This window comes from Kitasatospora sp. NPDC056446 (assembly GCF_042796115.1).
GTDB lineage: Bacteria > Actinomycetota > Actinomycetes > Streptomycetales > Streptomycetaceae > Kitasatospora.
This window is the reverse complement of sequence record NZ_JBHTRF010000015.1, coordinates 57,134-113,163: the sequence shown is the minus strand read 5'-3', so window position 1 is coordinate 113,163 and position 56,030 is coordinate 57,134. Positions and strand designations below refer to the sequence as shown.

Genomic DNA, 56,030 nt, shown 5'->3' with positions numbered 1-56,030 from the left:
ATGACGTCGAGCCGCCGGCCGAGGACGTACGCGGGCACGCTCTCCATCGCGTCCAGCAGCTGTTGCAGCTCCGGCCGCACCCGCTGCACCCGGGCGGCGGCCCGGCCGGGGCGGCGGCGGGCGGGCCTGGTGAGCCGGCCGAGGTGGTCGCGTTCGGCGGGGCTGAGCCGCAGCACCCGGGCGATGGCGTCCAGCACGGCGGTGGAGACGCTCTCGCCGTGGCCCTGTTCGAGCCGGGTGTAGTAGGCGGTGCTGACTCCGGCGAGCTGGGCCAGCTCCTCGCGGCGCAGGCCGGGCACCCGGCGCCGGGTGGTGGTGTCGGGCAGGCCCACGTCCTCGGGCCGCAGCCGGGCGCGGCGGGATCGGAGGAACTCGCTGAGTTCGGTGCGCTGGTCCATGGGTGCAGTATGCGGTCGGTCGGGGGCCGGGGGGCGGGTGCGAGGGTGATACTGCCGTGCGTACGTTGCGCGCTCGTACGCACGGCGCCCCTACGTCCCGGGTTCGTACGTAGACCTCTGGTCTGGTTGGCCCGGCCGCCCCGCCGCAGTCTTGGGGGCATGACGAACGAGACGACGAAGAGCACGGGCACCACGACGAGCACGGGCACCACGACGAGCACGGGCACCACGACGAGCACCACCCCCGGCACCACCCGCACCGTCGCCGCCTACGCGGCGCAGCGGCCCGACGCCCCGCTGGCGAAGACCACCGTCACCCGGCGGGCCGTGGGCACGCAGGACATCGTGATCGACATCAAGTACTCCGGCATCTGCCACTCGGACATCCACCAGGTCGGCGAGGACTGGGGTACCGGCATCTTCCCGATGGTCCCGGGCCACGAGATCGCCGGCGTGGTCGCCGAGGTCGGCCCCGGCGTCACCCGCTGGAAGGTCGGCGACCGGGTCGGCGTCGGCTGCTTCGTCGACTCCTGCCGCGCGTGCGACAACTGCCTGGCCGGCCTCCAGCAGTACTGCACCGGCGAGGGCGGCGTCGTCTTCACCTACAACGGCACGGGCAAGGACGGCCTGCCGACGTACGGCGGCTACTCCAGCGAACTGGTGGTGGACGAGGAGTACGCCCTCGCCATCCCCGACAGCCTGCCGCTGGACGCCGCCGCGCCGCTGCTGTGCGCGGGCGTCACGCTGTACTCGCCGCTCGCCCACTGGGGCGCGGGCCCGGGCAGGAAGGTGGCGATCGTGGGCCTCGGCGGCCTCGGCCACCTGGGGGTCAAGATCGCCCACGCGATGGGCGCGGAGGTCACCGTGCTCAGCCAGTCGCTGCGCAAGCGCGAGGACGGGCTGAAGCTCGGCGCCGACCACTACCGGGCCACCTCGGACCCGGCCACCTTCACCGAGCTCGCGGGCACCTTCGACCTGATCGTGAACACCGTCTCCGCCGACCTCGACCTCAGCGCCTACCTGGGGCTGCTGCGGGTCGACGGCACCATGGTGCAGGTCGGCGCACCGGAGAAGCCGGTCTCGGTCAACGCCCACGCGCTGATCAGCGGGCGCCGCTCGCTCGCCGGGTCGATGATCGGCGGGCTGCCGGCGACCCAGGAGATGCTGGACTTCTGCGGTGAGCACGGCATCACCGCCGAGATCGAGCTGATCCCGGCCGACCGGATCAACGAGGCGTACCAGCGGGTGCTGGACGGCGACGTCCGGTTCCGCTTCGTGATCGACGCCGCCACGATCTGAGCCGGCCGCGCGGCCGGCCGTACAGCGGGCCGTACGACGGGCCGACCGCTCACCGCCTCGCGCGAACGCGAAGGTGCCCCGCGCCCCGGTGCTCTCCGATCACCAGGGCGCGGGGCAGTCCCGTCACACCGAGGCCGTCCGGCCCGTCCGCCGCTCCTCGCGGCGGTCCAGCCGCCGCTGCCGGCCACGGCGCAGCGGCTGCTCGGGCAGCCAGCCGAAGGTGAGGCAGGAGCCCACCACCCCGAGCATCATCCCGATCAGGAAGCCGCCCAGGTTGGAGGTGACCCAGCTCGCCAGTGCGGCCAGCACGGCGAGGATGGAGTAGAACAGCCGCTGCGCCGGGTTGAACAGGATCAGCAGGCCGCACAGCACCATCACGGCGGGCACCAGGTACCCGGCCAGGCCCTCCATCCCGATGTGCAGCATGACGGGCAGCGGGGCCCGCAGCGTGAACAGGATCTCGGCGCCGCCGAGCAGCACCAGCAGCCCGCCCCAGAACGGTCGCCTGCCCCGCCAGTCGCGCGTGCCCGGGCGGGCCCCGGGCCCGGCGGCGGCTTCCGTGGCGGCGGTGCCGGGCGCGGCGGCCGTCCCCTCGGCCGCCACCCCCTCGGCCCGTTCCCCGGCGGCCCCGCCGGTCCCGGCCGGCTCCGGTACGGACTCCGTCACGGTCAGCAGCCCTGGGAGCCGAAGCTCAGCCGCAGGTTGGGCAGTTTGAACCCGACGGCGGTGCTCGCGTAGTTGTGCTGCTTGAGGTGGGTCAGCACGACGGTGTCGGCCTGCTGGCCGAAGACGCCCGGGTTGCCCTTGCCCGCCGGGCCGGCCTTCGTGTACGTGCTGGCGTCGCCGCCGATCTCGATGTTGGTGAACTCCGCGTCGCCGGACAGCAGATCGGAGTCGGTGGTGAGGTTGGTGGCGCTGACGGGGGTGCCGCCGTCGCCCGCGTGGATCACCAGGTTGATGCCGCCGAGGTCGACGCTCTGGCACAGGTTGGTGATCTCGGCGCTCTTGATCGCCGATACCGCGACCAGCACCTGGCCGCCAGTGGAGCCCTGGTTGGGGCTGTCGGGGATCATCGAGTCCAGCGAGCCGAACTGCGCGAAGCCCTTGCCGTCCAGCTTGTCGGCGGTGATGGTGAACGGCATGCCGGAGATGGAGAACTGGGCGGCGAGCACGCCCTGGGCGGTGAGCGCCATCAGGATGCCCCCGGCGGCGATGGCGGGCACGGCCATCAGGGCGGTGCGCTTCAGCCGTACCCGGCCTCTTCTCGGTCCGGCCTGCTGCGGGGTCTCGGCCGCGGCGGCGGCGTCCTCGGACATGGCCATGTGTGCTCCCTGTGGGTGGATGGGTGTGCAGGCACTGGCACGTTGTCCTGGCGCGGACAGCGTTCCGCGACCCGCCCGGACCCGTCCCTCGGCAGCGGGACGGGTCCGGGCGGAGCGCGGTGGGTAACTGGGAAGCTACTGCCCGGTATTGGCCGGGTCAATACGGGTGCACGAAGGATCTTCACGAACCCTTGAGCCGAGTCTGGCGGCCGCTTCCGCAGGTCCGAGGAACGGCGCGAGGCAGAACAGGCTCAACACCGGTAGCAGTTCGGGGAGTTGTTCGGTCCGGCCGGAGTCGATCCGGCGGTGGAGCGCGCTGTAGACGCCGCCCACCACGGCATCCACCATCTCCTGCACCGCGACCCCGCCCGGGAGTTGGGGGACTTCCGCGAAAAACGCCCTGAACCGGGTCAGGAGTTGGTCGCGCTCGCGCCGCCCGGCCGGGCCGACCCCCTCGATCTCGATCACCGCCATGGTGGCGAACGCGGGTGTTCCCGCGAGCAGTTGGAGCATCGCGCCGAGCGACTGGCGGATCCCGTGGCACCAGTCGGATTCGGCCGCGAAGGCCGCTGCCATCCGCCGGAGCACCACCCCGGTGCCGTACCGGTGCGCGGCCAGGAAGGCGTCCTCCTTGCCGCTGAACAGCTCGTAGAAGACCGGCCTGGTCACCCCCGCCGCGCGGCAGATGTCGCTCACCGTCGCATGCTGGTAGCCGCGTTCGGCGACGGTCTGGACCAGGCCGTCCAGCAGCCGCTCGCGCTGGGTCGCGGCGACCACGCCCGCGGGCTGCCGGCGCGGGCCCGGCTTGATCGACCGGGCGGGATCGCGGCCGGTCCGCGCACCCGGCAGCAGGACCACGTCGGCACTCCGGCGGTAGTTCCGATCCATCACCAACTCCTGTGTCCTGTATTGACATTGACGGAGCACTGGGTTTACAACACTGACAGGTTTCCAACCGGTGGGCGAGCAGGCCCCCACCGGCCGACCTCCAGGGGCCCTACGGCCCGGGCGAACCGCCCGGACCCACCGGGACCACGACGGGCGCGGGCCCGCGGCGGTGGCAGCCGCCGACGTGCACCCTCACGGCACCGCTCGTCCGCACCGGCACGGCGCGGTTCCGCCGTGCCCTGCCGCCGAGCCGCCGTGTCGTGCACCGACGTACCGCCGTACCGCCGTACGTACGCAAGGCCGTACCACTCGCACCGCCGGACGTCCCCTTGCGCACGTCCGCACCCCGCCGTACCGCACGAGCGGGCCCGTGGCGCCGGGCCCGCCCGTACCCGCGGCCCCGCCGGAGCCCCCGGTACGCCATGCACCTCCCCCGTCGTGCACACCACCACACCCGCACGCGGGGATTCCCCCACCCGTCCCCCGGACGGAGAGAGGCACCCTCATGCGCATCAGCCGCACCCTCGCCACCACCGCCCTCGCCACCCTCGCCCTCACCGGCGCGGCCATCGCACCCGCCCAGGCCGACTCCGCCGTACTGACCACCGACAGTCCGAGCGGCCCGGCCGTCTCCGTCGGCGACGTGCTCTCCGCCAACCTGGTCTCCGGCAGCTACGCGACCTTCTACAGCAGCGCCACCGGGACGAGCGGCATCAAGTGTGCCGCCTCCGCCTTCTCGGCGACCGTCACCGCCAACCCGGCCGCCCCGGGCAGCGCCGTCGAGCAGCTCAACACCCAGACCTTCGGCTCCTGCACGTCCAACGTCCTCGGCGTCACGGGCGTCCGCAGCATCACCGTCAACAACCTGCCGTTCACCAACACGGTCAGCGACGCCCCCGGCAACCCCGTCTCCCTCACCCCGGGCGCGGCCGGCCCGATGGGCACCACCGTGGTGCTCAACACCATCCTGGGCAGCATCACCTGCAAGTACCAGAACTCCACCGGGATCAACGGCACCACCTCGAACACCGGCAACACCATCGGCTTCTCCGCCCAGCCGTTCGCCCTGGTCTCCGGCCCGGGCCTGTGCTTCTCGACCGGCTACTTCAGCGCCACCTACGGCCCGGTCGCCGACACCTCGGTGGCCGGCAGCCCGCTGCTCTACGTCAACTGACGCCAGGGCACACCGGCACGACGGCGGCGTACGGCACCCGAGGCACGCCGTACGCCGCTCCCCCGTGCCCGCCCGCACGACGGCGCCCGGCGTGGTCCCGGGCCGGCCGGGACGGCCCCCTCGGGACCGGGCCGGCCCCGGGACAGCGAAGTGACCGGCCGGTAGGGTGACGCCGCACGGAGACGGCGGACCGGAACGGGGCGGGCACATGGGCAGCGGCAACGGCAGCGGCGACAGCGGGACCCGGCACGGGAGCGGACCCGCGAACGGCACCGGCTTCTTCACCTCCGTCGCGGACGCCGCCGAGCGGCTCGCCGCCACCGGCTACCTGGCCTCCACCGCCGTGGCCACCACCGTCTTCCTCGCCGACCGGCTCGGCAAGCCCCTGCTGGTCGAAGGCCCGGCCGGGGTCGGCAAGACCGAACTCGCCAAGGCCGTCGCCGCGATCGGACAGGCCCGGCTGGTCCGGCTCCAGTGCTACGAGGGCATCGACGAGGCCCGCGCGCTCTACGAGTGGAACCACGCCAAGCAGCTGCTGCGGATCACGGCCGGCCGCGACGAGGGCTGGGACGAGGCCCGCGGCGACATCTTCGGCGAGGAGTTCCTGCTCGCCCGACCGCTGCTCACCGCCATCCGCGGCGAGGAGCCGACGGTGCTGCTGATCGACGAGATGGACAAGGCAGACGTCGAGGTGGAGGCACTGCTGCTGGAGGTGCTCAGCGACTTCCAGATCACCGTCCCCGAACTCGGCACCATCACCGCCCGCCGCCGCCCCTTCGTGCTGCTCACCTCCAACGCCACCCGTGAGCTCTCCGAGGCGCTGCGCCGCCGCTGCCTCTTCCTCCACCTCGACTACCCGGACGCCGAACTGGAGCGCCGGATCGTCCGGCTCAAGGTGCCCGGCCTGGACGACACCCTGGCCGAGTCCCTGGTCCGGATCGTCGGCGCGCTGCGCGCGCTGGAGCTGCGCAAGGCCCCCTCCGTCGCCGAGACCATCGACTGGGCCCGCACCCTGCTGGCGCTCGGCGCGGACACCCTCGACGACACCGTCGTCCGGGACACCCTCGGGGTGATCCTCAAGCACCAGGACGACATCCGGAAGGCCGCCCGGAAGCTCACCCTCGCATGACCGCCGGCCCCGGACCGAACGCCCCCGGACCGGGCCGCCCCGGCCGGTCCGACCCCGCGCCGCCCGCCGCACCCCCCGCCGACACCGCCGCCCGCCTCACCGCCCTGGTCCGCGCCCTGCGCGGCCACGGCCTGCGGATCGGCCCGGCCGAGACGGTGGACGCGGCCGCCGTCCTCGACGTCCTCGGCTTCGCCGACCGCGAGCAGATGCGGGCGGGCCTCGCCGCGGCCCTGCTGCGCTCGGACGGCCAACGGCAGGTCTTCGACGCCGCCTTCGACCTCTTCTTCCCGCTGGGCGTCGGCACCCCCGAGGCCGTCCGCGCCGACCCGCCGCCGGTGCCGCAGGACCCGGAGCCCCCGCGCTTCGGCCGGCCCGACCCGCTCCGCGAGGACCTGCGCGAACGCCTCGCCGCCGCCCTCGCCGCCGACGACCGCGCCGCCCAGGCCCGGCTCGCCGGCGAGGTCATGGAGGCCTTCGGCCGGTACGGCAGCGGCCGCACCCCCGGTTCCGACGGCTGGTCCGCCCAGCAGGCGCTCGGGCGGCTCGCCCCCGAGACACTGCTCGCCCGGATCCTCACCGCCCTGCGCGAACGGGCCCCCGGAACCGGCCCCGACGACGGCGGCCCCGACGACGGCGGCCCCGACGACCGCGACCTCGCCGACCGCGTCCTCGCCGACGAGATCCGCCGCCGCATCCGCGACTTCCGCGCACTGGTCTCCGGCGAGGCCCGCCGCCGGGTCGCCGAACTGCACGGCCCCGAGCGGATCGCCGAGCGCGCCGTCGCCCCCACCGCCGACCGGATCGACTTCCTCTACGCCGGCCGCGACCAGCTCGCCGAACTGCGCCGCACCGTCCACCCGTTGGCCCGCAAGATCGCCACCCGACTGGCCGCCCGGCGCCGCCGCGCCGCCCGCGGCCGGATCGACCTGCGCCGGACCCTGCGCCGCTCGCTCTCCACCGGCGGCGTCCCGCTGCGCCCCGCGTACCGGCTGCGCCGCCCGGCCCGGCCGGAGCTGGTGCTGCTGTGCGACGTCTCCGGCTCGGTGGCGGGCTTCGCCGACTTCACCATGCTGCTGGTGCAGGCGATGAGCGAACAGTTCGCCAAGGTCCGGGTGTTCGCCTTCGTCAACCGCACCGCCGAGGTCACCGGCCTGCTCCGGAACGGCGACGATCCGGCCCGGCTGGCCGCCCGGATCCTCACCGACGCCAAGGTCATGGGCCACCACGGCAACAGCGACTACGGCTCCGCGCTGGGCGAGTTCGCCGAACGGCACCTGGACGCGGTCGGCCCGCGCACCTGCCTGCTGGTCCTCGGTGACGCCCGCACCAACCACCGCGACCCGAACCCGGACGCCCTGCGCCTGATCGCCGCCCGGGCCCGCCGGGTCTTCTGGCTGAACCCGGAACCGCCCGCCCTCTGGCCGACCGGCGACTCCGCCGCCCTGGCCTACGCGGCCGTCGTCGAAATGCACCCCTGCCGCAACGCCCGCCGCCTGGGCGAACTGATCACCCGTCTCCTGCCGGTGTAGCAGCAGCCCGGCCGGGACGCGGACGCCCGGGGACGTGACAGTCCGGTGACACGGAACGCGCTATTCCGTCGACTGTTCGTACTAACTTCGATCCTGCACACAGCGCGAACGCCTCCGGGTCCCCAAGCCGACGGGGGCGGGCAACGCACGTGTCCTCACCCGCACTTGGTTCAGGAGACCCGCATGACCCTCAAGACGACCCGCCGTGCCGCCGCTGTCCGCTCGCTGGCCGGCACCGTCCTGACAGCCGCTCTGCTGGTCCCCGCCGCGACGGCGTGCAGTTCCTCCTCCGACACCCACGGCAGCGCCGCACCGACCTCGGCCGCGACCACCGTGCCGACCACCCCGCCGGCCGCCGCACCCGACGCCTCCGGCAGCGGCGCGCCGGCCACCGCACCGGGGGCCGCCCCGACGACCGCGCCCGGCACCAACGCCGGTGCCCCGCCGACCGCCAAGCCGACCGCACGCACCACCACCGCTCCGGCCGGGGCGGCCAAGCCCGGCTCCCCGGCCCGCACCCAGACCCTGCCGGACGGCAGCACCGTCGAGATCCAGGAGACCAGCCCGCAGAACTACCGCGCCAAGATCATCCACAGCGGCCAGGTCCTCGGCACCCTGGAGACGAAGGACGCCGACACCGGCGTCGACTTCAACGACATGTTCGTCACACTCTCGACGGACGGCCAGGTCCACGCCTGGATGGGCGGCGCACACCAGGGGCCGGGTACCTTCAGCCTGCCCGGCGGCTGGACGGCCAAGGTGACGAAGGTCGGCGAACTCCACTTCCGGGCGCAGATCACCGGCCAGCCGGGCGCGGACTCCGACACGCTGGAGGCCAACCAGCACGACGTCGCCGCCAACGCCAACGGCGTGTACATCGTGCTCAGCGCCGGCGGCCGGATCAGCGCCCACATGTGACGGATCGTCAGCTCAGATTCTCTGTCAGATCAGGTTCTCCGTCACCTCCCCGACCGCCAGCGGCCGGTGGCACGCCACCGCACGCCCCTGCCCCACCTCACGCAGCCGCGGCTCCTCCGCCGCGCACCGGGCGTCGGCCAGCGGGCACCGGGTACGGAAGCGGCAACCGGACGGCGGGGCCAGCGGCGAGGGCGGGTCGGCGGGCAGCAGCCCGGTGTCGCGCAGTGGTCGGCCGGGTTCGGGGACGGCGGCGAGCAGCGCGGCGGTGTAGGGGTGCGCCGGGGCCGCGAGAACGGCTTCGGTGGGGCCCCGCTCGCAGATGCGGCCGAGCTGGAGCACGGCCACGTCGTCGCTCACCGCCCGTACCACGCCGAGGTCGTGGGAGATGAACAGGCCGGCCAGGCCGTGTTCCTCGGTGAGCCCGCGCAGCAGGTTGAGCACGGTGGCCTGGGCCGAGACGTCGAGCGCGGAGACGGCCTCGTCGGCGATCAGGACGCGCGGCCCGGCGGCCAGGGCCCGGGCGATGGCGACCCGTTGGGCCTGTCCGCCGGACAGCTGGTGGGGGCGGCGGTCGCCGAACAGGGCAGCCGGCAGGCCGACGGCCGCCAGCCGGCGCTCCACGGCCTCCTCGCGCTCCTCGCGGTCGCGGGCCGGCCCGGGGTGGGCGTCGAGGGGTTCGGCGACGATGTCGCGGACCCGGCGGCGCGGGTTGAGCGAGGAGAGCGGGTCCTGGAAGACCATCTGCAGCCGGGGCCGGACGGCCCGCAGGGCGCGCGGGGAGAGCGTGGCCAGGTCGGTGCCGTCGAGGGTGACGGTGCCCGCGGTGGGCGGGGGAAGCCGGAGCAGCGCCTTGGCGATGCTGCTCTTGCCGGAGCCGGACTCGCCGACCAGGGCGAGGGTGCGGCGCTCGTGGAGGGCCAGGTCGACGCCGCTGACGGCATGCAGCGGTCCGGACCGGGTGCGGTGCACGACGGCGAGGCCGGTGGCCGCCAGGACGGCCGCTCCGGCGGCGGGAGCGGCGGCCGGAACGGGACCGGGGATCATGGGGGCGCGGGCCGGGGTCATGCCGCGGGCTCCAGTTCGTCGGGCGCGGTGAGCGGGAAGTGGCAGGAGGCGGTGTGCCCGTCCGCCGCCGTGTGCACGGGCGGCGCGGTGGTGCCGCACAGGTCCGTCGCCCGGTCGCAGCGCGGGGCGAAGGGGCAGCCGGGGATCGGCCGGGTGAGGTCGGGCGGCGAGCCGGGGATGGCGGGCAGGGTGCGGCGCAGCGGGCCGGTCACGCGGGGGACGGAGCGCAGCAGGGCCGCGGTGTAGGGGTGCCGGGGGTGTGCGGTGACGGCCTCGGTGGGGCCGGTCTCGACGATCCGGCCGCCGTACATGACGGCGATGCGGCGGGCCCGCCCGTACAGCAGGCCGATGTCGTGGGTGATCAGCAGGGTGGCCAGGCCCCGGCTGTGCCGGTGCTGGTCGAGCAGGTCGAGGACGGTGCGCTGGACGGTGACGTCCAGGGCGGTGGTGGGTTCGTCGGCGAGCAGCAGGGCGGGTTCGCCGGCCAGGGCGGCGGCGATGCCGACGCGCTGGCGCAGGCCGCCGGAGAGTTCGTGCGGGTGGGCGCGGGCCCGCCGGGCGGGGTCGGGGACGTCGACGGCGGCGAGCAGTTCGGCCGCGGTGCGCAGCCGTTCGCGGCGGGAGAGGCGCCGCCGGTTGGTGATGGACTCGGTCACCTGGTCGGCGATCCGGATCACCGGGTTGAGCGAGGTCATCGGGTCCTGGTGGACCATGGCGATGCCGGTGCCGAGCAGGGCGGCGCGGCGGGCGGGGGCGGCGGTGAGCAGGTCCTCGCCGTTCAGCAGGATCCGTCCGGTGGCGACGGCCCTGGTGGTGCGGGATTCGACGCCGAGGACGGTGCGGGCGAGCACGGACTTGCCGGAGCCGGACTCGCCGACCACGCCGAGGCACTCGCCGGCGGCGATGCCGAGGCTGACGTCGTGCAGGACGTGCAGGGCCCGGCCGTCGGGGGTGTGCAGGACGGTGTCGAGCGAGCGGATGTCGAGGACGGGGGCGGAGGTCATCCGCGCGCTCCCTTCGCGGCGGCGGGGCCACCCGAACGCAGGTGCTCCCCGAGGTAGTTGAGGGCGAGGACGGTCAGGCAGAGCACGGCGGCGGGGGCCAGCGAGATCCACGGCGCGCTGCCGAGCGTGGTGCGGCCCTCGGCGATGATGCCGCCCCAGGAGGGTTCCGGCGGGCGCAGTCCGAAGCCGAGGAAGCTGAGCGAGCCCTCGGCGACGATGGCGACGGTGGTGGCGGTGAAGGCGAAGGTCAGGGCGGCCGGCGCGACGTGCGGGACGATCTCGCGGCGCAGGATGCGCGTCGGGGTGGTGCCGAGCATGCGGGCGGCCTGGACGAAGCCGCGCTCACTGAGCGAGAGGACCACGGCGCGGACCACCCGGGTGAAGTGCGGGACGGTGAACAGGCCGATCAGGGTGCCGATCACGACGAGGCCGGGGCCGCGCAGGGAGACCGCGATCATCACCAGGATCAGGCTGGGGACGGACATCAGCAGGTCGGTGGCGAAGCCGATCGCCTTGTCGAGCGGGCCGCGGAACCAGCCGGCGGCGAGGCCGAGCAGTCCGCCGCCGAGCAGTCCGACCAGGATGGTCAGGCCGGCGACGGTGAAGGAGGCGCGGGCGCCGGCGACGGTGCGTTGCAGGACGTCCCGCCCGGCGGCGTCGGTGCCCAGCCAGTGGCCCGGGCCGGGGGCGGCGGAGGGGTGGGCGAAGTCGCCGTGCAGCGGGTCGAAGCCGGGCAGCAGCGGGAGCAGCAGGGCGGTGAGGGCGACGACGGCCAGCCAGGCCGCGGCGGCGAGCACCCCGGCGGGGGGCCTGCGCCGGGCGGTGCGCGGAGCGGTCGTCAGGGCTGTGGTCTCAGCGGTGCTCATGGGCGATCCTCGGGTCGATCGTGCGGTACAGCAGGTCGACCGCGAAGGTGGCCGCGACCACGCCGACGGCGCTGACCACCACCACGGCCTGGACGACCGGGAAGTCCCGGCCGGTGATGGCGCCGGCCGCCAGGCTGCCGACGCCGGGCACCGCGAACAGCGACTCGACCAGCACCGAGCCGCCCAGCGAGGTCCCGATGCCGATCCCGACCAGGGTGACCAGCGGCAGGCTGGACGGCCGCAGGGCGCGGCGCAGCAGCAGCCGGGAGGTGCCCATGCCGCGGCTGCGGGCGGCGGCGATGTACGGCTGGTCGAGGGTGTCGAGCAGTTGGCCGCGCAGGGTGCGGGTGAAGACGGCGGCCTCGGTGAGGCCGAGGGTGAGCGCGGGCAGCACCAGGTGGCGCAGGTTCTCGACGGGGTCCTCGGTGAACGGGGTCCAGCCGGTGGCGGGCAGGATCCGCAGTTGGACGGCGGCGATCCAGATGAGCAGCAGGCCGAGGGCGAAGCCGGGCACGGCGAGCCAGCCGAAGGTGCCGGCGGTGGCGATCCGGTCGAAGGTGCCGCCGGGCTTCCAGGCCGAGAGCAGGGCGACGGGCACGGCGATGCAGAGCGCCACCAGCTGGGCGGCGAGGAAGAGTTCGAGGGTGACGGGGATGCGGTCGGCGAGTTCGGTGGTGACGGCGGCGCCGGTGGAGAGCGAGTGGCCGAGGTCGCCGTGCAGGGCGTCGGCGATCCACTGCCAGGTGGCGGCGAGCACGTTGCGGTCCAGGCCGAGCCGGGCCTCGTACGCGGTGAGCTGTTCGGGGGTGGCGGTGGGGCCGAGGGCGGCGACGGCGGGTGAGCCGGGCATCAGGTGCGGCAGGGCGAGCGCGGCGACGGTGACCAGGAGCAGGACGGCGGCGGCCCGGCCGGCCTGCCCGCCGTGGCGCAGTGCGGCCCGGGGGCTCATCGCTTCACCCACAGCGTGGCCGGGGAGACGTTGAGGACGGTGCGCTTGCTCAGGTCGGGCAGTCCGCCGACCTTGGCGGCGCCGAGGAAGCCGACGGTGTTCTCGGTGACGAAGGCCATCGGCGCTTCGCCGACGATCCGCCGGGCGGCCTGCTGGTAGGCGTCCGCGCGCTTGGCGGGGTCGGTCGAGGCGCGGCCCTCGGTGATCGCCTTCGAGGTCTCCGGGTCGGACCAGCTCATGAAGTTGTACGGGGAGTCGGGCAGGTAGAGGCTGGTGAGCGCGGTGTCGGTGTCGCCGAACATGCTGGTGGGGAAGTCGATCACCTGGAACTTGTGCTGGAGCATCGCGGTGCCCAGGCCCGCGGCGTCGAGCGGCTTGATGGTCACCTTGATCCCGGCCTCGCCGAGCATCTGCTGGATCACGGTGGCGCGCTGCTGGCCCTCGGGGCGGCTGTCGACGAGGTAGTCGAAGGCGAGGTCGGGGTGGCCGGCCTCGGCGAGCAGGGCCCTGGCCCGGGCCGCGTCGTGGGCCGGGTACGCGGGCGCGGTGCGGTACGGGGAGCGGGAGCCGATCGGGCCGTCCGAGGCGGCGCCCTGGTCCAGGGAGGCGACCTTCTCCACGGCGTCGCGGTCGATCGCGTACTGCACGGCCCGGCGCACCCGCGCGTCGTCGAAGGGCGCGGACCTGGTGTTGAAGACGACGGTGGTGGTGGCGCCGGGCCCGGTGGCGCTGCGCAGCCCGTCTCCGGCGGCCTGCTTGAGCTGGCTGGGCGTCTCGGTCCAGATCAGGTCGGTGTCGCCGGAGCGCAGCGACTGGTAGCGGCTGTCGGTGTCGGGGAGCACCCGGTAGGCGAGCTTGTCGGCGTGGCCCCGGGTGCCCCAGTAGGCGGGGTTGCGGGTGAGGGTGACGGAGACTCCGGGCTGCACGCTCTCCACGGTGTACGGGCCGGAGCCGACGGCGGGGGCGTCGCCGGCGGGTGCCTCGGAGACGTAGCCGAGGGAGCGGGTGAACATGTTCGGGAAGGCGGCGTCGGGCGCCTTGAGGGTGAAGGTGAGGGTGGTCGGGCCGGCGACGGTGGTGGCGCCGATGGCGGCCGCGTCGACGGCGCAGGCGCACTTGCTCTCCGGCTTGGCGAGCCGGGCCACGTGGTCGGCGACGGCCTGGGCGTCCAGCGGCTTGCCGTCGCTGAACGTCACGCCCTCGTGCAGGTCGAGGGTCCAGACCGTGGCGTCCCCGTTGGGGGTGAAGGACTTGGCGAGGTAGGGCCGGACGGCGCCGTTGTCGCCGTTGACCATCAGCGGGTCGTACAGGGCGTTGGCGAGGACCATCATCGGCATCGAGGTGAGGGTGCCGTCGGCGGGGTCGAGCCTGGCGAACGGCCGGTCCAGGCCGATCCTGAGCGTGCCGCCGTCCACGGCCGGCCCGTCGCCCGCCGGGCCGGTGTTCCCGGCGCCGCCGCCGGACACCGCGTCGTCGGAGGCGGAGCAGGCGGTGAGGGTGAGCGCGGTGGCGAGGGCCGCCGATGCCAGGAGGTAGTGGCGCTTCATGGTTCCTCGGTTCGGGGGAGGTGGGGGGCGGTCGTGGGGAGTCCGGCCGCCGACGCCCCACACCATTCCGGAAGTGGCAGTACTGCCAAAAGGCAGTTGTGCAAATTCCGGATGACGAGCCCCCGAAGAGTCGGTGCCCGCCTTGAGCGGGCCCGGTCCGACGTGGTTCGGTACTCTCAGCCGCCCCACCGGCGGCCCCATCCACACGTCAACTCACCGAAGGGAAACGGAAGAACGATGCAGGGGAAGGACACCGTGGCGGAGCCGGGCATGCGCGACCGCAAGAAGGCGCGCACCCGCGACAGCATCCGCAGCGCGGCGCTCGACCTCTTCGAGGAGCAGGGCTTCGAACGCACCACGGTGAACGAGATCTGCCACCGCGCCGACATCGCCCACCGCACGTTCTTCCGCTACTACCCCGCCAAGGAAGCCCTGCTGTTCGGCTGGGACTTCGGCCAGGCCATCTTCGACGCCTTCGCCGCCGCCCCCGCCGAACTCCCGCTCTGGGCCGCGCTCGACCACGCGCTCACCGTCACCGGCGGACGGCTGGAGGAACCCGTCGAGCACACCGAGCGCCGCCGCCGGCTGCGCCGGGACCTGGTCTCCGTACAGGGCTCCGTGCGCGACTACGCCGTGGTCGTGATCGACGCCTTCGCCGAACGCACCGTCACCATCGCGGCCGAGCGCCTCGGCGTCGACCCGGCCACCGACCTGCGCCCGAGCGCGCTCGGCGCGCTGTTCGGCGGCATGGTGCGGCGACACGTCCTGATCGCGACCGAGACCGGCACGGTGGCCGACTGGGTCAGGGCCTACCGGGACGTACTCGACACCGCCGGCTGACCCCGGCCCGGCCCCGCTCCCCTCTTCCCCCGCCCGCACTCCTCTTCCCCCGCCCGCCCGGCGCGCCGACGGCCGCCGGGACGGCACCGCACGCTCTCGTCCGGCCTCCCGCACGGCCGAGGGCCCCCCGCAAGCACCCGCACATCCCCGAAAGGCCCCCCGCATGCCCCTCGTCAACTTCCGCGACCCCTCGGCCCTCGCCGACCCCGCGCACCGGTGGATCCGCCCCGGCGTCCTCTTCCGCTCCGCCCAGCCCTTCCCCGCCGCCGACGCGGCCACCGCCGCCCACCTGCTCGACCACGGCATCGCCACCGTCGTCGACCTCCGGGGCGAGGCCGAGTCCGACCCCGGGGACTGGGCCGCCGCCGAGGCCGCCGGCGTGGACGTGGTCGCCGCCCGGATCGAGCCGACCAACGACGAACTGGCCCGGGCCATGCGCACCATGACCACCGCCGCCGACCTCGGCGTCTTCTACCTGCTGATGGCCGAGTCCGCACCGCAGGGGCTCGCCGCCGCCGTCGAGGCCGCCACCCGCCCCGGCGGCGTGCTGGTGCACTGCGCCGCCGGCAAGGACCGCACCGGACTGCTCACCGCACTGCTGCTGGACCTCCTCGGGGTGCCCGCCGAGGAGATCGTCGCCGACTACGCCCGCACCAACGACGCCATCGAGCGGATCTGGGCGGGCCTGGCCGACCGCAACCGCGCCGCCCTCAACGAGGTCGAGGCCGGCCGGCTGGTCGTGCCCGCCCCGCTGCTGGAGGCCCCCGCCGGGGCCATGGAGACCTTCCTCGACCTGGTCCGCACCCGGCACGGCGGCGCGGCCGGCTTCCTGACCGCCTGCGGGGTCGGCGCCGCGACCCTGGACGCCTTCCGCGCCAAGGCCGCCGCCCGCACCGGGGCCCCGGAGGCGGCGGCATGCTGACCCTGCTGCGGCACACCGACGGCACGCCGTTCCGCGACCTCAACCACAACGGCACCATGGAGCCCTACGAGGACCCGCGGCTCCCCGTCGAGGAGCGGGTCGAGGACCTCCTCGCCCGGATGACCACGGAGGAGAAGGCCGCGCAGATGCTGCACGGCCGGATGCTCCCCGGCGAGCACCCGCCGTTCCCGTCCGGCGCGCACCTGATCGCCGAGCGCGGCCTCACCCACTTCGCCATGATGGCCGTCCCCGGCGCCCGCGCGATGGCCGAGTGGAACAACCACGTCCAGGACCTCGCCGAGGCCGGCCGCCTGGGCATCCCGGTCACCCTCTCCTCGGACCCCCGGCACGGCTTCACCGCCAACCCGGCCACCGCCCACACCGGCGGCGGCTTCAGCACCGGCCCCGAGCCGATCGGCCTGGCCGCGACCGACGACCCCGCACTGGTGCGCCGCTACGCCGACCTGATCCGCCGCGAGCTGTGCGCCGTCGGCATCCGGGTCGCCATCCACCCGATGGCCGACCTGGCGACCGAGCCCCGTTGGGCCCGGATCAGCGGGACCTTCGGGGAGGACCCGGACCGCGCCTCGCGCATGATCACCGCCTACATCGAGGGCCTCCAGGGCGAGCGGATCGGCCCGGACAGCGTCGCCTGCATGACCAAGCACTTCCCCGGCGGCGGCCCCCAGGCCGGCGGCGAGGACTCGCACTTCGCCGCCGGGCGCCGACTGGTCTACCCGGGCGGCGGCTTCGAGACCCACCTGCGCCCGTTCGAGGCCGCCTTCGCGGCCGGCACCGCGCAGATCATGCCCGCCTACGCGATCCCGTCCGGCAGCGGTCTCGCCGAGGTCGGCGCCAACTTCAACCGGGACGTCATCACCGGCCTGCTGCGAGGGCGCTACGGCTTCGACGGCGTCGTCTGCACCGACTTCAACGCCATCACCGGGATGGACGTGCCCGGCGTGGTCACCCTGCCCCCGCGCCACTGGGGCGTCGAGCGGCTGTCCGTCGCCGAGCAGGTCGTCCTCACCCTGGAGGCGGGCGCCGACCAGCTCGGCGGCGAGACCGACCCGGAGCTGGTCCTCGCCGCCGTCCGCTCCGGCGCGGTCGACGAGGCCCGCCTGGACGAGTCGGTGCGCCGCATCCTGCGCGACAAGTTCCGCCTCGGGCTGTTCGACGACCCGTACGTCGATCCGGACGCCGCGGCAGCGCTGGTCGGTGCCCCGGACTCCCTGGAGCTCGGCCGCGAGGTCCAGCGCCGCTCGCTGGTCCACCTCGCCGGCCGGCCGCGGCCCGCCGCCCGGCTGTACGTCGAGGGCGTCGACCCGGCCGTCGCCGCCCGGTACGGCACCGTCGTCGGGGACCCGGCCGGGGCCGATCTGGCCGTCGTGCGCCTGGCCACGCCGTACGAGCGGCGCGAGGGCCTGCTGGAGCGGCACTTCCACAGCGGCTCGCTGGAGTTCCCGGCGGCGGAGGTGGACCGGCTCACCGCGCTGGCCGCCACCGTCCCCACGGTCCTCGTCGCGCAGTTGGAGCGGCCGGCCGTGCTCACCCCGCTCGCGCCGCACGCGGCGCTGCTGATCGGCGAGTTCGGCGCCGCCGACGACGTCGTGCTGGACGCCGCCCTGGGCCGCTCGCCGATGACGGCGTCCCTGCCCTTCGACCTGCCGTCCTCGGACGCGGCCGTCGCCGAGGCCCGCGAGGACCTCCCCTTCGACACCCGCGACCCGCTCTTCCGCCACGGCCACCGGGCCGGTTGAGCCCCCGCGTCCCGGGCGGCCGGCACCGGCCGCCCGGGACGCCCGTACGTCAGTCGTCCAGCGACCCGAGGAAGTCCAGCAGCGCCTCGGTGACCTCCGCCGGCCGCTCCTGCTGCGTCCAGTGCCCGGTCTCCGGGAGCCGGACGTACCCGTGCAGCCGGGGCGTCACGTGCTGCAGCAGGTACGCCATCACCTCGGCCGGGACGATCGCGTTGACCACGTCCTTCTCACCGGTGATGTACAGCGCGGGCGCCTCGATCCGCCGACCGGCGAACGCGGCCATCAGCTCGTTGTTGCGGTCGATGTTGCGGTACCAGTTGAGCCCGCCGGTGAACGCCCGCTCGCCGTGCCGGGAGTAGTCCGCCGCGAAGGCCTCGATGTCCGCCTCGGTGAGCCAGGCCGGCAGCCCGTCCCGCCGGGCGACGGTGTCCAGCAGCTTGCCGCCCTCGGGCACGACCCACACCTTCGGCTCGCCGTCGGGGTGGGTGCCGCCGAGGATGCGGCGGAACGACTCCGCGGGGTCGGCCGCCAGCTCGGCGTCGGCGCGGCCCGGCTCCTGGAAGTAGATCTGGTAGAAGCCCTCGCCGAACTTCTCCCGGGCGAGCGCCAGCGGCCCCGGCCCGGTCGGCAGCGGCGGCACGCTCAACCCGGCCACGCCGCGCACCAGGTCCGGGCGCAGCGCCGCCGTGGCCCAGGCGACCGGCGCGCCCCAGTCGTGCCCGATCACCACCGCCCGTTCCTCCCCGAGCGCGCCGATCAGCGCCGTCACGTCGCCGACCAGGTGCAGCAGCGAGTAGGCGTCCACGCTCTCGGGCTGCTCGCTGCGGGCGTAGCCGCGCTGGTCGGGCGCCACCACCCGGTAGCCGGCCGCGGCGAGCGGCGCGAACTGGTGCCGCCAGGAGTACCAGCTCTCCGGGAAGCCGTGCAGCAGCAGGACCAGCGGCCCCTCCCCCTGTTCGGCGAGGTGCAGGCGCACCCCGTTCACCTCGACCTCGGTGTGCTTGATCGCCTCGTACAACGTGGGACTCCCCATCCGGTGAATGACCATACGTCCGCTCACGAACCTGCCCGGTCCGCCGTCGGCGAACCCTCGCCCCCGTCGGCACAACGCGGCGGAGGCCGCCCCGGATTCCCGGGACGGCCTCTGCTTTCTACGTGTTCCGACTGGTCGTCAGTTCACCGTGTAGCTGTACGGGATCGCCGCGAGCACCGCACCGGTGGTGTTCAGGGCGTTGTTGGCGGTGGCCACGCCGGTCGGGCCGGACACCAGGTACAGCACGCCCTTGACCGTGCTGCCCTTCGGGCCGGTCGGGGTGACCGTGACCTGGAGCGAGCCGGTGGCGCCGGGCGCGACGGTCACCGGGGTGGCGGCCGGGGCCGAGGCGTTCACCGAGGCGGCGTACGGGTCACCGGTGCTGGAGGCCAGCGCCGGGTCGAACGCCTGGGTGTGCGCGGTCGCCGTGATGGTGGAGGTGCCGGTCGGCGCGCCGCCGGTGCCGAACGGGCCGATCTGCTGCACGAAGGTGCCCCAGGTGCCCTGGACGATCGGCTGCTCGGCGGTGCCGTTGTCGGACACGACCGAGAGGGTCGAGCCGTTCTGGGCCTTCTTCAGGTCGCCGAACAGGTCCGGCGAGCCGGTGGTGGCGCTCAGCTCGATCTGCGCCGGCGTCGAGGACGCCGCCACGGCCTTGAGCTGGTCGGTGCCCGGCGGCACCAGGAAGGACGGCACCGAGGAGCTGAGGCTCAGCGGCAGGTTGACGGTCGCCGAGGTGCCCTGCGGCACCAGCGGCAGGTCGACCCGGCGGTCCAGACGGCCGTCGGCCGAGATGCTCTGGGTGGCGACGGTGTTGTTGGTGTAGTTCACCTGGACGGTGACCGGCTTGCCGGCCGCCAGCTTGGTGCGCGCGTCGTTCGGCAGACCGGCCGCGGTGGCCTGGTTCTGGTTGAACGCGACGGTGCCGTTGAAGTCCTGGGCGAGCTGCTGGCCGCTGATCGGGCCGAGCACGTTCAGGACGAACCGCCAGCGGCCCGCGGCCGGGTTGACGGTGGTGGCGGAGACGCCCGCGCCGGTGCCGGTCAGGTTGCCCTGGGCGTCGAAGGTGCCGTTGCCCTCGATGTCGATCGGGGTGCCGTTCGGGCTGATCAGCGCGCCCTGCATGAGCAGGTTGGAGTCCTTGCCGACGGTGACGCCGACCCGCAGGTCGTGCTGGCCCTTCGGGACGTCGAAGCCGTAGGTGAAGCTCTGCGTCGGCGAGGCGCTGCGGCCGTTGCCACCGGTGATGGAGCCGGTGAAGGTGCCCTTGCCCTGGTTGACCGGGACGAGGCTGCGCAGCGTGACCGGCACGCTGGTGGTGTTGCCGTTCGAGCTGGAGACGACGACGGCCTCGCTGGAGTCACCGCTGGTCGCCGGGGTGGTCAGCTGGACCTTGAGGGTCTTGGTCTGACCGGGCTGCAGCTCGGTGCTGCCCGGGCTCACGGCGCCGGCCGGCACCGCGCGCTGGGTGGCGGTGCCCAGCTGGACCGGGCCGGTGAAGCCGGCCTTGCCCGCCGGGGTGTAGAGGATCGCGGTCCACTCGCCGGCCACCGGGTGCGGGACGTCGACCAGGCCGAAGTTGGCCGGGGTGGCGCCGCCCTGCGGACGGGTGTTGGTCTCGAAGCGGCCCGACGGGTCGAGCAGCGTCATGCGGACCACCGGGCCGTTGGAGACCGGGTTGGGCGCGCCGTGCCAGGCGATCGACGCCGCGAGGCGGTCGGCGCCGGCCGGGACGGTGAACTTGACCTGCTTCTGCACCCAGTCCGCACCGTTGGTGGCGTACTTGAAGGTGTCCTTGGAGGCGGAGTCCAGCTGGACGGTCTGCTGGTTGCTCGCCTGCGGGACGAAGCTGCGGGTCGCGGCGCTCACCGTCTGCGGCTCGTCACTGGTGTTGGTGACGGACACGTCGGCGGTGTGGGCCGAGCCGGGGGTGCCGGCGATGTCGACCTGGCCGGTGTTGACCACGACGGTCTTGGCGCCGTCGGTGCCGTCCCCGTCGTCGTAGCCGCGGGCGGCCTCGACGGCGGCGCGGACGTTCAGCAGGCCGGCGCCCTGCTCCTCGGCGGGCACGCCGAGGTCGGTGGCGGTGCCGGTGAGGAACTTCTTCACCAGGGCCGGGGCCGGGGAGTCGCCGCCGTGGGTGTCGCGGTAGGCCTGGATGACCAGGGCCGCGGCGCCGGTGACGAACGGGGCGGCCTGGCTGGTGCCGCCGAAGGGCTGGATCGGCGACGGCTTGCCGTTGAAGCCCGTGCACTCGGTGTACTTGGTGACGTCGGGGGTGCAGAGCGCCCAGTCCGACTCACCCGGCGCGACCAGGTCGACCGTGCGGCCGGCCTGGGTGAAGCCGCCCGAGGACAGCGCGGAGATACGGCTGTTGTTCCAGGTCTTGTTGGAGAACTGGGAGGCCGCGTACCCGGTCTGCTGGTAGTTCTGGTTGTCGGTGGAGGCGCCGACCGCGATCACGAACGGGTCGGTGGCCGGGGTGCCGACGGTGCCGCTGATGCCGGCGTCACCGGAGGAGACGGCGACGGTGACACCGGCCTTGACGGCCTGCTCGTTGAAGAGCGAGATGGTGTCGTGCGCGCCGCTGTCCGGGGTGACGTTGCCGCCGAAGGACTCGTTCAGCACGTCCACGTGGGCGACCCGCACCGCGTAGTCGATCGACTGCAGGATCGACGAGTTGGACATCAGCTCGCCGCCGGCCTTCAGGGCGACCAGGTCGGCGTCCGGGGCGAGGCCGCGGATGCGGATGTTGCAGCCGGCCGGCAGCGGGTGCGAGGAGTTGACGAACTGCGAGACGTCGTAGGTCTGGCGGCCCTGGGCGATGACCGCCGAGGCGTCGCCGAAGGCCTCGGCCGCGCCGGTCGGCGCGTCCCAGCCGTCGCCCGCGAAGTCCTTGTAGTCGACCACGGCGTGCGAGCCGTCGGCCCGGATGAAGTCCGGGTTGTTCGGGTCGAGGCTGTCCGCGATGTAGGCGACCTTGACGCCCTTGCCGGTCGCCAGGTTCTCCACGCCGGGCTTGCCGTTGCCGGTGTAGGCCCGGGTCGAGTAGAGGCCCTCGGGCTCCAGCAGCGGCTTGGCCGGGTCGGAGGGGCAGACCGTGTTGGTCGCGTTCTCCTCGGCGCCCTGACCGTTGCTGCCCGAAACGGCCTGCGGCGCGGCAGCGGCCTTGGGCGCCTTCGCACCCGAGGCGGCTGCGGTCTCGGCGGCGTCCTTGGCCTTCTTGGCCAGGCCGGCCGCCGCCGGGGCGACCTGGACCTGGGTGTCCGCCACCACGGCGGAGACGGCCGGGTCCGCCAGCAGCTGCGCGTGCAGGGCGGGGCTGACCGTGGCCGAGAAGGCGTTGCCGACCACGAAGGTCTTGATGTTGCTGCCGCCGTTGGCCTTGACCTTGTTCAGCAGCGGCGCCTGGGAGTCGGCGGTCTTCTGCTGACGGGCGCCCAGGTGACCGTTGTCGGCCGGAGCATCCGCTATCTGGTCCTTCAGGATCACGATCACCGGCACCGGGGTCCCGTCCGCGGACGCCTGGGCGTTCTGCGGGTCCGGGGTCGGAGCTGCGCCGGCCGTGGTCCCCAAGCTGAGGACCATGGACGCGGCGGTGACCGTGACGGCAGCTGCGAGCTGGGTTTTGCGCCAGCCGATCATGGACATCCTTTCGTCTGATGAGACGTCAGGATGCACGGTCAGCGTACGCGAATCCGGTAAGGACGCGTGGTTGCTCGGACCGCGCGTCCCGACAGCGGTCGAATTCCAGCGCATCGGACACGACCACGACAAGGGGGGAAATCCCCATCAGAAAGTAAAAATGACCATCAGAAAGTAAAATTCACGGCAGAAATCGGGCCATGTCCGCCCCTTTTCCCCGATCAGCCCCGGTCGGAAGTGATCACTACCGCACCCGAAACGTCGGTGGCGAACTCTCGACAGTGGCGAAACACCGCCATCCGCCCCCTGCGCGCCGACGGCTGCCTACTTGTCGACACAGACACCTTTTCTTCCCCGCTCGCCCCGACCGAAACCGGGCCGGACCGGAACGCGGGTTCCGGCCCGACGCGGGTTCCGGCCCGACGCGGGGTCAGCGGCCGGCCGACCACTCCCGGGCGTCCGCCAGATCCTCGGCGGTGGGGGCGTCGTCCTGGGTCAGCCGGTGGCGCCAGTACCCGGTGAAGTCGACGGACGGCTTGGGCACCCCGCGCTCCTCCACCAGGTGGCGGCGCAGCGCCCGGACCGCGCCCGCCTCGCCGGCCAGCCAGGCGAACGGCACGCCGGTCGGCAGCTCGGCGGCCCGGACGGCCCCGGTCAGCACGGTGCCCGGGGCGGCGCCGTCCCGGTGCAGCAAGTGCACGTCGAGGCCGGCGGGGCCGTCCAGCGGCTGCCGCTCGGCCTCGTCCGCGACCTCCACGAACGCCAGTGCCCGCACCCCGTCCGGCAGCGCCCCGACCAGCGTCGCGAGCGCGGGCAGCGCCGACTCGTCCCCGGCCAGCAGCACCCAGTCGGCCGCCGCCGCGGCCTCGGCGAACGGGACCGGCGGGGCGTACAACGCGGAGGGGCCGACCATCCCGAGCCGGTCGCCCGGCGCGGCCCGCAGCGCCCAGGCGGCGGCCGGGCCGGTGTCGCCGTGCAGGACGAAGTCGATCTCGACCAGCCGGGTGCCGGGGCGACGGCGGCGCAGGGTGAAGCTGCGCAGCACGGGCCGCTCGGCCTCGGGGATCGCGAGGTAGGCCCGGTACCAGTCCATCGGGTCGTCCCGCCGCTCGGGCAGGACGGGCTCGGCCTGCCCGGGGCGGGGGAAGCAGAGCTTGAGCTGCTGGTCGGGGGCGGTGCCGACGGTGTCGGCCAGCTCCCGCGCCTCGAAGGTGATCCGGGCGGTGCGCGGAGTGATCCGGTGGACCTCGACCACCTCGGCGAGGGTGACGGGCAGTGTCATCGCGAATCCCCTTCGATTGATAACCTTACGGCATAAAGGATTGCCGTCCGAGGCGATACTTTACGCCATAAGGAGATGTCGGATGACCGTCTACGCCGGACAGGGCGACGCCCATCGCTCGCTCGCCCTGCTCTGGGGCGCGCCCGAGGAACCCCGCACCGGGCGCAGCGGCCCCAAACCGGGCCTGAGTGTGGACGCGATCGTGTCCGCCGGAATCGCGGTCGCCGACGCCGAGGGCATGGCCGCGCTCTCGATGCGCGCCGTGGGCGAACGGCTCGGCCGCACCGCGATGGCGCTCTACACGTACGTCCCGGGAAAGGCCGAACTGCTCGACCTGATGCACGACCGGGCCCTCGCCGAACTCCCCGCCGCGCTCCTCGCCGCCTCCCCCGCCACACCCCCCGCCGGAGCCCCCGCCACACCCCCCGCCGGGCCCCCCGCCGGATGCCCCGCCGGATGCCCCGCCGGCCGGCCGGCGGGGGACCCGCCCGCGGAGGACTGGCGCGCGGCCGTCACCGCCTGGGCCGAGGAGCTGTACGCCTGCTACCTGCGCCACCCCTGGGTGCTCCAGGTCTCACAGGCCCGCCCGGTGCTCGGCCCGGCCGAACTCGGCGCGATGGAGGCCCTGTTGCGGGCGCTGCGCCCGGCCGGTCTGGCACCCGGGCGGCTGCGCGGGGCGGTGGCCGCACTCTGGCAGTTCGTCCGCGGCGTGGCCGCCGCCACCGCCGACGCCCGGTCCGCGGCGGCCGCCACCGGCGTCGCGGACGAGGAGTGGTGGACCGCCCGGTCCGCCCAACTGGCCGTGCTGGCGCCGGACTTCGCCGAGCGGTTCGCCCTCCTCAGCGAGCTGCAGAGCGCCGGCGGCGGGCCCCCGGAGGACAGCAACCGGGAGGCCTTCGAGGCCGGCCTCGCCGTCCTCCTCGACGGCGTGGCGGCCGGCCGCTGACCCCGTCCGCCACCGCCGCCGAGCGCCCTCGCAGGGCTCGCACCGACCGCCCGGCGACCCGTCCGCCGGCGGTCGGCGGCCTTTCCAGCGAAAGTCGTCCCGCGTAAAGTCTTCCCCAAGAGCTCCCCTATCTGGCATGTTTCCTTCAATTTCCGGTGCACTCCCCCTCGCGCACCGGTCGAATCGGAGGACACGTGTCACCCCTGATACCCCGGCGGCTCGGCCGCCCGGCCGCCGCCCTCGCCGTTCTCTCGGCCCTGGCCCTCGCCACCCCCACCGCACTCGCCACCGCGGCCCCCACCACCACGACGCCCACCGTGACCGGCGCCGTCCCGGCACCCGCCGCCCCGGCCGCCGCGCAGGCGCCCGGCACCACCGGCAGCACCGTCGGCGGCACCGCCGCCTGGGCCGCCGGCACCCGCGCCTACCTGGTGATCAGCGCACCCGCCGACATCGCCGCCGCCAAGGCCGCCGTCGCCGCCAAGGGCGGTACCGTCTTCGCGAGTTACGACCCGATCGGCGTCATCGTCGCCCACTCCACCACGACCGGCTTCGCCGCCGCCCTGCGGACCGTCACCGGCATCCAGCAGGTGGGCGCGACCCGCACCTCCGACGTGCCGGCCGACGCCTACACCCCGGCCCTGCCCGCCAACCCCGCCCAGTCGCCCACCACGCTCACCGAGTCCAACCGCTGGGACATGACCCAGATCAAGGCCGACCAGGCCTGGAAGGTGACCACCGGCTCCCCGTCCGTCAAGGTCGGCGTGCTCGACACCGGCGTGGACGACCAGCACCAGGACCTCGCACCGAACTTCGACGCCGCCGACTCGGTCTCCTGCGCCTACGGCAAGCCGGACACCCGCACCGGCGCCTGGCGCGACGTGGACACCCACGGCACCCACGTCGCCGGGACCATCGCGGCAGCCAAGAACGGCAAGGGCGTCGTCGGCGTCGCGCCGGGCGTGAAGATCGCCTCGGTCCGGATCGCCGAGCCCACCAGCACCCTGTTCTACGCCGAGAACACCGTCTGCGGCTTCGTCTGGGCCGGCGACCACGGCTTCAAGGTGACCAACAACAGCTACTACACCGACCCGTGGCAGTTCAACTGCCCGAACGACCTCGACCAGGCCGCCATCATCGAGGGCGTCAAGCGCGCCCAGGAGTACGCCGAGGGCAAGGGCTCGCTCCAGGTCGCCGCGGCCGGCAACGCCAACTACGACCTCGCCCACAAGACCACCGACACCGAGAGCCCCAACGACTCCACCAAGGTCACCCGGACCATCACCAACGCCTGCCTCGACATCCCCACCGAACTGCCGGGCGTGGTGACCGTCGCCGCCACGGGCAGCGGCAGCGGCAAGGCCTCCTACTCCAACTACGGCCAGGGCGTCATCGACGTCGCGGCGCCCGGCGGTGACGGCGCGACCGGCGTCTACTCCACCCTGCCCGGCGGCACCTACGGGACCAAGAGCGGCACCTCGATGGCCTCCCCGCACGTCACCGGCGTGGCCGCACTGATCGCGAGCACCGACCCGACGCTCACCCCGGCCGACATCCGGGCCCGGCTCGCGAGCCAGGCCAACGACCTCGCCTGCCCCACCTCGGACAGCCGCTGCACCGGCACCACCGCCGTCAACGGCTTCTTCGGCGAGGGCCAGGTCGACGCCCTCAAGGCCGTCGGCGGCGCGACCCCGCCCACCGGGACCACCTTCGAGAACACCGCCGACGTGGCGATCCCCGACAACACCACGGTGGAGAGCCCGATCACCGTCTCCGGTGTCACCGGCAACGCGCCCGCGACGCTCAAGGTCGGCGTGACCATCAAGCACACCTACCGCGGTGACCTGGTCCTCTCCCTGGTCGCCCCCAACGGCACGGTGTACCTCCTGGAGGACTTCCCGAACAACGACAGCGCCGCCGACGTCGCCAAGACCTACACCGTCAACGCCTCGGCGAGCCCGGCGAACGGCACCTGGAAGCTCCGGGTGAAGGACGGCGCCTCCGGCGACACCGGCACCATCGACTCCTGGAACCTCACCTTCTGAACCTTCCGACCCCGCGGCCCCCGTGCTCCGCCCCGCCCGGCGGCGCACGGGGGTTCGCGCGGCGGCGCTAACCCCGCCGGGCGGCGGGGATCGCCAACAGGACGCCGAGCACCAGCAGCGTGGCGTACCCGGCGGTCTCGTGGCCGTCCGGCACCAGCAAGCGCACGAAGCCGAACAGCCGGAACCCGCCGATCCGGTCGGACAGCAGGCCGGTGGCGCCGCCGAGGATCAGCACGAAGCCGAGGTAGCCGAGCAGGGTCTTCATGCCCCGAGCCTAGGAAACCCGGCACCGTCCGGGCATCCGACTTTCGGCGCGAGCGGACACCACCAAAGTCGTCCGCCGGGCCTGCCGATCCGTCCACCGCCCTCCGGGCCCGCCCCGGTCGCGGGGCACCGGACGGAGCAGCAGGCACGGCGGCCCGGCGACGGCCCGGGTACGTTCGCGGTGTGCAGTCCATACGTGCGCGGCGGAAGCCTCAGCAGCAGTCACCGTACGTCACCAGGGTCGCGGCCGGCGCCGCCGCCTCGGCCCTGGTGCTCGCCGTCGGCGCCCCGGCGGCCCTCGGACAGGACGCCGCCGGCCCGGTCGGCGGGGAGCGGCTCGGCCGCCCGGCCGTCCAGGTCGCGCCACTGGCCGGGGCACCCGCGCTGCCCGCCGAACTCACCGGCCGCTCCTGGCTGGTCGCCGACGCCGCCACCGGCGAGGTGCTCGCCGCCCGGGACGCCCACCTGCCGCTGCCGCCGGCCAGCACCCTCAAGATGCTGTTCGCGGACACCGTGCTGCCCAAGTTCGACCGTTCCGTGGAGCACCGCGTCACCCCGGCCGAACTCGCCGAAGTCGGCGCCGGCAGCAGCCTGGTCGGCGTCAAGGAGGACCTGTCGTACCGGGTCGAGGACCTCTGGCGGGGCGTCTTCCTCAGCTCCGGCAACGACGCAGTCCACGTCCTCGCCCACATGAACGGCGGGATCCGGCAGACCGTCGCCGAGATGCAGGCCCGCGCCGGGACGCTCCAGGCCCGCGACACCAAGGTGGTCTCCCCCGACGGCTACGACATGGACGGGCAGGTCTCCTCCGCCTACGACCTCACCCTGTTCGCCCGCGCCGGCCTGCGCAACGCCGACTTCCGCTCCTACTGCGCCACCCGCACCGCCCGCTTCCCCGGCGGACTGGACAAACTCACCGGGCTGCGCGGCAGTTTCGACATCGCCAACACCGACCGGCTGCTCGGCAAGTACCCCGGCCTGATAGGCGTCAAGAACGGCTACACCACCAACGCGGGCGCCACCTTCACCGGCGCCGCCGAGCGGGACGGCCGCACCCTGCTGGTGACGGTGATGCACCCCGAGGCGCAGGGCAAGGTCTACGACGAGGCCGCCGCCCTGCTCGACTGGGGCTTCTCGGCCGCCGGGAAGGTCCAGCCCGTCGGGCAGTTGGCCGAGGACACCGCCGCCACCACCCCGGGCGCCCCGGGCGCCCCCGGCACCCCCGCACCCGCCGCCTCGGCCCCGGAGGCCGCGGCCGCCACCCCGCTCCAGCCGTGGACCCGGCCCCCGCTCAGCAGCGGCGACGACCCCGGCCTCGCGCCCGCCGTCTGGACGGCCGCCGTCCTCGGCACCGCGCTCGCCGCCTGGGGCACCGCCCGCACCGCCGCCCGCCGCCGGGCCGCGCCCGCGGCCTCCCCCGCCACCGCCCCGGGCCCGGTCCGCCCGGCGCTCCCGGCGCACGGCGGTGGCGGCTCGACCGCGGTGGGCGGCGCCACCGGCATCGGCGGCCGGGGCCGGCACGGCCTCACCCGCCGCGCCCGCGCCCTGGCCCGCACCGCCCGCGCCCGCCGGACCCGCTGAACGCCGCACCGACCCGTGGGCCGGTCCGCGCCCGTACGACCTCTAGACTTCCGGCCATGACCACGCCCGACCCCTCCGCCGCGGACCGGCTCGCCCGGATCGTCCGGCTCTCCTCCGGGAGCTACCTGCTCGTCACCACGTACAAGAAGGACGGCAGCACCGTGCCGACTCCGGTGTGGGTGGTCCGGGACGGGGAGGCGCTCGGCGTCTGGACGGTCGCGGACTCCTGGAAGGTCAAGCGGATCCGCAACCGCGCCGACGTGCTGGTCGGCCCGTGCGACGTCAAGGGCCGCCCGACCGGGGAGCAGTACCCGGCCACCGCCGAGATCCTCGGCCCCGAAGGCACCGCCGCCTACCGCACGCTGCTGCGCCAGAAGTACGGCCTGCTCGGTGTGCTCACCCTCCTCGGCAGCCGCCTGCGGCGCGGCGAGCGCGGCACCCTCGGCATCCGGATCACCCTGGCCGACTGACGCCGCACCGGGCGGCCGGAGGCCGGGACAGCGCCGGGACAGCACCCGGACAGCGCCGGGGCCGTGGCAGGCTTGGCGGTCATGGGAGAGAACGAGGCCGTGCCTGCGCTGCTGGTGGTGGACGGGGCGAATGTGGTCGGGTCGGTGCCCGACGGCTGGTGGCGGGACCGGCGGGGCGCCGCCGAGCGGCTGCGGGACACGCTGGTCGCCGTCGCCGGACGGGGGCTGCCGGACCGTCCGGGACCGCTGGAGGTGGTCCTGGTGCTGGAGGGCGCGGCCCGGGGCGTCGCCGGACTGCCCGAGGTCCGGGTGGTGGACGCGAGCGGCAGCGGGGACGACCGGATCGTCGAGCTGGTCCGGGCCGCCCGCGCCGAACACCCCGGGCGGGACCTCCTGGTCGTCACCGCCGACCGGGAACTGCGCGCCCGTGTCGCCGAGTCGGGTGCCGCGGTGGCCGGGCCCCGCAGCGTGCGGCCCTGACCGCTCCTCGACCCGTCCCCGGCCGCGCACCGGTCGGTCCCAGGATCAGTCCCAGGGTCAGTCCCGGGGTCAGTCCCAGGATCGGTCCCGGGGTCAGTCCCCGGGCCGGGCCGCGTCGTGGCCGCGCTCCAGCAGCGGGATGAGCGTGAAGGCCGCGTCGCTGAGCCCGCCGAAGGTGTGGCGGTGCGGGCCGGGGGCGGTGTGGCCGGTCGCGTAGCCGGCCAGGTTCCAGGTGTAGACCGGGACGTCCTCGGGGACGGGCTCGAAGACGTCGTGCGGCGTCCAGTGGGTCTGCTCGTCGGTCACCACGACCACGCGGTCGTGCTCCCGGTAGTGCCGCTTGACCGCGGCGGCCGTGAAGGTGCCGCCCAGGTTGCGGAAGCGCCGCAGCGTGTCCAGCACCGACCGCTCCGGTACGACCACCCGGCTGTCGCTGCCGAACTGGACCAGGTCGGCGTGCTCGGCGCGGACGGCGAGCGCGGTGCCGAAGACGGCCGCCGTGTCCGCCCGGTTGAGCCGGGTCCGGGCCGACGGCTGGTCGAACATCGAGAGCGAGCGGTCCACCAGCACCAGGGTGCGGCCGGGCAGCACGGGCACCGCGGCCAGCGAGTGGCCGAGCGCGGCCTCCAGCGGCCCGGCCCAACGCGGCTCGCGCACGGCGCGGTGGGCGGCCAGGAAGCGGAACGGGAACTGCCGGGAGCGCCGGACCTCCTCCGGGTCGGAGATCCGGGCGGCCACCTCCGCCGCCGCCCGCTCGGAGATCCCCGCCTCGTCGAAGTTGCGCAGGTTGCGCACCAGCGCCATCGGCCCCATCACAGGGATGACGGCCTCCCAGGCGGCGGCGTCCAGCGGGCCCTGGAGCCAGCCGGCCAAGGCCTCCCAGGTCATCCCCGCCTCGGCGAGGCGCTCCGCGCCGCCGGGCTCGGTGACCAGTGCGCGGCGCCGGTCCGGCGGGACGGCGAGCAGCGCGTGGTGGGCGGTCAGCAGCGGCTCGTCGGCGGGCGGCCGGGCGCTCTCCGGGTGGTGGCGGCGGTCCAGGGCGTACCGGAACAGCGCGCCCTGCCAGGGCTTGGCCGGATCGGGCACGGGGTGGGTGAGCTCCAGGACGTCGCCGAAGCGGACGGTGTGCGAGGGGGTGTCGTACTTCAGCAGGGCGCGGCCGGTGTAGAGGCGGCGGACGGCGTCGCCGATCCCCCGGCGCAGCGGCTGGGGCAGCCGACGGCCGTACCGGGTGATCCAGTAGTCCAGCAACTCGCCCGGCTCGTCCGGCCGTCGGAGCACCGCGTCGACGGCCTGCCGGGAGAACCCGGCGGCCCCGGCCGTCGCCCGGGCGTGCACGAACTCGGCGGCCCCGACGACGGCGGCGGTACGGATGCGGCCCTCGTCGCGCAGCCGGCGCAGCAGGTCGAGGGTCCACTGCGGGTCGCTCAGGGCCTGCTCGCGGACCAGCCGCCGGTAGCGGTCGTCACGCTCGACGGCCCCCTCGTAGAAGCTGTCCTGCCCGTACAGGTGGGAGACCGCCAGGAGGAACAGCTCCTCCTTCGGCTCCCGGACGTACCCGGTTCCGCCCTGGTGGTTGCGGACCGCCCCGCCGGGGTCGACCGCCGGGCGCGACCTGGTCGGAGGCGGTGGCAGCCGCAGGTGCTCGACCTTCGGAACCGGCCACCGGCCGTCGGTGGCGAGCGGGGAGGACACCCCTCGCCTGGCGAGTCCCGGCAGTTCTCGCTGGATCTCGGCCCTGGTGTCGGCCTTGGTCCGTTGGCGGTTGAACCGGGTCATGCAGAGGTCCCCCCTGGTGGGTGGTCGGGCCGGATGGTCAGGCCGGATGGTCGGGCCGAGTGGTCAGGCGGGCGGGAAGGCCGGGGCCGGGTGCGGCGGCGAGGGAGCGGAACAGGCGAGGAACGGGCGCGGAAAGGGCACGGACGCGCGCGGAGGCGGCGCCTCCCGGGATCGGAGTGGCACCGGGGGCACTTGTTTTTCGTCAGGAAGTAACCGGGGCCGGGCGCATCGGGAGGCGCCGTCCCGGACGCTACCCGAGGGGGCCGCGAGCCGTCATCCGATTATTCGGCCCACCCGTGGAACGTGCCGCCGATGGCCCGGCGGAGGCCCCGGCGGAGGCTTTTCGGAACGTACGGGAACCGATCGCGCGGCCCGTCCGACTGCTGGGGGGTGAGTACGAAGTCGCCGGGTGTCCGGCCGTCGAGTGTGCTGGCGGGGTTCGCCCTGCTGCTGGTGGTGGTGTTCGTGGTGGCCTACGGGGTGGGGAGGCAGGTCGGGCCGGTGGCGCCCGGGCTGCGGCCGAGCAGCGGGGGCGGGTCCTCGCCCGGAATGGGCGGGCACGACATGGGCGGGATGCGGTGAGCGCCGTCGCGGGGGCCGGCGCCGGGGCGCTGGTGGCCACCGACCTGGCGGTCGGCGGGATGACCTGCGCGGCGTGCGTGGGCCGGGTGGAGAAGCGGCTGGCCCGGATCGACGGGGTGTCGGCCGGGGTGAACCTGGCGACCGGCCGGGCCCGGGTGCTGCATCCGGCCGAGGTGCCGGTCGCGGAGCTCGTGGCGGCCGTCGAACGGGCGGGCTACACCGCCGGGCCGGTGCCCGCCGGCGCGCCCGTCGGGGTGGCCGAGGAGGAGCCGGACGAGCGCCGGCGGCTGCTGGTCACCGCCCTGCTGGCCGTCCCGGTGCTGGTCCTGTCCATGGTGCCCTCCTTGCAGTTCACCGCCTGGCAGTGGGTCTGCTTCGCGCTCGCCGTCCCGGTGGTGACCTGGGGGTCGGCGCCCTTCCACCGTCGGGCCTGGCAGGGGCTGCGGCACGCGGCGGCGACCATGGACACCCTGGTGAGCCTGGGTGTGGTGGCCTCCTTCTGCTGGTCGGCGTACGCGCTGGTACTCGGCGGGGCCGGGGACCCGGGCATGCGGATGCCGTTCTCGCTGACCGCCGACGGCGGCGGCGCGGCGCACGTGTACCTGGAGGCGGCGGTCGGGGTGCCGCTGTTCGTGCTGGCCGGGCGGCTGCTGGAGGGCCGGGTGCGCCGGCGCAGCGGGTCCGCGCTGCGGGCGCTGGCCGAGCTGGGCGCCAAGCGGGTGTGCCTGCGCGGCGCGGACGGCGAGGAGCGCCTGGTGCCGATCGAACTGCTGCTGCCCGGGCAGGAGTTCGTGGTGCGCCCGGGCGAGCGGGTGGCCACCGACGGGGTGGTGGTCGAGGGCGGTTCGGCGCTCGACCTGAGCCTGCTGACCGGGGAGAGCGTGCCGGTCGAGGTCGGCCCCGGGGACCGCGTGGCGGGCGCCACGGTGAACGTCGGCGGCGCCCTGGTGGTGCGGGCCACGGCCGTCGGCGCGGACACCCAACTCGCCCGGATCACCGCCCTGGTGGCGGACGCCCAGGCCGGCAAGGCCCGGGCGCAGCGGCTGGCCGACGCGGTGGCCGGGGTGTTCGTGCCCTGTGTGCTGACGGTCGCGGCCGCGGTGCTGGGCTTCTGGCTGGGCGCGGGCGCGGCCCCGCAGGCGGCGGTGACGGCGGCCGTCGCGGTGCTGGTGGTGGCCTGCCCGTGCGCGCTCGGACTGGCCACACCGACGGCGCTGCTGGCGGCGACCGGACGGGGCGCGGAGCTGGGTGTGCTGGTGCGCGGCCCGGAGGTGCTGGAGAGCCTGCGCCGGGTGGACACCGTGGTGATGGACAAGACCGGGACGCTGACCACCGGCCGGATGGAGCTGGCGGCGGTGACCACGGCCGACGGTGTCACGGCGGAGGAGGTCCTGCGGCTCGCGGGCGCGGTCGAGCACCGGTCCGAGCACCCGATCGGCCGGGCCGTCGCGGCGGCGGCCCGGGAGCGCTGCGGCGCCCTGCCGCCGGTGGACGGCTTCGCGGCCGCCACCGGGCTCGGAGTGTCCGGCACGGTCGACGGCCGGGCAGTCCGGGCCGTCCGCCCGGACGGCGCCACGCTGCCCCCGGCCCTGGCCGAGGCGGTGGCGGCGGCCGGGGAGGCGGGCCGGACAGCCGTCCTGGTGGAACTCGACGGGTGCCCGGCGGCCGTCCTGGCGGTCGGCGACACGCTGCGCTCGGGCAGTTGGCGCGCCCTGCACCGGCTGCGCGGAATGGGCCTGGAGACCGTCCTGCTGACCGGCGACGGCCCCGGCGCGGCCCGGGCCGTGGCCGCCGAGCTGGGCATCGAGCAGGTGCACGCGGGCGCCTCGCCCGAGCGCAAGGCCGAGGTGGTGGCCGAACTGCGCGCGGCCGGGCGGACGGTGGCGGTGGTCGGCGACGGCGTCAACGACGCGGTGGCACTGGCCTCGGCGGACCTCGGGGTGGCACTGGCCTCGGGCAGCGACGCCGCGATCGGCGCGGCCGGGCTGACCCTGGTGCGCGGCGACATCGAGGCGGTGGTGGACGCCGTCCGGCTGGCGCGGCAGACCCTCGCGACGATCCGAGCCAACCTGCTGTGGGCCTTCGGCTACAACCTGGTGCTGATCCCGCTGGCGGCCGTGGGGCTGCTCAACCCGATGCTGGCGGCAGTCGCGATGTCGCTCAGCTCGGTGCTCGTGGTGGGCAACAGCCTGCGGCTGCGTACCTGGGAACCGGGGCGCGGCGGCGCGGCGAAGCGGACCGGAGGCGCGGGCCGTCCGGGCCCTGCGGGCCGGACTGGCGCTGCGGGCCGAACCGGTTCCGCGGGCCGGACGGGGGCTCGGCGGTGAGCGGGGCGATACGGCCGTGGGCGGCGCTGCGCCCCGCGACGGCCCGGTGGAGGGCGGTCGGCCCGCCGGTCGGCGCGGCGGCGCTGGCGCTGGTCCTGCTGACCGGGTGGACGGCGTTCGGCGGGGCGGGCCGGACCCGGCCGGTGGAGGCCGGGCCTGGCTGGGTGCTGCTGCCGACGGCGGGGGCGGCCACGGCCACGGCGGCCTTCTTCACGGTCCGCAACCCGGGCGACGTCCCGGACGAACTGACCGGCGTCAGCTGGGAGTTCGGCGGACCGATCACCATGAAGCGGCACCTCCACCAGGGCGCGGCGGGCCGCTGGGAGCCGGTCACGGCCCTGCCCGTGCCCGGTCGCGGCGAACTGGCGATGTCCCCGGAGGACGCGGACCTGATGATCGCCGACCCGCCGCCGCTGAAGGCCGGCCAGTGGGTGGAGTTCACCCTCGCCTTCCGGCACAGCCCCGAACTCCGGCTCAGGGCACAGGTGCTGGCCCCGGCCGACCGGCCGCGCCGGACGGACGGCACGGCACCGTCCTGAGGCTCGGGCCTCCGACCGTCCTGAGGCTCACAGCCCGACCGTCCTGGGGCTCAGGCCCCGACCGTCCCGAGGCTCAGGCCCCGACCGTCCCGAGGCTCAGGCCCCCGCCGCTCCGTCGAGCGTCTCCGTGACCGGGCGGCGGGGTGTGGCCGCGCCGGGCGGGCCGTAGCCGACCCGCAGCACCAGCTGGACGTGGCCGGGCCCGTCGGCCGGGTCGCGCAGCGCCCAGCGGGTGTCGGGCCATTCGACGGCCTGGTGCCAGACCGTCAGCCGGACGCCGTGCACGGTGGCCAGCAGCCAGATCCTCTGCAGCGCCTGGCCGGTGCGCAGCCAGTCCAGCGGGCCGTCGCCGGGGGTCGTCAGGGTGCACAGCTGCGGCAGCGCCTCGAAGCGGCGCGAGGGCCGCGCGGGCCCGTGCGGCGGCCGGCCGCCGAACTCGCGCATCGGCACCCGGGCGTCGTGGTCCTGCGAGCCGAGCGCGGCCGTCGGGATGCCGTCGCCCGCCTCCCCGTCGCCTTCCCCGCCGTCCGGCCGCAGCCAGGCCCGGGACTCGGCGGTGCGGGCCGGGTCGGCGGCGGTGCGGCGCTCGGCCTCGGCGGTGAGCGCCAGCACCCGCCGGACGCCGTCCTCCTCCAGCGCCGCCAGGGCAACGCCCTCCTCCCGGGCGGCGGCCATCAGCTCGCCGAGCACGGCCTCGGGCACGTCGCGCTGGGTGAAGGGCTCGCGGCTGGAGTGCCGGGCGGCGATGGCGGGGTAGAGGTCGCGGCCGAAGGGGGTGCGCCCGAGGGCGGGGCCGGAGAGGTCGAGCACGGCAAGCAGGCCGGGCTCGGCGGCGTCCGGGAGGAGCCGGAGCACCGGTTCGCGGCCGAGCCGCCCGGCGGCCACCCGCAGGTTGAACACGGCCGCGCCGACCGCGATGTGCCGTGCGGCCCCGACCGGGTCGGCCAGTGGCACGGCGCGTCCGGGGTCGGTGCGGACGGTGAGCCCGTGGCCGTCCGGGGTCGGCGCGAAGCGCCAGGGCTGGCTGTTGTGCAGCGACGGCGCCGCGCCGCCGGCGGCGGCGAGCAGTCGCAGTTCCGCCGGGGCGAGCGCCGGGGCCGGTCCTGCGGTCGGTACCGGGGCCGGAGCCGGGGTAGGTGCCGGGGTGCGCGTCATGACGATCCACTCCTTCGGCCGGAGGGGCGGCCCACTGCTCGGCCGCGTGGTCCCCACTACTTCCGAGCGTGCGCGCAGGCCCCGGCGGGCGACAGTGCCATAGGGCCCGTCGCCCGCCGGGGCCTTGGTCACCTCAGCCGTGCGGGACGACCGCGACCGGCGCCTCGGCGTGGTGCAGCACCGCGTGCGCGATCCGGCCGAGCCGGGGGCCGAACTCCACCGGGCGGCGGCGCCGGCCGACGACGACCAGCCCGGCCCCGGCCGAGACCTCGACCAGTCCGCGGGCGGCGCCCAGCCGGATGTCCTCGACCACCGGGACGCCCGGGTACTGCTCGCGCGGCCCCGCCAGGGCGAGCGAGAGGAGCTTGGCCTCCAGCGCCTCCAGCTGGGCGATCTCGGCCGCCGGGACGGCCCCGCCCGCGTACCCGAACACCGGCGGCAGGTCCCAGCCGTGCACCGCCCGGACCCGGGCGCCGCGCAGGGCGGCCTCGTGGAAGGCGAAGGCGAGCACCTCGTCCTCCGGGGCGTGCGCGTCGACACCGACCACCACCTCGGCGGCCCCGTCCCCGCCCTCGCCGTCCTCGCGGACCACGACGACCGGCACCCCGGCACGCCCGGCGACCGACATGCTGACCGAGCCGAGCAGCAGGCCGGTGAAGCCGCCGCGACCGCGTGAGCCGAGCACCAGCAGCTCCGCGTCCGCGGCGGCGGCCACCAGACCGTCGACCGGCGCGTCCAGCACCGCGTCGGTCCGCACGGCCAGCTCCGGGTGCCGCCCGGCGATGTCCTCGGCCGCCGCGGCCAGGGTGCGCCGGACGGCCTCGGGCAGGTCGTCGGGCTCGGCGAACGCGGACACCCCGTCGGTCAACCACGGCCAGGCGTGCACCAGGCGCAGCGAGGCGCCCCGGCGCACCGCCTCCTCGGCGGCCCAGTGGGCGGCGGCGGTGCTCTGCGGCGAGCCGTCCACCCCGGCCAGCACGGTCGGCGTCTGCTCGTTTCGCTCGGTCATGAGCGTTCCTCCACGGTGTCGGCACTCGGCGGCGGGCGCTGGCGGCGGTGCGTGCTGACGCCCCGTCCGCTCCTCCCCCACCCTGGCAGCCGGGTGCGGCCCGGCGACAGAGGCCGCAGGGCCCTCGGCGACGGGACGAAAGGCCCGCCCGCCGGAGCCTACGGCCGACCCCGGCGTACGGGCCGCCGACACCCGGGCACTACCGTTGAGGGCGGCAATCCCGCTGGTCGGACGGCACCCGAGCCGGGCCGGAGCAGGGGGTCGGCCGGTCAGGGCGGACACGAGGAGGACTGTGGTGGGCGGAGCGGACGGCAGCGCGGCGGGTGGCGGCGCGCGGATGCCCCGGCTGCGCCTGGACGAGCTGCTGGAGGAGCTCCAGTGGCGGATCGACGCGGCGCGCGGGACGCAGAACCGGGTGCACAGCCTGCTGGAGGCGGTGCTCGCCGTGGGGCGGGAGCTGGACCTGGCGCAGGCGCTGCACCGGATCGTCGAGGCGGCCGCGGACCTGGTGGACGCCCGGTACGGCGCGCTGGGGGTGATCGGGCCGGACGGGCACTCGCTGTCGCAGTTCCTGACGGTCGGTCTGTCCGAGGAGGAGATGGCCGAGATCGGTCCGCCGCCGTCCGGCCGGGGCATCCTCGGTGAGCTGATCCGGGAGCCGCGGCCGCTGCGCTGCCCGGTGCTGTCCGACCATCCGGCCTCGGTCGGGTTCCCGGTGAACCATCCGCCGATGCACACCTTCCTGGGGGTGCCGGTGCGGGTGCACGGCGAGGTGTTCGGCAACCTCTACCTGACCGACAAGCGCGGCGGGCTGGACTTCGACGAGGACGACGAGGCGGTGATCTCCACCCTGGCGGTCGCGGCCGGCGTGGCGATCGACAACGCCCGGCTGTACGAGGAGGCGCAGCTGCGTCAGCGCTGGCTGCGGGCGAGCACCGAGATCACCCGCAGCCTGCTGTCGGGGGCGCCCCGGCTGGAGGTGGTCGAGCTGATCGCCCGGCGGGCCCGGGAGATATCGGGCGCCGAGCTGGCGGACGTGTCGGTGGCGCTGGCGGGGCCGGAGGAGCGGGCCGAGGAACTGGCCGTCGAGGTCGCGCTGGGGGGTGTGCCGTCCGCGCGCCTGGGGGTGACGGTGCCGGTGGACGGCACGCTGTCGGGTGCCGCGTACGCCTCGGGTTCGCCGGTCACCAGTGACGAGCTGGCCTGCGACGCCCGTTTCCCGGCCGGCCCGGCGGGGCGCTTCGACGGGCTGGGCGCGGCGGTGGCGGTGCCGCTGGGCACCGGCCCCGGGTACGGGCGCGGTGTGCTGCTGCTGGCGCGGGCGCAGGGGCAGCCGGCCTTCGGGCCGGAGGAGACCGGCCCGCTGCTGGGCTTCGCCGACCAGGCCGCGCTCGCCCTGGAGCTGGCCGAACGGCGGCGTGACGCCGAGCAGTTGAACCTGCTGGAGGACCGGGACCGGATCGCCCGGGACCTGCACGACCTGGCGATCCAGCGGCTGTTCGCGACCGGTATGACGCTGCAGAGCGCGGGCCGGCTGATCGAGAGCCCGGCGGCGGCGGACCGGGTGGCCCGGGCGGTGGCGGACCTGGACGAGACCATCAAGATCATCCGCTCGACCATCTTCGGCCTGCGCGCCCACAGCGAGCCCGACCGGGGCCTGCGGGCCCGGGCCACCCGGGTGGTCACCGAGGCACAGGGCCCGCTCGGCTTCGCGCCCCGGCTGAGCATGGAGGGCCTGCTGGACACCGACGTGCCGCCGGAGCTGGCCGAGCACGTGGTGGCCGTCCTCGCCGAGGCGCTCAGCAACGCCGTCCGGCACTCCCGGGCCTCCCGGGTCGAGGTGACGCTGCGCGCCGTCGCCGGACGGGTGGCGCTGACCGTCGCGGACGACGGCGTCGGCGTGCCCGAGGGCGGACGGCGCAGCGGGCTGCGCAACCTCGGCGAGCGGGCCGACCGGGTGGGCGGGTCGTTCACGGTCGGCCCGGGCGAGGACGGCGGCACCCGGCTGCTGTGGGAGGCCCCGATCGGGACCTGAGGGCCCGCCCGGCCCCCGGGCCCGCTCCCCCGCGTCCGGACGGGCGAACTCCGCCGCGCCGCGCCACCCGAACGGCCGGGCCCACCCCTCCTCGTGCCTAGCCTGCTCGCGTTTCCCCGAGCGTCGAGTGCGAGGACGGCCGATGGCCCACGAGTCACCAGTGACCGCCGACACCCAGCCGGCCGGTGCCGGTGTCCCGTCCGCCCCCGCGCCGAGCGGGACGACGGCGGTCCTGCGGATCGCGGCCGCCGTGGCCGGGGCGCTGCCCGCGATGGTGCTGCGGGTGGCCGGGGTCCACCCCTCGCCGGTGGCCGGCATGGCGGTGTTCGGCCTCGGCGTGCTGGCGGCGGCGCTGCTGCTGATGTGGGCGGCGGAGACCGCCCGGGCGGACATCTCCGGGCCGCTGGCGCTCGCCCTGCTGGCGTTCATCGCCGTCCTGCCCGAGTACGCCGTCGACCTCTGGTTCGCGTACACCGCGGGCAGCCGTCCCGAGTACGCCGCCTACGCGGCCGCCAACATGACCGGCGCCAACCGCCTGCTGGTCGGCGTGGGCTGGCCGCTGGTCGCGCTCGCCGCCTACCTGGCGGCCCGGCGGCGCGGCGCCGCGCCGGGGATCACGCTGCGCGAGCACCGCCGGATCGACACCGCCTTCCTCGGGGCCGCCGCCCTGGTCGCCTTCGTGATGCCGCTGACCCGCCGGATCTCCTGGCTGCTCGCGGTGGTGCTGATCGCCTGGTACGCCTACTACCTCTTCCGGATCAGCCGCTGCTCCGAGTCCGACGAGGAGGAACTCGTCGGTGTCCCGGCCCGGTTGGCCCTGTTGCCGCGAGGGCGGCGCCGGGCCGTGACGGTGCTGGTCTTCGCGGTGGCCGCCGTGGTCGTCTTCGCCTGCGCCGAGCCGTTCGCCACCTCGCTGGTCGATGCCGGGGCCTCGCTGGGCGTCGACCGGTTCCTGCTGGTGCAGTGGCTCGCCCCGCTGGCCTCCGAGGCCCCCGAGCTGATCGTGGCCGTGGTCTTCGCCTGGCGCCTGCGCGGCGACGACGGGCTGGGCGCGCTGCTGTCGAGCAAGGTCAACCAGTGGACGCTGCTCATCGGCTGCCTGCCGCTCGCCCATCTCGCGGGCGGCGGCGCCGCCTCCCTCCCGCTGGTCGAACGGCAGGTGGACGAGGTGCTGCTGACCGCCGCCCAGACCGTCCTGGCCGTCGTGCTGCTGCTCGACCTGCGCTTCCTGCCGTGGAAGGCGGCCCTGCTGTTCGGCCTGTTCGCCGTCCAGTTCGTCCTCCCGGGCGAATCGGCCCGGCTGGCGCTCAGCTGGGTCTACCTCGGCCTGTCCGTCCCGTTCCTGCTGCCCGGGCTGCGCCACCTGCCACCGACCGCGCGGGCGCTGCTGGGGCGGGTCGAGGGCGACCCGCACTGAGCCCGGCCCGCACCGGTCACCCGCCCACCCGGCGGGCAGGCAGGCGGGCAGACAGGCGCCGCGAGTTCGTCATGACGAGAATTTTAGGTCGAGTGACCTATATTTCTCTCCATGAGCACCGACCCCGCCTTCGCGGCACCCCTCCTCCCGACCTCGCCGCCCGACGACCGCCTCACCCACGACCCCGACGGCCCCGTCCTGCTGGTCGGCGGCTACGGCACCGTCGGCACCGAGCTCGCCGGACTCGCCGCCCCCGCCTTCCCGCTGCTGCTGGCCGGCCGCTCCGAGCAGCGCGGCGCCGCCCTCGCCGCACGGCTGGACGGCGCCACCGCCCGCCGCTGGGACCTCGCCGACCCCGCCCCGTTCTCCGCCGCCGTCCGGGCGGTGGTCGGCGTGGTCAACGACCCGGACGACCGGGTGCTGCGCGCCGCCGTCCTCGCGGGCGTGCCGTACGTGGACGTCACCCGCTGGACCGCCCGGCTCCAGCGCGCGGCGACCCTCACCGCGCTGCTCCGGCCCACCGCCCCCGTCCTGCACTCCTCGGCCTGGATGGGCGGGGTGACCCCGCTGGTCGCCGCCGCCCTGGCGGACCGGCTGGGCGGGGCCGAGCGGATCGAGACCGCGATCCGCTGGGACCTCGCGGACCGGGCGGGCGCCGACTCGGTGGAGTTCATGGACCGCCTCGGGCTCGACTACGAGGTGATCCGGGACGGCCGCCGCCGCCCCGTCGCCCCGCTCGGCCGCCCGGGCACCGTCCGGATCGGCGACGCCCCCACCCTGGTGGCCGGCATCGACACCCCCGAGCAGTTCACCCTCCCGCTCACCCTGGGCGTCGGCACCGCCGCGACCCGGATCGGCTTCAGCTCCCGCTCCTCCACTACCGCCCTGCTCGCCGCCCGGCGGGCCGGCTTCTTCCGCTGGGCCCGCGGCGACCGCTGGGAGCCGGCCCGCCGGGCCCTGCTGTACTCGCCCGGCGAGGGCGGCACCGCCCGGCTGCGCACCGACGTCGGCTTCGCCGGCCGCACCCTCACCGCCACGGTCGAGGACCCGGCCGGCCAGGCCCACCTCACCGCTGTCGGCGCCCTGCTCGGCCTGCGCCGGGTGCTCGGCGCGGACGGCGCCCCGCCGCCGTCCGCCGGGGTGGTGTTCCCGGAGCAGACCCCCCGCCCCGGGCGGGTGACGGCCGACCTGGCCGCCCTGGGCGTCACGGTCGCGGTGGCCGAGGGGCAGCGCGGCGCGGAGGCGGCGGCGTGAGCAACGCCCGGGGCCTGAGCGGCAAGGGGGCCCAGCGGCGGGAGCAGCTCCTGGACACGGCGGAGGAACTGCTGGTCACCACGGGCGGCGCCGGGCTGTCCATGCGGGCGGTGGCCGCGGCGGCGGGCGTCCGGCTCGGCCACCTCCAGCACTACTTCCCGACCCACGCCGAGCTGGTCTCCGCCGTCCTGGAGCGCGTCCTCGGCCGCTCCGCCGAACGGCTCGCGCCGCTGCTCGACCCGGGCGGCGACGAGGACGCCCTGCTGCGCGCGCTGCTCGCCGAGCAGCAGGACGTCCGCCTGGTCCGGCTCTTCGCCGAGCTGTGGGCCCTGGCCGCCCACGACACCTCGGTGGCGGCGGCCGTCCGGGCCTTCTACGACCGCTACCGGGACCTGGTCGCGTGCTACCTCGCCACCCGGCACCCGGACCTCGACGAGGGCCGACGGCGGTCCCGCGCGCAGGTGTTCATCATGCTGATCGAGGGCGCCTCGCTGTTCCGGTCCGGAATCGCGGGGGTCCCGGACGACGCCGCGGACGCCGAACTCCTCCGCACCGCCCGCTCCCTGCTCGGAGCGTGACGCTCCGTCAGGCATGGCGCAGCGGCGACCGGCGGCGCGCCGCCGGGTGGGCCCGTCCTGCCGACCGGGTGGGCCCGTCCTGCCGACAGGGCGGGCCCACCCGGTAGTGAAGCGGACCGGCGGGCCGCCGGGCAAGGGCCCGGCACGCACGGACGGGACCGGTTTCCCGGACCCCTCACGTCACTGACGTCACGTCAGAAACGCGGATCCGCACCGTCCTTACCCGAACGACCGGATCCACCGGGGGCGGCTCACAGTTCCGCCACGGCCCCTTGGAACAACAGCCCCAACATCCATTGTCGCCACGCATGTTCGAAGGTAGAGTCGCCGTTCGCCGAGCACGGATGAGCACTTTCTCTGCGCCATTTGGGGCGGGCATGTCAAATAATCGTGGTTCCCTCCAGGTCGCCCCCGACCTGCTCGACGTGTTCAGCGATATCGCACGTCGAAATCCCCGTCGTCCGGCGATAGTCCACAACGGACACGCCCTGAGCTACGGCCGGCTCCTGGAGTCGGCGAACGCCCTGGCCACCCGCCTGGGCCCGGATCCCGGCACGGTCGCCGTGCCGGCGGTCCACACGCCGGAAACGGTGGTCGCACTCCTCGGCGTGCTGACCGCCGGGGGCACCTATTGCCCCGTCGATCCGGCATTCCCGGCCGCCCGCCGACAGGCCATGGCGGCGGCCGCGCAGTGCCGCACCGCGTTGTCCGGAAGGTCCGGCGACATCCTCCGACTCGACGCCCGATTAGTGGAGTCGGGCGAACCGACGGAATTCTCCGGGGACCCCCCGGGAAGCCTTCCGCCACCCCCGGCCGGGACGGACCCGGAACAACCGGCCTACATTCTCTTCACGTCGGGTTCGACCGGGCAGCCGAAACCCGTCGTGACACCCCGCCGGGCGGTCTCGGCCACCGCCCGCGCACTGGGCGGGCTGTTCCGGCTCACCCCCGAGGACCGGGTGCTCCAGTTCGCCTCGCTCAACTGGGACACCTGCCTGGAGGAGATCCTCCCGGCCCTCACCACCGGCGCGGCCCTGGTCATGGACCGGGACGCGCACAGCGGATCCTTCCCCCGGTTCCTGCGGGCGGTCGAACGCGAGCGGGTCACCGTCCTGGACCTGCCGACCGCCTTCTGGCACGAACTCGTCCACCACCTCACCGACTCGGGCGGGCAACTGCCCTCCTGCCTGCGCCTGGTGGTGATCGGCGGGGAGGCGGCCGGGCCGGCCCGGCTGGCCGACTGGTCCCGGCTGCCGACCGGCGGGATCCGGCTGCTGAACACCTACGGCTGCACCGAGACCACCCAGATCACCCACGCCGTGGACCTCGCCGGTCCGCTCGCCCCCGGACGGACCTGGGACGGCACCGCACGCGCACCGATCGGACGCGCCCTGCCGCACGTCGTCGAACGCATCGACGAGCAGGGCGAGTTGCTGATCGGCGGACCGGCCCTCGCGCTCGGCTACCTCGGCCTGCCCGAGGCGACCGCGGCACGGTTCACCACCCTGGACGGCGGACGGTTCTTTCGCACCGGCGACCGGGTGAGCCGGGGGCCGGACCGGCTGCTCACCCACCAGGGCCGCCTGGACGGCGAGTTGAAGGTCCGCGGGATCCGGGTGGACCCGGCCGAGGTCGAGGCGCACCTCACCGGCCACCCCGATGTCACCGCAGCCGCCGTCACCGGCGCCACCGCGGCCGGGCGCACCACCCTGGTCGCCTACGTGGTGGCACGCCCGCACGCCCCCGGGCAGCTGGACCGCGACCTGCTGTCCTACCTGCGGGCCAGGGTCCCCGGCCACCTGGTGCCGGGCCGGATCACCCTCGTGCCCCGGCTGCTGCACACCCCGAGCGGAAAGATCGACCGGGCCGGCTGCCACCTGCGCTACGCGGCTCCCCCCGACAGGTCGAAGGAGACCTCCCTTGAGCACTGACCTCACCGGCACCGCCACCCCGCAGGACCTGGTCGCCGTCTTCCGGCGCGTCCTGGAACGCGAGGACGTCACCGCCGACTCCGACTTCTTCGACCTCGGCGGCGACTCGCTGGTCGCCACCCGGGTGCTGAGCGCCGTCGCCCGCGCCCACGGCGTGGAGCTGACCTTCGACGACTTCCTGCTCGCCCCCACCCCGGCCCGCCTCGCGCACCGCATCGCGGCCGCCGCATGAGCGAGGACCACAGACCGGAGGACCACAGAGCCGACGGCCGCAGACCCGGGGACCACAGACCGGACGGCCGCGGACCCGGGGGCCACGGCCGCACCGCCGTCGTGGTCGGCGCCGGACTGGCCGGGCTCACCGCCGCGACCGGGCTGGCGGCCCACGGGATCGGCGTCACCGTGCTGGAGGCCCGGGACCGGGTCGGCGGACGCACCCACGGCATCGAGGCCGCCCCCGGCACCTGGATCGACGCCGGCGCCGCGTACCTCGGCGACCGGCACACCGAACTCCTCGCCCTGCTCGCCGAGTCGGGCCTCAAGACCACCCCCACCACGATGCTCGGCGCCAGCCGCTTCGCACTGACCGGCGCCGACGGGGCCAGCCCGGACGGGACGGGACCGGACGGGACGGGACCGGACGGGCCCGGCACCCGGGCGGCCACCCGCGACGGCCGGTTCCCGCCGCTCGACGCCGTCGCCCTCGGCGACCTGTTCGAGCGGCTCGCCGAACTCACCGCCGCCGTCACGCCCCAGGCCCCCTGGCTCACCCCGGACGCCGAACGGCTGGACGCCCTGACCGCCGCCGAGTGGGCCGACCGCCACCTCTCCCACCCGGACGCCAGGCTCTTCTTCCCGCTCTTCGTCGGCGAGATGTGCGCCGCCGACCCGGCCGACATCTCCGTCCTGCACCTGGCCTTCTATCTGCGCTCCGGCGGCGGCCTGCGCTACCTCAACGCCTTCGCCGGCGGCGCCCAGCAGGACCGGGTCGACGGCGGCGCCCACCGGCTGTGCGAACGGCTCGCCGAGCGGCTGGGCACCCGGGTCCGGCTGGGCGAGCCGGTCCGGGCCGTCCACCAGGACGACCACGGGGTGAGCGTGCGCACCGACCGGGGCGAGCACCGGGCGGACCTCGCCGTGCTGGCACTGCCCCCGCTGCTCGCCGACGGCATCGCCTTCGAGCCGGGCCTGCCGGCGCCCCGGGCCGGGGAGCGCACCGCGCGCGGCAGCGCGATCAAGGTCCACCTGGTCTACCCGGCACCGCTCTGGCGCGAGCACGGCCTCTCCGGCTGGTCCGTCAACGCCCGGGGGCCGCTGCTCTCCACCGTGGACGACTCCCCCGCGGACGACTCGCCCGGGGGCGGGATCGGCGTCCTGACCGGCTTCGTCACCGGCGCCGAGGCGCACCGGTTCGGCGCCCTCGGTCCGGACCGGCAGCGCGCCGAGGTCCTCGCCCAGGCCGCGCGGCTGTTCCCGATGCTCCCCGAGCCGGCCGGCTTCCACGTCACCGACTGGCTCGCCGACCCGTACAGCCGGGGCTGCTACGCCGCCCTGCTGGGCCCCGGCGACTGGACGCGGCTCGGCCCGGGGCTGACCGCGCCGCACCGCCGGGTGCACTGGGCCGGCACCGAGACCAGCACCGAGTTCTTCGGGCTGATGGAGGGCGCGGTCCGCTCCGGCCACCGGGTGGTCGCCGAGATCCTCGGCCGCGCCTGACCCCGTCCGGCCCCGCCCGGCCCCGGCTGCCTTGTCTGCCCTGTCTGCCCCACCGTCTGCCCGCGCTCGCGGACACCCCACACCCCCCGAGCACCCCCTTCCCCTCCCCTGGCGCCGGTTTCACGAGAACCCGCGCCCGGCACCCCACGTCCGGAGACCGCCATGAGCGACCAGAGCCCCATCGCGCCCCTCGCCGTCCGGGAGCGGCTGATGACCGAACCCGGCCTCGGGGCGGGCAACTTCCTCGACCACGCGGTCGCGGCCAACCCGCACCGGTCCGTCCCGTTCGTCTTCACCCACCGCACCGACCACCGCGGCGAGGTCGTGCTGCGCGGCCACAGCCTGCTCGACCTGGCCGCCCTGCGCGACCGCTACGCCGCCTGGTACCACGCCAACGGGGTGCGCCCCGGCGAGCCGGTCGCCGTCGTGGTCGGCGAGGGCCTGGAACCGCTGCTGCACTTCCTCGCGCTCTCCGCGCTGGGCGCCGTCCCCGCGCTGGTCAACGACGCCATGCGGCACGACGTGATGGTCCGCTACCTGGACCACGTCGGGGTGGTCGGCGCGGTCGCCGACGACACCACCCGGCTGGCCGCCGCCTACCGCCGGGACCCGCAGAGCCGCCCCCGCTTCCTCGCCCTCGCCGCCGAGGTGCGGGCCTTCGACGCGGCCGGTGCCGAGCTGCCCGCCGGCTACCCGTACCGGCACGCCGCCGAGGACGTGGTGGCGCTGATCCACTCCTCCGGGACGACCGGCACCCCCAAGTCCACCATGCTGGCGCACCGCCGGTTCTGGGACGGCAAGCAGCCGCGCATGCTGCGTTTCCCCGCCGAGCCGTACGACCGGCTGATGTCGCTGATGCCGCACACCCACGCGGGCGGCCTCAGCTACTTCCTCACCGCCGTCCTGCTCGGCCTGCCGACCGTGGTGATGTCGGACTGGCGGCGCACCGTGGTCGAGCCGGTGATGGAGGCCTTCCGGCCGACCATGGTCGCCTCCTTCCCGCGCACCTTCGTCGAACTGGCCACCGGCGAACTCCCGGTGCGCGGGGCGGCGGCGGTGCACTCCTGGTTCAACACCGGCGACAGCGCGCACCACGGCCACATCCGCCGCCTGGTCACCCTCGGGGAGCGGCCCGCCGGGCTGATCAGCCCCTGGCTGCTGCCGGACCGCCAGGACGACCGACCCGCCCTGCCCGGTTCGCAGTTCATCGACGGCCTGGGCTCCTCGGAGATGGGCATGGCCCTGTTCGGGCAGGTCACCACCCCGGAGAGCACCCGGGACGACCGCTGCGTCGGCAGGCCGCTGGAGGTGGTCCGCAAGGCCGCCGTGCTGGACCACGACGGCACCGAACTCCCGGACGGCACGGTCGGGTTGCTGGCCGTCGACGCCCCCTCGCTGACCCCCGGCTACTGGAACGACGAACGGCTGACGGCGAGCTTCGAGCTGGCCGGCTACTGGCTCACCGGGGACGTCGCCCGCCGGGACGCCGACGGCCGCTTCCACCACCTCGACCGCACGGTGGACGTCATCGACACCGTCGACGGCCCGGTCTACAGCCTGCCGATCGAGGAGGTGCTGCTGGCCGACTGCCCGGACCTGGTCCGGGACTGCTCGGTGGTCGGCGTCCCCGCGGGCCCCGGCCGGGGCCAACGGCCCATCGCCGTCGTGCAGTTGCAGGCCGACGCGAGCGGCGCCGACGCCGCCGGGGTGCTGGCCGCGGCCAACGGGGCCCTGAGCGCGTTCGGGCTGACCGTCCTCGCCGCCGTCCGGATCGCCCGGACCCCGGAGGACTTCCCGCTCGGCCCGACCGGCAAGGTGCTCAAGCGCGAGCTGCGCACCCGCTACGCCACGCTCCTCACCGGCCAGTAGGCCGCCGCCGTGGAACAGCCCGTGGAACAGCCGGTCGACCGCCCCGTGATCCGCCAGCCGTACCAGTACACCCGGACGGCGCTGGTCGAACCCGACTGGCGCCGGCTGCCCGGCTGGCGGCAGGTCACCGAGGCGCAGTGGCGCGACCCCCAGTGGCAGCGCGCCCACTCCGTACAGACCGCCCGCCGGCTGCGCACCGTCGTCGGCGGCCTGCTCACCGACCACTTCTACGACGAACTCGCCGCCGACCAGGCCTACTTCGCCACCATGCCGATGCTGCTGCCGCCGCAGGTGCTGAACACCATGGCCGCCGACGCCCCGACCGACCCGGCGGCCTTCACCGAGGCCTTCCTGGCCGACCCGGTGCGCCGCTACATGCTGCCGGTGCGCGCCGACCGCCACCCGCGCTGGCCCAGCCACCCGCAGGCCGAGCGGGACTCGCTGCACGAGGCGGACATGTGGGCGGTCGAGGGCCTGACCCACCGCTACCCCACCAAAGTGCTGGCCGAGCTGACCTCCACCTGCCCGCAGTACTGCGGGCAGTGCACCCGGATGGACCTGGTCGGCACCTCCACCCCGCAGGTCGCCAAGACGCGGCTGCTGCTGCGCCCCGCCGACCGGCAGGAGCAGATGCTCGACTACCTCAAGCGCACCCCCTCGGTGCGGGACGTGGTGGTCTCCGGCGGCGACGTCGCCAACGTGCCCTGGCCGCGCCTGGAGTCCTTCCTGCTGCGGCTGCTGGAGCTCGGCTCGGTGCGCGACATCCGCCTCGCCAGCAAGGCCGTGGTGGGCCTGCCGCAGCACTGGCTGCAGCCCCGCGTCCTGGCGGGCGTGGCGCGGGTCGCCGGGATCGCCGCCCGGCGCGCCGTCAACCTCGCGGTGCACACCCACGCCAACCACGTCCGGTCGGTCACCCCGCTGGTCGCCGAGGCGGCCCGGGCCCTGCTGGACGCGGGGGTGCGGGACGTCCGCAACCAGGGCGTGCTGATGCGCGGCGTCAACGACACCCCGGAGGACCTGCTGGACCTCTGCTTCGCCCTCCAGGGCGAGGCGAACGTCCTGCCGTACTACTTCTACCTCTGCGACCTGGTGCCGGGCGCCGAGCACTGGCGGACCCCGCTGCACCGGGCGCAGCACCTCCAGGAGGCGATCATGGGCTACCTGCCCGGGTACGCCACCCCGCGCCTGGTCTGCGACGTCCCGCACGTCGGCAAGCGCTGGGTGCACCAGGCGGTGGAGTACGACCGCGAGCGCGGCATCTCGTACTGGACCAAGAACTACCGCACCGGCGTCGCCCCGGGCCCGGACGGACCGGAAGGACCCGAAGGCCCGCAGGACGCGCTCGACCGGCGCCACCCCTACTACGACCCGGTGGACACCCTCCCCGAGGCCGGCCGCCGCTGGTGGGCCGAGTCCCCCGACGCACCCCGAGGAGCCCGATGAGCACCCCCGACCCGGCCGGCGGACTGCGCCGGATGTGCTGGATCTTCCCCGACCGGGAGTCCTCCCGGATGGCCGGGATGTGGCACGGCTTCTTCTGGGACCTGTACGCCGAGAGCGCCGCCGGCCTCGGGCTGCGCTGGAGCCGGCACGCCCCGGACGCGGTCACGGTGGACGCCACCGGCCCCGGCCGCCCCCGGGTGTACGTGGACGACGAGCCGGTCACCCCCGAGGACACCCTGTTCATCACCGCGCTCTACTCGCTGCCGTACCAGTCGATGGACGTCTTCAACCAGTACGCGCTCTACGCGGTGCTCGAACAGGCCGGCTTCTACCTGCCGTTCCCGCCGCAGGTGTCGCTGATCGGCAACGACAAGCTGGCCACCCTGCTGTTCCTGGCCGGCTCCCCGGTGCCCACCATCCCGACCGTGCGGATCGGGACGGGACGCGACATCAGCAAGCACGTCTACGAGGTCGCGCTCGGCGGCATGACGTACCCGGCGATCGTCAAGCCGTCCGGCTGGTGCGGCGGCGGCGGGATCAACCTGGCCCGCGGCCCGGAGGACGTCCGCGGCCTGGCCAGTCTCGCCCAGGGCGGCGACACCACGCTGGTGATCCAGCCGTACCTGGGCGACGGCACCGTCGACTACCGGGTGTACGTGGTCGACGGCCGGCCGTACGCGGTGATGAAGCGCATCCCCGAGCCGGGCTCCCCGGTCGCCAACGCCAGCCGCGGCGGCGCCATGGAGTTCCCCCCGGTGCCGCCCGAACTCGCCGCCGCCACCGCCTGGTTCGCCGAGCGGCTGCCGATCCCGTTCTTCTGCCTCGACTTCCTCCACGACGGCGAGCGGTACTGGTTCTCCGAGCTGGAGCCGGACGGGGTGATCGCCCCGGACTTCGCCGACCCGGACCGCCTGCTCCAACGGGACGTCACCCGCGCCCGCTTCGCCGCCTACCGGGACGGCCACTCCAGGTGGCTCGCCGACGGCGCCCGCCCGCTCACCCTCGAAACACCGGCCCCCGCGCGGCCGGCCCCCGCACCGGCCCCCTCCCCCGTCTCCGCCGCCGCTCCCGACCACCGGACGGACCCCCGATGACCGCCTTCTCGCTGTCCCCCGAGGCCGCCGCGCCCCGGCTGCACGTGGCCCGACGCACCCTGGAACGGCTGCGCGGCGTCCCCGGACTGGCCGACCGCTACCCCGGCCACCTCGGCGCGGACACCCTCGACCGGCTCGCCGAACTCCCGCCGCTGGCCAAGGACGGCCTCAACTCCGCCCTCGCCCACCTGGAACCGGCCGCCGAGCAGTCCGCCACCTGGCTGTTCCAGAGCGGCGGCAGCACCGGCGCCCCCCAGGTCGGCTACGCCCCCACCGGCTTCTACATGGCCGGCGTGCACGCCCACTGGCAGCCGCTCGACCGGACGGACGTCTTCGTCAACGCCTGGGGCGCCGGGCGGATGTGGGGCGCGCACTTCCTGGCCGCCGCGCTCGCCGACCTGTCCGGCTGCCAAATCATCGCGCTCGGCTCGGTCCCGCAGGAGGAGTACGGCGACTGGCTGGCGTTCCTGGCCGCCCGCCGGGTGACGGCGATCGGCGGCACCCCCAGCGTGCTGCGGCTCTGGTTCGCGCACGCCCGGGCCGCCGGGCTCCGGCTCCCGGCGCTGCGCAAGGTGCTCTGGCTCGGCGAGGCCTGGCAGCCGCAACTGGAGCAGGACCTGGCCGCGGTGGCCCCGGGGGCGCGGCGCTGGGGCATGTTCGGCAGCACCGAGACCTGGGTGGTGGGCACCAACACCCCCGACTGCCCGGCGGACGTCTTCCACCCGCTGCCGCACCAGCTGGTGCACGCCGACGCCGACGGCCTGCTCGACTTCACCACCCTCGACCCCGAGATGCTCAACCCGGTCCTGCGCTACCGCACCGGCGACGCCGGCGGGTTGACCGTCTGCGAGTGCGGCCGGCCGGAGCCCGCGATGCGGGTCCGGGGGCGGCGCGACAGCGTCGTCCAGGTGCGCGGCCTCGGGCTGGACGTGGACGAGCTGATCGCCCGGGCCGAGCGCGAGCCCGGCGTGGCCCGGGCCCAGGTGGTGCTCACCGAGCGGGGCGGCCGGGCCACCGGCCTGGAGCTGCTGGTGCTCACCGGAACACCGGGCCCGGTCCCCGACGGGGCACCGGACGTCGAGAAGCTGCGCCAGGAGCTGTTCGCGGCCACCTTCACCCTCAGCACCGCCTTCCAGCACGACCCGGGCTCCTTCCGGGTCCGCCCGGTGGCCGAACTGGTCGGCAACAGCCGCACCGGGAAGACGCCGGCCCTGGTCCTCCGGGAGGAGTCGTGACGGCGGACACCGCCCCGGCCGACCGCCCGACGACGGGGGACGCGGCCCGCCCGGCACCGCTCGGCCGGGGCTTCTCCCTCTTCTGGGCCGGACAGACCGTCAGCCTGGTCGGCGACAAGGTCACCGTGTTCGTCGTGCCGACCCTGATGATCTTCGTGCTGCACGCCTCCGCCCTCCAGGTCGGCGTGGTGGCGATGGCCCAGTACCTCGGCATCCCGCTGCTCGGGCCGGTCGCCGGGGTGCTGGTCGACCGCTGGGACAAGCGCCGCACCATGCTCGTCTGCGACCTGGTCCGGCTGGTCGCGGTCGCGGCGATCCCGCTGGCGTACGCGCTGGACGCGCTCTCCACCCCGCTGCTGTTCGGCTGCGTGGCCGTGATCAGCGGAGCGACGATCTTCTTCAACGTCGGCTACCTGGTCGCCGTCCCCGCCGTGGTGCCCGAGGACGGCATGGTCCGCGCCTACTCCCGGCTGGAGGGCAGCGGATCCGTCGCCGAGGTCGCCGGACCGTCCGTCGCCGCCGCCCTCTACAGCGCGCTGGGCGTGGCCGCGCTGCTGGTCGACGCGGCCAGCTACCTGGTCTCGGCGGCCTGCTTCCGGTCGATGCGCCCCTGGGGCGAGCGGACGGTCGGACAGGGCTCGATCCGGGAGCGGCTGACCCGGGGCTTCCGGCTCAACTGGGCCGACCCGGTGCTGCGCCGGGTGGTGCTGGCCGCCGTCGTCCTCAACTCCGGCGGGCCGGTGTTCGTCACCGTGCTGCCCGTCCTGGCATACCGCGGCCTGGGCGTGCGGGTCGGCGTCTTCGGCGCGGCCATGTCGGTCGCGGCGGTCGGCGCGCTGGCCGGGGCCCTGGTCGCGCCCCGGCTCTCCCGACGGTTCGGCCTGGGCCGGACGATGGCCTGGTCGCTGCTGCTGCACTGCCTGGTCGGCCTGGGCGTGCTCGCCGCGCCCGCACTGCCCGCCGGACCGGTGATCGCGGTGACCATGGGCTGCTACGGCTTCTTCATGTCCTGCATCAACGTGTGCAGCGCCCCGACCCGGCAGTCCCGGATGTCCGAGCACGACCAGGGCGTGATGCACGCGGCCTTCCGGACCGTCACCTGGGGGGTGATCCCGCTCGCCGCGCTGGTCGGCGGCCTGGCCGTCTCGCTGCTCACCGGACCGCTCGGGATCCTGGACGCCGCCCGGGTGGTGATGGCCGGCGGCACCCTGCTCGCCGCCTGCTCCTTCCTGCCCGCCCTCGGCCTCCAGCCGCTGCTGGACGCGGCCACGCGCGAACGGGCCGGCGCGGCGGGGGCACCGGCCGCCGGGGCACCGACGGAGGGCGCCGCATGAACGACCGGCATCGCTCTGTTGACGAACACCGCGAGACCGACCGGCCCGGCGGGCTCGCCGACCCGGCCGGCCGGGTCCTGCTGATCACCGGCACCTCCTCCGGCATCGGCCTGGCCACCGCCGTCGCCGCGGCCCGGGCCGGGTACACCACGGTGGCGACGCTGCGCGAGCCCGCCCGGGCCGACGCGCTGCGGGCCGCCGCCGGGGCCGCCGGGGTCACCGTGGACGTCCGCCGGCTGGACGTCACCGACGCTGCCTCGGTCACCGACTGCCTGGCCGCCGTGCGGCGGACGTACGGGCGGCTCGACGCGGTCGTCAACAACGCGGGCGTGTCCAACTCCGACCCGACCCTGGAGATGTCCACCGACGCGGCGCTGCGCGCCAACCTGGACGTCAACTTCTTCGGCGTCGCCGCGGTCAGCCGGGCCGCGATGCCGCTGCTGCGCGCCTCGGGCGGCCGGCTGCTGACCGTGGGCAGCGTGCACGGCGTGATCGGCCAGCCGTTCAACGAGGCCTACTGCGCGGCCAAGTTCGCCGTCGAGGGGTTCATGGAGGCGCTCGCCCCGGTCGCCGAGGCCCACGGCGTCCGGGTGTCCGTGGTGGTGCCCGGCTTCGTCCCGGACACCCGGTTCGGGATCTTCCCGGACGTCGACCGGACCACCCTGGCCGCCGCCTCCGGCCCGTACGCGCCCACCTTCGCCGGCTACCTGGACTGGGTCGGCGGCCAGGGCTGGGAGTCGGTCGGCCGACCGGCCCGGGAGGTCGCCGAGGTCGTGGTCCGGACCCTGCGCGAGCCGCGACCGCCGTTCCGGGTGCCGGCCGGCGAGTGGGCCGCCCGGTACCTGGCCGCCAAGCTCGCCGACACCGACGGCTCCGCCGTCCAGACCCTCGCCCGGACCTGGCTCGGGCAGCCCCCATCCGCCTCCTGACCCCTCCTGCCCCCACCTGACCGACGGAGTCCCGCCATGCCCGCGAAGCCCCTGGCCGAGCTGATCCGGTTCGCCCGCGCCAACTCACCGTTCTACGCCGAGCTCTACCGCGGCCTGCCCGAGGCCGTCGACCGGCTCGACCTGCTGCCCGTGATCGACCAGGCCGCCTTCTGGGCCGCCAACACCTGGCCCGACAACCGGGTGCTGACCGGCCCGCTCACCGACGCCGGCGTCTACAAGACCGGTGGCACCACCGGCGTCCCCAAGTTCTCGCCGTGGACCCGCGCCGAGCACGCCGACTCGGTGACCGCCTTCGGCGCCGGGCTGGTCCGGGCCGGCCTGCGGCCCGGGCACCGGGTGGCCAACCTGTTCACGGCCGGCGAGCTCTACGGCGGCTTCCTCTACATCGAGAACGCCCTGCACCACGCGCCGGTGGACAACGTCCGCCTCGGCGTCGGCGGCGCCGCCCCGGACCCGTACATCGCCGACCTGATCAGCGGCTTCGGCGTGCACGTCCTGGCCGGCGAGCCGATGAAGCTCAGCGCCGTCGCCGAGTGCCTGATCGCGCGCGGGGAGCGCGCCGAGGGCGTGGAACTGCTGCTGTTCGGCGGCGACCTGCTCTTCGCCGACCTGCGGCCGCTGCTCTCCCGGGCCTTCCCCCGGGCGGCCGTCGCCTCGGTCGGCTACGCCTCCAACGACGCCGGGCTGGTGGGCGCGCCCGTCCCCGGGGACGACGTCCGGGTGCACGAGGCCTTCGCCGACCGCACGGTGGTGGAACTGCTCGACGAGGTCACCGGCGAGGCGGTCACCGTCCCGGGCACGCCCGGCCGCGTCGTGGTCACCAACCTGTTCCGCACCCTGATGCCGATCCTGCGCTACCCGACCGGCGACCGCGCCGAGTGGACGGACGACGGGTGCCGCCGCTTCCGCCTGCTCGGCCGCACCTCCGAGGGCGCCCGGGTCGCCACCGTCTCACTGCCCACCGAGGAGGTCCGGGCCGTCCTGGTCGCCGCCGACCCGGACCGGCACATCGCCGGGATGCAGCTGGTGCAGCGGCGCTGGGACGGCCGGGACGGGCTGATCCTGCGGCTCGGCCACATCGGGCCGCCGCCGCCCGCCGAGCTCGCCGGCCGACTGGTCGAGGCCGTGTACGCGGCCATGCCGCTCTACCCCTCGGAGGTCACCGTCGGCAACCTGCACCACCTCGCGGTGGAGTGGGTGCCGCGCGCCGAACTCGCCACCAACCCCCGGACCGGCAAGCTCCGCCAGGTCCTGGACGAGCGCGTGCCCGAGTAGCCGCCCCCGGCCTCGGCCCGGCTCAGCCCGGCTGCGGCCGGCCGCCGATGACGACGCTCTGCCCGCGGAACTCGGCGATCACCGCGCCGTCCGCCCGGCGCACCGTCACGTCGTAGATCCCCTGGCGTCCGGCCCTCGAACGCTCCACCGCCTCGGCGACCAGTTCGTCCCCGACGGCCGCCGGGGCCAGGAAGGCCACCTGCGCGGCCTGGGCGACGGTCACCGGGCCGTGGCTGTTGCAGGCGTACGAGAAGGCGGCGTCGGCCAGCAGGAAGAGGAAGCCGCCGTGCGCCGTGCCGTGGCCGTTCACCATCGTCGGGGCCACCGTCATCCGCATCACGGCGCGGCCGGCGGACACGTCCTCCAGGGCGATGCCCAGCGTCCGGCTGGTCTCGTCGCGCTCGTACAGGGCGGCGATCACGGGGTCGGGCACGGCGCGGTCCCTCCGTCGGCGGTGTCCGGCCCAGCGTAGGGGACGGCCGCCTTCCGGTCACGGGCCCGCGGCAGGCGACCCGTGACCGGCGGCCGGAGGCGGGGCCGTCACCGGCCCGCCGGCGGCCGGCGCCCGGTCAGGACACCGTGACGGGGATGTTCCAGTTGATCACCCACGGCGGGCAGACCGCGCCCCGGTCCGGCACGCAGCGGCCGATGGCGGTGATGGAGCTCGTCCCGGCGGCCGCCGCGGTGAAGGTGCCGTGGGCGTCGCCGTCGGCATCGGCGCTGCCCGCGGTCTGCGTCAGGACGGCGGGCGCGGTCGTGCCCACCGCGTACCAGTACCAGGTCACCGTGTAGTCGCGCCAGGCGGTCAACTCGACCTGCACGGTGTCCCCTTGGTGTGCCTGGACGGGCCCGATGGTGTCGTTGACGACGAGGACGGTGGCGGTCGTGGTGGTCGTGGTGGCGGGGGCCGCGGGGGCGGCGGGGGCGGCACCCAGGGTCAGGGCGAGGGCGGCGGCGGGGGCGGCGAGCAGTCTCAGGGCGTTCATGGCACTCCCGGTACTCGGAGGTTCCGCGCCGGGGCCCGGCGCGCTCGGAGCCTCCCGTCTACCGGGGACCGCCGGTGCCTGGCAATGGCGTCCGGCCGCCGCACGGCGCGGCCGGGCCGAAAGGACGCCCCGGCCACCCGCTGTTCACCGTAGGGCCCTTCCTCCG

49 protein-coding genes (1 of these 49 cut by a window edge) are annotated in these 56,030 nt (G+C 75.2%); 31 read left to right on the top strand and 18 right to left on the bottom strand.

From position 1 onward, the window contains the following. On the bottom strand, positions 1-398 hold the beginning of the coding sequence (locus ACFQ6N_RS12400; protein ID WP_380648770.1) for a helix-turn-helix domain-containing protein. It extends 559 nt beyond the left edge of the window; the window shows 398 of its 957 coding nt (coding positions 1-398); its start codon is at positions 396-398; its stop codon lies beyond the left edge, outside the window. Between the two features lie 159 nt (positions 399-557). Here ACFQ6N_RS12400 and ACFQ6N_RS12395 point away from each other — a divergent pair, with 159 nt between their 5' ends. Then, positions 558-1,697, top strand: a complete 1,140-nt coding sequence (locus ACFQ6N_RS12395; RefSeq protein ID WP_380648769.1) for an NAD(P)-dependent alcohol dehydrogenase — start codon at positions 558-560, stop codon at positions 1,695-1,697. A gap of 123 nt (positions 1,698-1,820) precedes the next feature. Here the strand turns inward: ACFQ6N_RS12395 and ACFQ6N_RS12390 are convergent, their stop codons facing one another. The 3 genes from ACFQ6N_RS12390 to ACFQ6N_RS12380 form a co-directional block, all read right to left on the bottom strand. Beyond that, positions 1,821-2,300 carry a DUF6114 domain-containing protein gene (locus ACFQ6N_RS12390; RefSeq protein WP_380648810.1) on the bottom strand — a complete coding sequence of 160 codons (480 nt, stop codon included), beginning with the start codon at positions 2,298-2,300 and terminating at the stop codon, positions 1,821-1,823. 65 nt (positions 2,301-2,365) lie between these two features. Next, a complete protein-coding gene (locus ACFQ6N_RS12385) occupies positions 2,366-3,019 on the bottom strand; it encodes a DUF6230 family protein (protein ID WP_380648768.1) in 654 nt (217 codons plus the stop codon). 135 nt (positions 3,020-3,154) lie between these two features. Then, the gene (locus ACFQ6N_RS12380) at positions 3,155-3,907 is read right to left on the bottom strand and encodes a TetR/AcrR family transcriptional regulator (protein WP_380648767.1); all 753 of its coding nucleotides are present in this window, start codon (positions 3,905-3,907) and stop codon (positions 3,155-3,157) included. A gap of 505 nt (positions 3,908-4,412) precedes the next feature. On the opposite strand from ACFQ6N_RS12380, the gene ACFQ6N_RS12375 reads away from it, so the two are divergent. The 4 genes from ACFQ6N_RS12375 (at position 4,413) to ACFQ6N_RS12360 (ending at position 8,657) form a co-directional block, all read left to right on the top strand. Then, a complete protein-coding gene (locus ACFQ6N_RS12375; protein ID WP_380648765.1) occupies positions 4,413-5,081 on the top strand; it encodes a Tat pathway signal sequence domain protein in 669 nt (222 codons plus the stop codon). Between the two features lie 208 nt (positions 5,082-5,289). After that, entirely contained in the window at positions 5,290-6,210 is a 921-nt protein-coding gene (locus ACFQ6N_RS12370) for an AAA family ATPase (protein ID WP_380648763.1), read from the top strand. After that, a complete protein-coding gene (locus tag ACFQ6N_RS12365; RefSeq protein WP_380648762.1) occupies positions 6,207-7,739 on the top strand; it encodes a VWA domain-containing protein in 1,533 nt (510 codons plus the stop codon). The genes ACFQ6N_RS12370 and ACFQ6N_RS12365 overlap by 4 nt, the downstream gene beginning before the upstream one ends. Before the next feature lie 183 nt (positions 7,740-7,922). After that, positions 7,923-8,657 (top strand): hypothetical protein, encoded by a 735-nt coding sequence (locus ACFQ6N_RS12360; protein WP_380648761.1) that lies wholly within the window; start codon positions 7,923-7,925, stop codon positions 8,655-8,657. A 24-nt stretch (positions 8,658-8,681) separates the two neighbouring features. On the opposite strand, the gene ACFQ6N_RS12355 is transcribed toward ACFQ6N_RS12360, so the two are convergent. The 5 genes from ACFQ6N_RS12355 to ACFQ6N_RS12335 are packed head-to-tail and all read right to left on the bottom strand — an operon-like array spanning position 8,682 to position 14,088. Further along, positions 8,682-9,722: an oligopeptide/dipeptide ABC transporter ATP-binding protein gene (locus ACFQ6N_RS12355; protein WP_380648760.1), complete on the bottom strand. Its 1,041-nt coding sequence runs from the start codon at positions 9,720-9,722 to the stop codon at positions 8,682-8,684. Beyond that, positions 9,719-10,726 carry an ABC transporter ATP-binding protein gene (locus ACFQ6N_RS12350; protein ID WP_380648759.1) on the bottom strand — a complete coding sequence of 336 codons (1,008 nt, stop codon included), beginning with the start codon at positions 10,724-10,726 and terminating at the stop codon, positions 9,719-9,721. The genes ACFQ6N_RS12355 and ACFQ6N_RS12350 overlap by 4 nt, the downstream gene beginning before the upstream one ends. Beyond that, entirely contained in the window at positions 10,723-11,592 is an 870-nt protein-coding gene (locus ACFQ6N_RS12345; RefSeq protein ID WP_380648757.1) for an ABC transporter permease, read from the bottom strand. Before ACFQ6N_RS12345 ends, ACFQ6N_RS12350 begins: the two co-directional genes overlap by 4 nt. Next, entirely contained in the window at positions 11,579-12,541 is a 963-nt protein-coding gene (locus ACFQ6N_RS12340) for an ABC transporter permease (RefSeq protein WP_380648756.1), read from the bottom strand. The genes ACFQ6N_RS12345 and ACFQ6N_RS12340 overlap by 14 nt, the downstream gene beginning before the upstream one ends. Continuing rightward, a complete protein-coding gene (locus tag ACFQ6N_RS12335) occupies positions 12,538-14,088 on the bottom strand; it encodes an ABC transporter substrate-binding protein (RefSeq protein ID WP_380648755.1) in 1,551 nt (516 codons plus the stop codon). Before ACFQ6N_RS12335 ends, ACFQ6N_RS12340 begins: the two co-directional genes overlap by 4 nt. 237 nt (positions 14,089-14,325) lie before the next feature. On the opposite strand from ACFQ6N_RS12335, the gene ACFQ6N_RS12330 reads away from it, so the two are divergent. From ACFQ6N_RS12330 to ACFQ6N_RS12320, 3 genes are all read left to right on the top strand, one after another. Further along, positions 14,326-14,928, top strand: a complete 603-nt coding sequence (locus ACFQ6N_RS12330; RefSeq protein ID WP_380648754.1) for a TetR family transcriptional regulator — start codon at positions 14,326-14,328, stop codon at positions 14,926-14,928. 163 nt (positions 14,929-15,091) lie between these two features. Next, positions 15,092-15,850: a tyrosine-protein phosphatase gene (locus tag ACFQ6N_RS12325; protein WP_380648753.1), complete on the top strand. Its 759-nt coding sequence runs from the start codon at positions 15,092-15,094 to the stop codon at positions 15,848-15,850. Then, positions 15,844-17,610 carry a glycoside hydrolase family 3 protein gene (locus ACFQ6N_RS12320; protein WP_380648751.1) on the top strand — a complete coding sequence of 589 codons (1,767 nt, stop codon included), beginning with the start codon at positions 15,844-15,846 and terminating at the stop codon, positions 17,608-17,610. Before ACFQ6N_RS12325 ends, ACFQ6N_RS12320 begins: the two co-directional genes overlap by 7 nt. A gap of 49 nt (positions 17,611-17,659) precedes the next feature. Here the strand turns inward: ACFQ6N_RS12320 and ACFQ6N_RS12315 are convergent, their stop codons facing one another. Then, on the bottom strand, positions 17,660-18,643 hold the full coding sequence (locus ACFQ6N_RS12315; RefSeq protein ID WP_380648750.1) for an alpha/beta fold hydrolase: 984 nt from the start codon (positions 18,641-18,643) through the stop codon (positions 17,660-17,662). Positions 18,644-18,781: 138 nt separating this feature from the next. Beyond that, positions 18,782-22,219 carry a S8 family serine peptidase gene (locus tag ACFQ6N_RS12310; protein ID WP_380648749.1) on the bottom strand — a complete coding sequence of 1,146 codons (3,438 nt, stop codon included), beginning with the start codon at positions 22,217-22,219 and terminating at the stop codon, positions 18,782-18,784. Between the two features lie 10 nt (positions 22,220-22,229). Between ACFQ6N_RS12310 and ACFQ6N_RS12305 the strand changes: the two genes are divergently transcribed. Continuing rightward, positions 22,230-22,466 (top strand): hypothetical protein, encoded by a 237-nt coding sequence (locus ACFQ6N_RS12305; protein WP_380648748.1) that lies wholly within the window; start codon positions 22,230-22,232, stop codon positions 22,464-22,466. A gap of 252 nt (positions 22,467-22,718) precedes the next feature. Here ACFQ6N_RS12305 and ACFQ6N_RS12300 read toward each other — a convergent pair whose 3' ends face one another. Next, positions 22,719-23,570 carry a siderophore-interacting protein gene (locus ACFQ6N_RS12300; RefSeq protein WP_380648747.1) on the bottom strand — a complete coding sequence of 284 codons (852 nt, stop codon included), beginning with the start codon at positions 23,568-23,570 and terminating at the stop codon, positions 22,719-22,721. A gap of 82 nt (positions 23,571-23,652) precedes the next feature. On the opposite strand from ACFQ6N_RS12300, the gene ACFQ6N_RS12295 reads away from it, so the two are divergent. Both ACFQ6N_RS12295 and ACFQ6N_RS12290 read left to right on the top strand, forming a co-directional pair. Continuing rightward, positions 23,653-24,516 carry a TetR/AcrR family transcriptional regulator C-terminal domain-containing protein gene (locus ACFQ6N_RS12295; RefSeq protein ID WP_380648746.1) on the top strand — a complete coding sequence of 288 codons (864 nt, stop codon included), beginning with the start codon at positions 23,653-23,655 and terminating at the stop codon, positions 24,514-24,516. A gap of 194 nt (positions 24,517-24,710) precedes the next feature. Continuing rightward, entirely contained in the window at positions 24,711-26,561 is a 1,851-nt protein-coding gene (locus ACFQ6N_RS12290; protein ID WP_380648745.1) for a S8 family serine peptidase, read from the top strand. A gap of 67 nt (positions 26,562-26,628) precedes the next feature. On the opposite strand, the gene ACFQ6N_RS12285 is transcribed toward ACFQ6N_RS12290, so the two are convergent. Beyond that, the gene (locus ACFQ6N_RS12285) at positions 26,629-26,826 is read right to left on the bottom strand and encodes a hypothetical protein (protein ID WP_380648743.1); all 198 of its coding nucleotides are present in this window, start codon (positions 26,824-26,826) and stop codon (positions 26,629-26,631) included. A 182-nt stretch (positions 26,827-27,008) separates the two neighbouring features. Here ACFQ6N_RS12285 and ACFQ6N_RS12280 point away from each other — a divergent pair, with 182 nt between their 5' ends. The 3 genes from ACFQ6N_RS12280 (at position 27,009) to ACFQ6N_RS12270 (ending at position 29,356) form a co-directional block, all read left to right on the top strand. Next, positions 27,009-28,406 carry a D-alanyl-D-alanine carboxypeptidase family protein gene (locus ACFQ6N_RS12280; protein WP_380648742.1) on the top strand — a complete coding sequence of 466 codons (1,398 nt, stop codon included), beginning with the start codon at positions 27,009-27,011 and terminating at the stop codon, positions 28,404-28,406. A gap of 56 nt (positions 28,407-28,462) precedes the next feature. Then, on the top strand, positions 28,463-28,876 hold the full coding sequence (locus ACFQ6N_RS12275) for a PPOX class F420-dependent oxidoreductase (RefSeq protein ID WP_380648740.1): 414 nt from the start codon (positions 28,463-28,465) through the stop codon (positions 28,874-28,876). 81 nt (positions 28,877-28,957) lie between these two features. Continuing rightward, complete coding sequence (locus tag ACFQ6N_RS12270; protein ID WP_380648739.1) at positions 28,958-29,356, top strand: NTP pyrophosphohydrolase; 399 nt, start codon at positions 28,958-28,960, stop codon at positions 29,354-29,356. A gap of 93 nt (positions 29,357-29,449) precedes the next feature. On the opposite strand, the gene ACFQ6N_RS12265 is transcribed toward ACFQ6N_RS12270, so the two are convergent. Next, positions 29,450-31,135: a TROVE domain-containing protein gene (locus ACFQ6N_RS12265; protein ID WP_380648738.1), complete on the bottom strand. Its 1,686-nt coding sequence runs from the start codon at positions 31,133-31,135 to the stop codon at positions 29,450-29,452. Between the two features lie 390 nt (positions 31,136-31,525). On the opposite strand from ACFQ6N_RS12265, the gene ACFQ6N_RS12260 reads away from it, so the two are divergent. Genes ACFQ6N_RS12260 through ACFQ6N_RS12250 form a run of 3 tightly spaced genes read left to right on the top strand, consistent with a single transcriptional unit; the run spans position 31,526 to position 34,583 of the window. Next, the gene (locus tag ACFQ6N_RS12260; protein WP_380648737.1) at positions 31,526-31,717 is read left to right on the top strand and encodes a hypothetical protein; all 192 of its coding nucleotides are present in this window, start codon (positions 31,526-31,528) and stop codon (positions 31,715-31,717) included. Beyond that, positions 31,714-34,044, top strand: a complete 2,331-nt coding sequence (locus tag ACFQ6N_RS12255) for a heavy metal translocating P-type ATPase (protein WP_380648736.1) — start codon at positions 31,714-31,716, stop codon at positions 34,042-34,044. The genes ACFQ6N_RS12260 and ACFQ6N_RS12255 overlap by 4 nt, the downstream gene beginning before the upstream one ends. Beyond that, a complete protein-coding gene (locus ACFQ6N_RS12250) occupies positions 34,041-34,583 on the top strand; it encodes a copper chaperone PCu(A)C (protein ID WP_380648735.1) in 543 nt (180 codons plus the stop codon). The genes ACFQ6N_RS12255 and ACFQ6N_RS12250 overlap by 4 nt, the downstream gene beginning before the upstream one ends. 96 nt (positions 34,584-34,679) lie before the next feature. On the opposite strand, the gene ACFQ6N_RS12245 is transcribed toward ACFQ6N_RS12250, so the two are convergent. Together ACFQ6N_RS12245 and ACFQ6N_RS12240 are read right to left on the bottom strand one after the other, a co-directional pair. Further along, on the bottom strand, positions 34,680-35,738 hold the full coding sequence (locus tag ACFQ6N_RS12245) for an Acg family FMN-binding oxidoreductase (protein ID WP_380648734.1): 1,059 nt from the start codon (positions 35,736-35,738) through the stop codon (positions 34,680-34,682). Between the two features lie 133 nt (positions 35,739-35,871). Then, positions 35,872-36,747, bottom strand: a complete 876-nt coding sequence (locus ACFQ6N_RS12240) for a universal stress protein (protein WP_380648733.1) — start codon at positions 36,745-36,747, stop codon at positions 35,872-35,874. 337 nt (positions 36,748-37,084) lie between these two features. Between ACFQ6N_RS12240 and ACFQ6N_RS12235 the strand changes: the two genes are divergently transcribed. The 14 genes from ACFQ6N_RS12235 (at position 37,085) to ACFQ6N_RS12170 (ending at position 54,878) form a co-directional block, all read left to right on the top strand. Continuing rightward, positions 37,085-38,782, top strand: a complete 1,698-nt coding sequence (locus ACFQ6N_RS12235; RefSeq protein WP_380648809.1) for a GAF domain-containing protein — start codon at positions 37,085-37,087, stop codon at positions 38,780-38,782. Positions 38,783-38,924: 142 nt separating this feature from the next. Next, positions 38,925-40,199 (top strand): hypothetical protein, encoded by a 1,275-nt coding sequence (locus ACFQ6N_RS12230; RefSeq protein WP_380648732.1) that lies wholly within the window; start codon positions 38,925-38,927, stop codon positions 40,197-40,199. Between the two features lie 111 nt (positions 40,200-40,310). Further along, a complete protein-coding gene (locus ACFQ6N_RS12225) occupies positions 40,311-41,453 on the top strand; it encodes a saccharopine dehydrogenase (protein WP_380648731.1) in 1,143 nt (380 codons plus the stop codon). Further along, positions 41,450-42,031, top strand: coding sequence for a TetR/AcrR family transcriptional regulator (locus ACFQ6N_RS12220; RefSeq protein ID WP_380648730.1), 582 nt, complete (start codon positions 41,450-41,452; stop codon positions 42,029-42,031). The genes ACFQ6N_RS12225 and ACFQ6N_RS12220 overlap by 4 nt, the downstream gene beginning before the upstream one ends. Positions 42,032-42,339: 308 nt before the next feature. Continuing rightward, positions 42,340-43,962, top strand: a complete 1,623-nt coding sequence (locus tag ACFQ6N_RS12215) for an AMP-binding protein (protein ID WP_380648729.1) — start codon at positions 42,340-42,342, stop codon at positions 43,960-43,962. Next, positions 43,952-44,194 (top strand): phosphopantetheine-binding protein, encoded by a 243-nt coding sequence (locus ACFQ6N_RS12210; RefSeq protein ID WP_380648727.1) that lies wholly within the window; start codon positions 43,952-43,954, stop codon positions 44,192-44,194. Before ACFQ6N_RS12215 ends, ACFQ6N_RS12210 begins: the two co-directional genes overlap by 11 nt. Next, a complete protein-coding gene (locus ACFQ6N_RS12205) occupies positions 44,191-45,678 on the top strand; it encodes a flavin monoamine oxidase family protein (protein WP_380648725.1) in 1,488 nt (495 codons plus the stop codon). Before ACFQ6N_RS12210 ends, ACFQ6N_RS12205 begins: the two co-directional genes overlap by 4 nt. A gap of 162 nt (positions 45,679-45,840) precedes the next feature. Then, positions 45,841-47,547: a class I adenylate-forming enzyme family protein gene (locus ACFQ6N_RS12200; protein ID WP_380648724.1), complete on the top strand. Its 1,707-nt coding sequence runs from the start codon at positions 45,841-45,843 to the stop codon at positions 47,545-47,547. Between the two features lie 9 nt (positions 47,548-47,556). Further along, positions 47,557-48,990, top strand: a complete 1,434-nt coding sequence (locus ACFQ6N_RS12195) for a KamA family radical SAM protein (protein WP_380648723.1) — start codon at positions 47,557-47,559, stop codon at positions 48,988-48,990. After that, positions 48,987-50,084 carry a RimK family alpha-L-glutamate ligase gene (locus ACFQ6N_RS12190; protein WP_380648721.1) on the top strand — a complete coding sequence of 366 codons (1,098 nt, stop codon included), beginning with the start codon at positions 48,987-48,989 and terminating at the stop codon, positions 50,082-50,084. The genes ACFQ6N_RS12195 and ACFQ6N_RS12190 overlap by 4 nt, the downstream gene beginning before the upstream one ends. After that, a complete protein-coding gene (locus ACFQ6N_RS12185) occupies positions 50,081-51,319 on the top strand; it encodes an AMP-binding protein (RefSeq protein WP_380648720.1) in 1,239 nt (412 codons plus the stop codon). The genes ACFQ6N_RS12190 and ACFQ6N_RS12185 overlap by 4 nt, the downstream gene beginning before the upstream one ends. Further along, positions 51,316-52,653 carry an MFS transporter gene (locus ACFQ6N_RS12180; RefSeq protein WP_380648719.1) on the top strand — a complete coding sequence of 446 codons (1,338 nt, stop codon included), beginning with the start codon at positions 51,316-51,318 and terminating at the stop codon, positions 52,651-52,653. The genes ACFQ6N_RS12185 and ACFQ6N_RS12180 overlap by 4 nt, the downstream gene beginning before the upstream one ends. Then, on the top strand, positions 52,650-53,582 hold the full coding sequence (locus ACFQ6N_RS12175; RefSeq protein ID WP_380648717.1) for an SDR family NAD(P)-dependent oxidoreductase: 933 nt from the start codon (positions 52,650-52,652) through the stop codon (positions 53,580-53,582). The genes ACFQ6N_RS12180 and ACFQ6N_RS12175 overlap by 4 nt, the downstream gene beginning before the upstream one ends. A 36-nt stretch (positions 53,583-53,618) precedes the next feature. Then, positions 53,619-54,878, top strand: coding sequence for a phenylacetate--CoA ligase family protein (locus ACFQ6N_RS12170; protein WP_380648716.1), 1,260 nt, complete (start codon positions 53,619-53,621; stop codon positions 54,876-54,878). A gap of 22 nt (positions 54,879-54,900) precedes the next feature. Here ACFQ6N_RS12170 and paaI read toward each other — a convergent pair whose 3' ends face one another. Both paaI and ACFQ6N_RS12160 read right to left on the bottom strand, forming a co-directional pair. Next, entirely contained in the window at positions 54,901-55,311 is a 411-nt protein-coding gene (gene paaI / locus ACFQ6N_RS12165) for a hydroxyphenylacetyl-CoA thioesterase PaaI (protein ID WP_380648715.1), read from the bottom strand. 136 nt (positions 55,312-55,447) lie between these two features. Next, positions 55,448-55,864 (bottom strand): hypothetical protein, encoded by a 417-nt coding sequence (locus tag ACFQ6N_RS12160; RefSeq protein ID WP_380648714.1) that lies wholly within the window; start codon positions 55,862-55,864, stop codon positions 55,448-55,450. Positions 55,865-56,030: the final 166 nt, after the last annotated feature.

Bases quoted from the DNA above. Each gene is read 5' to 3' on its own strand.
- ACFQ6N_RS12395 (WP_380648769.1), top strand. From the start codon at position 558: ATGACGAACGAGACGACGAAGAGCACGGGCACCACGACGAGCACGGGC.
- ACFQ6N_RS12385 (WP_380648768.1), bottom strand. From the start codon at position 3,019: ATGGCCATGTCCGAGGACGCCGCCGCCGCGGCCGAGACCCCGCAGCAG.
- ACFQ6N_RS12380 (WP_380648767.1), bottom strand. From the start codon at position 3,907: ATGGATCGGAACTACCGCCGGAGTGCCGACGTGGTCCTGCTGCCGGGT.
- ACFQ6N_RS12375 (WP_380648765.1), top strand. From the start codon at position 4,413: ATGCGCATCAGCCGCACCCTCGCCACCACCGCCCTCGCCACCCTCGCC.
- ACFQ6N_RS12370 (WP_380648763.1), top strand. From the start codon at position 5,290: ATGGGCAGCGGCAACGGCAGCGGCGACAGCGGGACCCGGCACGGGAGC.
- ACFQ6N_RS12365 (WP_380648762.1), top strand. From the start codon at position 6,207: ATGACCGCCGGCCCCGGACCGAACGCCCCCGGACCGGGCCGCCCCGGC.
- ACFQ6N_RS12360 (WP_380648761.1), top strand. From the start codon at position 7,923: ATGACCCTCAAGACGACCCGCCGTGCCGCCGCTGTCCGCTCGCTGGCC.
- ACFQ6N_RS12355 (WP_380648760.1), bottom strand. From the start codon at position 9,722: ATGACCCCGGCCCGCGCCCCCATGATCCCCGGTCCCGTTCCGGCCGCC.
- ACFQ6N_RS12350 (WP_380648759.1), bottom strand. From the start codon at position 10,726: ATGACCTCCGCCCCCGTCCTCGACATCCGCTCGCTCGACACCGTCCTG.
- ACFQ6N_RS12345 (WP_380648757.1), bottom strand. From the start codon at position 11,592: ATGAGCACCGCTGAGACCACAGCCCTGACGACCGCTCCGCGCACCGCC.
- ACFQ6N_RS12340 (WP_380648756.1), bottom strand. From the start codon at position 12,541: ATGAGCCCCCGGGCCGCACTGCGCCACGGCGGGCAGGCCGGCCGGGCC.
- ACFQ6N_RS12335 (WP_380648755.1), bottom strand. From the start codon at position 14,088: ATGAAGCGCCACTACCTCCTGGCATCGGCGGCCCTCGCCACCGCGCTC.
- ACFQ6N_RS12330 (WP_380648754.1), top strand. From the start codon at position 14,326: ATGCAGGGGAAGGACACCGTGGCGGAGCCGGGCATGCGCGACCGCAAG.
- ACFQ6N_RS12325 (WP_380648753.1), top strand. From the start codon at position 15,092: ATGCCCCTCGTCAACTTCCGCGACCCCTCGGCCCTCGCCGACCCCGCG.
- ACFQ6N_RS12320 (WP_380648751.1), top strand. From the start codon at position 15,844: ATGCTGACCCTGCTGCGGCACACCGACGGCACGCCGTTCCGCGACCTC.
- ACFQ6N_RS12315 (WP_380648750.1), bottom strand. From the start codon at position 18,643: ATGGGGAGTCCCACGTTGTACGAGGCGATCAAGCACACCGAGGTCGAG.
- ACFQ6N_RS12305 (WP_380648748.1), top strand. From the start codon at position 22,230: ATGGACGCGGCGGTGACCGTGACGGCAGCTGCGAGCTGGGTTTTGCGC.
- ACFQ6N_RS12300 (WP_380648747.1), bottom strand. From the start codon at position 23,570: ATGACACTGCCCGTCACCCTCGCCGAGGTGGTCGAGGTCCACCGGATC.
- ACFQ6N_RS12295 (WP_380648746.1), top strand. From the start codon at position 23,653: ATGACCGTCTACGCCGGACAGGGCGACGCCCATCGCTCGCTCGCCCTG.
- ACFQ6N_RS12285 (WP_380648743.1), bottom strand. From the start codon at position 26,826: ATGAAGACCCTGCTCGGCTACCTCGGCTTCGTGCTGATCCTCGGCGGC.
- ACFQ6N_RS12275 (WP_380648740.1), top strand. From the start codon at position 28,463: ATGACCACGCCCGACCCCTCCGCCGCGGACCGGCTCGCCCGGATCGTC.
- ACFQ6N_RS12270 (WP_380648739.1), top strand. From the start codon at position 28,958: ATGGGAGAGAACGAGGCCGTGCCTGCGCTGCTGGTGGTGGACGGGGCG.
- ACFQ6N_RS12265 (WP_380648738.1), bottom strand. From the start codon at position 31,135: ATGACCCGGTTCAACCGCCAACGGACCAAGGCCGACACCAGGGCCGAG.
- ACFQ6N_RS12245 (WP_380648734.1), bottom strand. From the start codon at position 35,738: ATGACGCGCACCCCGGCACCTACCCCGGCTCCGGCCCCGGTACCGACC.
- ACFQ6N_RS12240 (WP_380648733.1), bottom strand. From the start codon at position 36,747: ATGACCGAGCGAAACGAGCAGACGCCGACCGTGCTGGCCGGGGTGGAC.
- ACFQ6N_RS12235 (WP_380648809.1), top strand. From the start codon at position 37,085: ATGCCCCGGCTGCGCCTGGACGAGCTGCTGGAGGAGCTCCAGTGGCGG.
- ACFQ6N_RS12230 (WP_380648732.1), top strand. From the start codon at position 38,925: ATGGCCCACGAGTCACCAGTGACCGCCGACACCCAGCCGGCCGGTGCC.
- ACFQ6N_RS12225 (WP_380648731.1), top strand. From the start codon at position 40,311: ATGAGCACCGACCCCGCCTTCGCGGCACCCCTCCTCCCGACCTCGCCG.
- ACFQ6N_RS12215 (WP_380648729.1), top strand. From the start codon at position 42,340: ATGTTCGAAGGTAGAGTCGCCGTTCGCCGAGCACGGATGAGCACTTTC.
- ACFQ6N_RS12205 (WP_380648725.1), top strand. From the start codon at position 44,191: ATGAGCGAGGACCACAGACCGGAGGACCACAGAGCCGACGGCCGCAGA.
- ACFQ6N_RS12200 (WP_380648724.1), top strand. From the start codon at position 45,841: ATGAGCGACCAGAGCCCCATCGCGCCCCTCGCCGTCCGGGAGCGGCTG.
- ACFQ6N_RS12190 (WP_380648721.1), top strand. From the start codon at position 48,987: ATGAGCACCCCCGACCCGGCCGGCGGACTGCGCCGGATGTGCTGGATC.
- ACFQ6N_RS12185 (WP_380648720.1), top strand. From the start codon at position 50,081: ATGACCGCCTTCTCGCTGTCCCCCGAGGCCGCCGCGCCCCGGCTGCAC.
- ACFQ6N_RS12175 (WP_380648717.1), top strand. From the start codon at position 52,650: ATGAACGACCGGCATCGCTCTGTTGACGAACACCGCGAGACCGACCGG.
- ACFQ6N_RS12170 (WP_380648716.1), top strand. From the start codon at position 53,619: ATGCCCGCGAAGCCCCTGGCCGAGCTGATCCGGTTCGCCCGCGCCAAC.
- ACFQ6N_RS12160 (WP_380648714.1), bottom strand. From the start codon at position 55,864: ATGAACGCCCTGAGACTGCTCGCCGCCCCCGCCGCCGCCCTCGCCCTG.